General features: G+C 42.4%; 43 protein-coding genes and 2 pseudogenes. 22 read left to right on the forward strand and 23 right to left on the reverse strand.

All coding sequences use genetic code 11. The features are described 5' to 3' along the window. Positions 1-361 precede the first annotated feature (361 nt). On the forward strand, positions 362-574 hold the full coding sequence (locus VB836_RS05715; protein ID WP_046280251.1) for a type II toxin-antitoxin system HicB family antitoxin: 213 nt from the start codon (positions 362-364) through the stop codon (positions 572-574). Next, positions 571-798, forward strand: a complete 228-nt coding sequence (locus tag VB836_RS05720; protein WP_323218419.1) for a type II toxin-antitoxin system HicA family toxin — start codon at positions 571-573, stop codon at positions 796-798. Before VB836_RS05715 ends, VB836_RS05720 begins: the two co-directional genes overlap by 4 nt. A 366-nt stretch (positions 799-1,164) precedes the next feature. Here the strand turns inward: VB836_RS05720 and VB836_RS05725 are convergent, their stop codons facing one another. From VB836_RS05725 to VB836_RS05740, 4 genes and pseudogenes are all read right to left on the reverse strand, one after another. After that, entirely contained in the window at positions 1,165-1,347 is a 183-nt protein-coding gene (locus VB836_RS05725) for a hypothetical protein (RefSeq protein WP_323218420.1), read from the reverse strand. Next, a pseudogene (locus tag VB836_RS05730) lies at positions 1,334-1,519 on the reverse strand (type II toxin-antitoxin system VapC family toxin); the annotation flags it as partial. The pseudogene VB836_RS05730 and the gene VB836_RS05725, both read right to left, overlap by 14 nt. A gap of 120 nt (positions 1,520-1,639) precedes the next feature. Then, positions 1,640-1,813, reverse strand: a complete 174-nt coding sequence (gene psb34, locus VB836_RS05735; RefSeq protein WP_323218421.1) for a photosystem II assembly protein Psb34 — start codon at positions 1,811-1,813, stop codon at positions 1,640-1,642. 112 nt (positions 1,814-1,925) lie between these two features. After that, the gene (locus VB836_RS05740; RefSeq protein ID WP_323218422.1) at positions 1,926-2,756 is read right to left on the reverse strand and encodes a thiazole synthase; all 831 of its coding nucleotides are present in this window, start codon (positions 2,754-2,756) and stop codon (positions 1,926-1,928) included. A 221-nt stretch (positions 2,757-2,977) separates the two neighbouring features. Here VB836_RS05740 and VB836_RS05745 point away from each other — a divergent pair, with 221 nt between their 5' ends. Next, positions 2,978-4,195, forward strand: a complete 1,218-nt coding sequence (locus tag VB836_RS05745; RefSeq protein WP_323218423.1) for an RNA-guided endonuclease InsQ/TnpB family protein — start codon at positions 2,978-2,980, stop codon at positions 4,193-4,195. A gap of 207 nt (positions 4,196-4,402) precedes the next feature. Here VB836_RS05745 and sipA read toward each other — a convergent pair whose 3' ends face one another. The 3 genes from sipA to VB836_RS05760 form a co-directional block, all read right to left on the reverse strand. Continuing rightward, the gene (sipA, locus tag VB836_RS05750) at positions 4,403-4,648 is read right to left on the reverse strand and encodes a regulatory protein SipA (protein WP_323218513.1); all 246 of its coding nucleotides are present in this window, start codon (positions 4,646-4,648) and stop codon (positions 4,403-4,405) included. 23 nt (positions 4,649-4,671) lie between these two features. After that, a complete protein-coding gene (hmpF, locus tag VB836_RS05755) occupies positions 4,672-6,405 on the reverse strand; it encodes a pilus motility taxis protein HmpF (RefSeq protein ID WP_323218424.1) in 1,734 nt (577 codons plus the stop codon). Between the two features lie 66 nt (positions 6,406-6,471). After that, positions 6,472-7,704, reverse strand: a complete 1,233-nt coding sequence (locus VB836_RS05760) for an RNA-guided endonuclease InsQ/TnpB family protein (protein WP_323218425.1) — start codon at positions 7,702-7,704, stop codon at positions 6,472-6,474. Positions 7,705-8,148: 444 nt separating this feature from the next. Between VB836_RS05760 and VB836_RS05765 the strand changes: the two genes are divergently transcribed. The 5 genes and pseudogenes from VB836_RS05765 to VB836_RS05785 form a co-directional block, all read left to right on the forward strand. After that, positions 8,149-9,378, forward strand: a complete 1,230-nt coding sequence (locus VB836_RS05765) for a response regulator (protein WP_323218426.1) — start codon at positions 8,149-8,151, stop codon at positions 9,376-9,378. Between the two features lie 226 nt (positions 9,379-9,604). Further along, positions 9,605-9,970, forward strand: coding sequence for a response regulator transcription factor (locus VB836_RS05770; RefSeq protein ID WP_323218427.1), 366 nt, complete (start codon positions 9,605-9,607; stop codon positions 9,968-9,970). Between the two features lie 11 nt (positions 9,971-9,981). Continuing rightward, positions 9,982-10,509: a chemotaxis protein CheW gene (locus tag VB836_RS05775; RefSeq protein WP_046279394.1), complete on the forward strand. Its 528-nt coding sequence runs from the start codon at positions 9,982-9,984 to the stop codon at positions 10,507-10,509. Between the two features lie 239 nt (positions 10,510-10,748). Beyond that, entirely contained in the window at positions 10,749-14,111 is a 3,363-nt protein-coding gene (locus tag VB836_RS05780; RefSeq protein WP_323218428.1) for a methyl-accepting chemotaxis protein, read from the forward strand. A 146-nt stretch (positions 14,112-14,257) separates the two neighbouring features. Beyond that, positions 14,258-18,406, forward strand: a pseudogene (locus VB836_RS05785) (response regulator); the annotation flags it as partial. 214 nt (positions 18,407-18,620) lie between these two features. Here the strand turns inward: VB836_RS05785 and recA are convergent. From recA to VB836_RS05800, 3 genes are all read right to left on the reverse strand, one after another. After that, positions 18,621-19,697, reverse strand: coding sequence for a recombinase RecA (gene recA, locus VB836_RS05790; protein ID WP_323218430.1), 1,077 nt, complete (start codon positions 19,695-19,697; stop codon positions 18,621-18,623). A gap of 287 nt (positions 19,698-19,984) precedes the next feature. Beyond that, the gene (locus tag VB836_RS05795; protein WP_323218431.1) at positions 19,985-20,554 is read right to left on the reverse strand and encodes a Uma2 family endonuclease; all 570 of its coding nucleotides are present in this window, start codon (positions 20,552-20,554) and stop codon (positions 19,985-19,987) included. 14 nt (positions 20,555-20,568) lie between these two features. Beyond that, on the reverse strand, positions 20,569-21,138 hold the full coding sequence (locus VB836_RS05800; protein WP_323218432.1) for a Uma2 family endonuclease: 570 nt from the start codon (positions 21,136-21,138) through the stop codon (positions 20,569-20,571). Positions 21,139-21,243: 105 nt separating this feature from the next. Here VB836_RS05800 and VB836_RS05805 point away from each other — a divergent pair, with 105 nt between their 5' ends. From VB836_RS05805 to VB836_RS05820, 4 genes are all read left to right on the forward strand, one after another. Then, a complete protein-coding gene (locus VB836_RS05805) occupies positions 21,244-22,242 on the forward strand; it encodes a multicopper oxidase domain-containing protein (protein WP_323218433.1) in 999 nt (332 codons plus the stop codon). A gap of 109 nt (positions 22,243-22,351) precedes the next feature. Then, complete coding sequence (locus VB836_RS05810; RefSeq protein ID WP_323218434.1) at positions 22,352-23,251, forward strand: hypothetical protein; 900 nt, start codon at positions 22,352-22,354, stop codon at positions 23,249-23,251. A 116-nt stretch (positions 23,252-23,367) separates the two neighbouring features. Further along, a complete protein-coding gene (locus VB836_RS05815) occupies positions 23,368-24,033 on the forward strand; it encodes a Fe2+-dependent dioxygenase (protein WP_323218435.1) in 666 nt (221 codons plus the stop codon). Between the two features lie 18 nt (positions 24,034-24,051). Beyond that, positions 24,052-24,297 carry a hypothetical protein gene (locus VB836_RS05820; protein ID WP_323218436.1) on the forward strand — a complete coding sequence of 82 codons (246 nt, stop codon included), beginning with the start codon at positions 24,052-24,054 and terminating at the stop codon, positions 24,295-24,297. A 229-nt stretch (positions 24,298-24,526) separates the two neighbouring features. Here VB836_RS05820 and VB836_RS05825 read toward each other — a convergent pair whose 3' ends face one another. The 3 genes from VB836_RS05825 to dnaK all read right to left on the reverse strand — a co-directional run bounded on the left by VB836_RS05825 (position 24,527) and on the right by dnaK (position 30,380). Next, positions 24,527-24,919 carry a VanZ family protein gene (locus VB836_RS05825; RefSeq protein WP_323218437.1) on the reverse strand — a complete coding sequence of 131 codons (393 nt, stop codon included), beginning with the start codon at positions 24,917-24,919 and terminating at the stop codon, positions 24,527-24,529. Between the two features lie 135 nt (positions 24,920-25,054). After that, positions 25,055-27,970: a DNA polymerase I gene (gene polA / locus VB836_RS05830; RefSeq protein WP_323218438.1), complete on the reverse strand. Its 2,916-nt coding sequence runs from the start codon at positions 27,968-27,970 to the stop codon at positions 25,055-25,057. 493 nt (positions 27,971-28,463) lie between these two features. Beyond that, on the reverse strand, positions 28,464-30,380 hold the full coding sequence (dnaK, locus tag VB836_RS05835) for a molecular chaperone DnaK (RefSeq protein ID WP_323218439.1): 1,917 nt from the start codon (positions 30,378-30,380) through the stop codon (positions 28,464-28,466). A 709-nt stretch (positions 30,381-31,089) separates the two neighbouring features. Here dnaK and cobU point away from each other — a divergent pair. From cobU to VB836_RS05850, 3 genes are all read left to right on the forward strand, one after another. Further along, complete coding sequence (cobU, locus tag VB836_RS05840; RefSeq protein WP_323218440.1) at positions 31,090-31,653, forward strand: bifunctional adenosylcobinamide kinase/adenosylcobinamide-phosphate guanylyltransferase; 564 nt, start codon at positions 31,090-31,092, stop codon at positions 31,651-31,653. Between the two features lie 84 nt (positions 31,654-31,737). After that, on the forward strand, positions 31,738-33,993 hold the full coding sequence (selD, locus tag VB836_RS30470) for a selenide, water dikinase SelD (protein WP_323218441.1): 2,256 nt from the start codon (positions 31,738-31,740) through the stop codon (positions 33,991-33,993). 29 nt (positions 33,994-34,022) lie between these two features. Then, entirely contained in the window at positions 34,023-35,024 is a 1,002-nt protein-coding gene (locus tag VB836_RS05850; protein ID WP_323218442.1) for an SMP-30/gluconolactonase/LRE family protein, read from the forward strand. A gap of 46 nt (positions 35,025-35,070) precedes the next feature. On the opposite strand, the gene VB836_RS05855 is transcribed toward VB836_RS05850, so the two are convergent. From VB836_RS05855 to VB836_RS05870, 4 genes are all read right to left on the reverse strand, one after another. Next, the gene (locus VB836_RS05855) at positions 35,071-36,681 is read right to left on the reverse strand and encodes a B12-binding domain-containing radical SAM protein (protein WP_323218443.1); all 1,611 of its coding nucleotides are present in this window, start codon (positions 36,679-36,681) and stop codon (positions 35,071-35,073) included. 251 nt (positions 36,682-36,932) lie between these two features. Further along, positions 36,933-38,249, reverse strand: a complete 1,317-nt coding sequence (locus tag VB836_RS05860; protein ID WP_323218445.1) for an aminotransferase class I/II-fold pyridoxal phosphate-dependent enzyme — start codon at positions 38,247-38,249, stop codon at positions 36,933-36,935. Next, positions 38,249-38,725 carry an acyl carrier protein gene (locus tag VB836_RS05865; RefSeq protein WP_046279758.1) on the reverse strand — a complete coding sequence of 159 codons (477 nt, stop codon included), beginning with the start codon at positions 38,723-38,725 and terminating at the stop codon, positions 38,249-38,251. Before VB836_RS05865 ends, VB836_RS05860 begins: the two co-directional genes overlap by 1 nt. A gap of 297 nt (positions 38,726-39,022) precedes the next feature. After that, positions 39,023-40,792 (reverse strand): fatty acyl-AMP ligase, encoded by a 1,770-nt coding sequence (locus VB836_RS05870; RefSeq protein WP_323218447.1) that lies wholly within the window; start codon positions 40,790-40,792, stop codon positions 39,023-39,025. A 262-nt stretch (positions 40,793-41,054) separates the two neighbouring features. Between VB836_RS05870 and VB836_RS05875 the strand changes: the two genes are divergently transcribed. Then, a complete protein-coding gene (locus VB836_RS05875) occupies positions 41,055-42,065 on the forward strand; it encodes a Rieske 2Fe-2S domain-containing protein (protein WP_046279760.1) in 1,011 nt (336 codons plus the stop codon). A 141-nt stretch (positions 42,066-42,206) separates the two neighbouring features. On the opposite strand, the gene VB836_RS05880 is transcribed toward VB836_RS05875, so the two are convergent. From VB836_RS05880 to VB836_RS05890, 3 genes are all read right to left on the reverse strand, one after another. After that, the gene (locus VB836_RS05880; RefSeq protein ID WP_323218449.1) at positions 42,207-43,019 is read right to left on the reverse strand and encodes an aspartyl/asparaginyl beta-hydroxylase domain-containing protein; all 813 of its coding nucleotides are present in this window, start codon (positions 43,017-43,019) and stop codon (positions 42,207-42,209) included. Between the two features lie 396 nt (positions 43,020-43,415). Beyond that, entirely contained in the window at positions 43,416-44,267 is an 852-nt protein-coding gene (locus VB836_RS05885) for an aspartyl/asparaginyl beta-hydroxylase domain-containing protein (protein ID WP_323218451.1), read from the reverse strand. Positions 44,268-44,450: 183 nt separating this feature from the next. After that, entirely contained in the window at positions 44,451-46,226 is a 1,776-nt protein-coding gene (locus VB836_RS05890; protein WP_323218452.1) for a fatty acyl-AMP ligase, read from the reverse strand. Between the two features lie 508 nt (positions 46,227-46,734). Here VB836_RS05890 and VB836_RS05895 point away from each other — a divergent pair. From VB836_RS05895 to VB836_RS05905, 3 genes are all read left to right on the forward strand, one after another. Next, the gene (locus VB836_RS05895) at positions 46,735-48,006 is read left to right on the forward strand and encodes a glycosyltransferase (RefSeq protein ID WP_323218454.1); all 1,272 of its coding nucleotides are present in this window, start codon (positions 46,735-46,737) and stop codon (positions 48,004-48,006) included. 364 nt (positions 48,007-48,370) lie between these two features. Beyond that, complete coding sequence (locus VB836_RS05900; protein WP_323218455.1) at positions 48,371-49,711, forward strand: MFS transporter; 1,341 nt, start codon at positions 48,371-48,373, stop codon at positions 49,709-49,711. Between the two features lie 208 nt (positions 49,712-49,919). Continuing rightward, positions 49,920-50,345: a lysozyme inhibitor LprI family protein gene (locus tag VB836_RS05905; RefSeq protein WP_323218456.1), complete on the forward strand. Its 426-nt coding sequence runs from the start codon at positions 49,920-49,922 to the stop codon at positions 50,343-50,345. On the opposite strand, the gene VB836_RS05910 is transcribed toward VB836_RS05905, so the two are convergent. Further along, entirely contained in the window at positions 50,342-51,217 is an 876-nt protein-coding gene (locus tag VB836_RS05910; RefSeq protein ID WP_323218457.1) for an SDR family oxidoreductase, read from the reverse strand. The genes VB836_RS05905 and VB836_RS05910 overlap by 4 nt on opposite strands. 272 nt (positions 51,218-51,489) lie before the next feature. Between VB836_RS05910 and VB836_RS05915 the strand changes: the two genes are divergently transcribed. Further along, the gene (locus VB836_RS05915) at positions 51,490-52,020 is read left to right on the forward strand and encodes an FHA domain-containing protein (protein WP_323218458.1); all 531 of its coding nucleotides are present in this window, start codon (positions 51,490-51,492) and stop codon (positions 52,018-52,020) included. Between the two features lie 76 nt (positions 52,021-52,096). After that, positions 52,097-54,118 carry an FHA domain-containing protein gene (locus VB836_RS05920; RefSeq protein WP_323218459.1) on the forward strand — a complete coding sequence of 674 codons (2,022 nt, stop codon included), beginning with the start codon at positions 52,097-52,099 and terminating at the stop codon, positions 54,116-54,118. Positions 54,119-54,334: 216 nt separating this feature from the next. Here VB836_RS05920 and VB836_RS05925 read toward each other — a convergent pair whose 3' ends face one another. After that, positions 54,335-54,580 (reverse strand): ribbon-helix-helix domain-containing protein, encoded by a 246-nt coding sequence (locus VB836_RS05925; protein WP_046278759.1) that lies wholly within the window; start codon positions 54,578-54,580, stop codon positions 54,335-54,337. Between the two features lie 326 nt (positions 54,581-54,906). Between VB836_RS05925 and rpaB the strand changes: the two genes are divergently transcribed. Then, on the forward strand, positions 54,907-55,668 hold the full coding sequence (gene rpaB, locus VB836_RS05930) for a response regulator transcription factor RpaB (protein WP_323218460.1): 762 nt from the start codon (positions 54,907-54,909) through the stop codon (positions 55,666-55,668). Between the two features lie 216 nt (positions 55,669-55,884). Here the strand turns inward: rpaB and VB836_RS05935 are convergent, their stop codons facing one another. Next, the gene (locus VB836_RS05935) at positions 55,885-57,621 is read right to left on the reverse strand and encodes an iron uptake porin (RefSeq protein WP_323218461.1); all 1,737 of its coding nucleotides are present in this window, start codon (positions 57,619-57,621) and stop codon (positions 55,885-55,887) included. Between the last annotated feature and the right edge of the window lie 50 nt (positions 57,622-57,671).

Here is a 57,671-nt window from a genome sequence, read left to right on the forward strand (position 1 = left end):
TTCATTCTCAGTTAAAAATTGCCGGGGTTGATGGGGTGATGGGGTGATGGGGTGGTGGGGAGAGGATTTTTTTCCGATGAAAAATAGCTTTTTGTTAATAAAAATTCCCCCCATCTCCCCACCTCCCTACCTCCCCACCTCCCCACAAATCAAGTTTTCGGGTTAGAACGAAACGGCCCTGCCCTGGGTCCACCCTAAAAGCAGGGAAGAAAGTTAACCCCCCTGGGTCCCCCCTAAAAGGAGGGAAGAAAGTTGACCCCCCTCGCCATTTATCAACAGTCCCAGGTTCAGCCGAGACTCATTATAATTGCAGTTAGCACGGCTTTGGCTTTAAATAAATATCTAAATTGACGTTAACCCAATGAAAACATTTACAGCAATTGTAGAAAAAGACCCTGACACCCAACTTTATGTCGGTTATGTTCCCGGTTTTCCTGGCGCCCATTCTCAAGGAAAAACCCTTGATGAACTTCAAGAGAATTTAACAGAAGTGATTGAGATGCTACTCGAAGAAGATGTTACCTTTGAGACTCAGTTTGTTGGTACACAACAAATTATCATTCATTCAGCATGAGCAATATTCCAATTCTGAAACCTCAAGAAGTTGTTCGCATATTAGAAAAATTGGGATTTGTTGAAGTTCGCCAGAAAGGTTCACATAAGCAATTCCGCCATGAGGATGGTCGAGGAACAACCGTACCTTTTCACAAAGGACAAGATATTTCACCAACCTTGCTAAAAAAAATTGCCAGCGATATTAATAAGATGACTGTTGAGGAGATGCTCGAAGATCGCTAATCAAATGCTAACAGAAACTATTTCTTTGGATGAAATTAAGTGAGTGAATTATTGAACTCCCCTCGCCTCGTAGGAGAGGGGTTGGGGGAGAGGTTCTTCTAAGTTTAACCCCCCTCAGTCCCCCCTGAAAGGAGGGAAGAAAATTAACCCCCCTTGAGTCCCCAGCAGGGCTGTTTCATTCTCGACCCTAAATTAAATTTGATGACCTAACCCCCCAACCCCCTTCCCTGCAAGGGAAGGAGGAGTAATTAATATTTTGATATACTTATTAATCAAAAAAAATACTCCCCTCGCCTCGTAGGAGAGGGGTTGGGGGAGAGGTTCTTCTAAGTTTAACCCCCCTCAGTCCCCCCTAAAAGGGTTCTATTATTGTTGAACTTTCTCAGATTTTTGGCTGCGGGGTTTAAGTGGCTTGGATATTATTTTCCTTCCACTTTCAGCTTGCTTTTTTCGCAAATAATCACAAATTGCCTGTAAATCATAATTGAAAGATTGAGCATATTCTTCTCGAATTTTATGAATTTCTTCAAGAACACTATCCTTCCACATCAGTCTCTCCCATTAACTCATAAGGTGTACAAAGTATTGGTAGATCATATCCAGCATCAACGCTAATTTGCGATAGTTTTTTCTGAATCTGAGCATTAGCAATATGCTTACAATTCCACGTTAATAGATAATCTAAACCATAAACTCTAGCGATCGCAATATGCAGTGCATCATTAGCGGATTGAGGTTTTTCTATCAATAACACAAACCAGGTATCTGAACTTTCAAACACCTGGATAAATTATGAACGCCTAATTCAATTAAATAACGATGTTAAAAAATCTTCTCTTTTTTAACCCGAAACTCCAACAGCTACAACAATTAAACCCACTACTAAAGCTGCGCCTAAAGATCCTAAAATGATATAATTGCGGACTTGATTTTTGTTCGGAGGTTCAGCAGTATAAACTTTGGGTTCAACTGCAAAATTATTTAGGCGTCCACCCTCTTCGGTTGTATAAGGCATAAATTAACGTCCTCGTTTTATCTTATTCAATCTAGAGTAACAAAAATTTGCCAATAGTTAAATAACTTCAGGAGGAATTACAGGTTCCCCAGGGCAGGGAACCTCTGAGAACTCAAGAACTAATCGTTCCGGTCACAGGAGAAGAAGCTGTGGCATAATTTTTAATGGGAATACGCCCCGACAGATAAGCCAAACGACCTGCTTGAGTTGCCATTCCCATCGCTTTCGCCATCATAGCAGGCTGTCCGGCTAGAGCGATCGCTGAATTAATCAGTAACGCATCCGCCCCCATTTCCATCGCTGAAGCTGCTTCGCTGGGGGTGCCAATACCCGCATCAACAACGACGGGAACTTTCGCATTATCGATGATAATCTGAATATTAGCAGCGTTTTTAATTCCTTGTCCTGAACCAATGGGAGAACCCAAAGGCATGACTGTCGCACAGCCAACTTCTTCTAAACGTTTGGCGAGTAACGGATCAGCGTTAATATAGGGAAGTACCGCAAAGCCTTCTTTCACAAGTTGTTCTGCGGCTTCTAAGGTGCCAAAGGGATCAGGTAAGAGGTATTTGGCATCAGGAATCACTTCTAACTTGACAAAATTGTTATCTTCCTGTCCTAATAATTTTGCCATCTCTCGTCCCAACCGTGCAACCCGAATAGCGTCTTCTGCATTTTGACAGCCTGCGGTATTGGGAAGCATCCAAATTTTCGTCCAGTCAATGGCTTCTGCGAGTCCTTCATGTCCGGGGGCTTGAGTTTGAACTCGTCGTACCGCTACAGTGACAATTTCACATCCACTGGCGAGGATGCTTTGCTGCATTTCTTCTAGGGTACGATATTTGCCCGTTCCGGTCATCAGGCGAGAGTTAAAGCTTTTTCCGGCTATAGTTAACGGCTTATCTATATCTTGTTGTTGCAGGGGTTTATCGAGTGTTTGCATTTTGAAGCGTTTCCTTTATTTTTCCAGTAGATGTTGATTTTTCATCTAGTTCTTATTGTACGATTTTGCCTGAATGATTGTGACTAAAAATATTAACCCAGTTTCTCTATCTTAAATGTCGTGAGAGGACTCCCGCCACAGCGCGACTCTTGGCGGTGAGATGAATCACGACTGAATTTGGAGTTGCCTGATGCTCAACATATTTTTAAGATCAAATAAACTTGCAACAAACAACATTAAATGTTATCTTACCAGAAGCTTATCAATGTGTGGCAAAAATGTTAGATGTTCTCAAGGTAAGACTATACCCAAACAAAGAACAGCAAACAGCTTTAGCTAAGAACTTTGGTTGTTGCCGTATGGTATGGAATTTTTATCTGGAGAAAACTAACACTCAGTACAAAGAAACAGGAAAAGGGCTAAGTTATTGCGAGATGGCAAAAGACTTAACCCAACTTAAAAAGTTACCTGATTACTCATTTCTGCAAGATGCTACTGCTGCCACATTACAACAATCATTAAAGAATTTAGAATCGGCTTTTAAGAACTTTTTTGCTCACCGAGCCAGATTTCCTAAATTCAAAAACAAGCAGAATAAGCAATCAATTCGTTATCCTGAAAGTTGTTCAATTAAAGGCAATGGCGTCAAACTTCCTAAGATAGGGATTGTTAAAGCCAAGTTCCCCAAAACAATTAGCAGCAAAATTAAATCTGTTACGGTTTCAAAAACAAGTACAGATAAATATTTTGCTGCGATTTTGTTTGAAACTGATGATTTAATCCTTAATAAAACAGGAAAAATATCAGGAATTGATTTAGGGTTAACGAGTTTAGTCACGGTTTTTGATGGTGAAACTTACACTCAAGTTGATCCAATTAAACCCACTAGAAAATATGCCAAACGATTAAAAAGGAGACAGCAAGCATTATCTAGAAAGAAAAAGGGTTCCAATAATCGCCATAAACAAGTTAAAAGAGTTGCTAAGGTTCATGAAAAGATAGCAAATACAAGACTTGACTTCCTCCATAAAATCTCCAGAAAGTTAGTTGACGAAAACCAAGTCATTGTAGTGGAAAACCTTTGCGTTAAAGGATTGGCACGTACTAAATTAGCAAAATCTGTGTTAGATGCTGGTTTTGGAATGTTAGTAAATTTCCTGAACTACAAACAAGATCGGGAGGGGGGAAGATTGATTGAAGTTGACAGATTTTTTCCGAGTACAAAGCTTTGTAATTGCTGCAAATTCAAAAACGATTCGTTAAATTTAAGTATTCGTGAATGGGTTTGTCCAAATTGCCAAACCCATCATGATAGAGATGAAAACGCAGCGAAAAACATCAGGGAAGAAGGGATAAGAATACTGTCAACAAATACTGTGGGACACACAGAAATTCAAGCTTGTGGAGAAGAAGTAAGACTCGAAGCGTGTTTGCACTAAAAAGCATTCTTCTGTGAAACAAGAATCCGCCGTCGAGCGCGTAGCTTGGCGGGGGAGTGTCAACTATCATAAATTAAAATCTCAGGAGACCTTGAAAATTCGGGGCGGGTTTATTGAGGTTGTTTGAGGGAAAACAGACCTCTTGACTGAACCCTCCGCTACAGGGGTGACTCCTGACTGAAAATGGCTGGCAATTTCATCAAATAATTATTCCTCAGAGGAGTTCGGTTCAGGTGCGTCAACGGCTTCGAGATATTGACTATCAATTAAAAACGCTCCCTTTTCAAAACGAACGCCCCAATATCCGCCCGGACGCCTATCAAGAATAATCCCTTCTTCTCCCAGTTTAATCACATTGGAGGGACGTAACATCGGCATGGGGTCAGCCGTTTTAACGTAGGGAGGAATACCAATCATTCTAACTTTTTGATAAATTTCAAACTCGGGTTCCATCGGTATTGTCATTAAATTTTAATTCAGGTTAAATGAGAAACAATTTGCTGTAATTGTTCAATTTTTTGCGACTGTTGCTGACGAGTGTGTTCGAGTTGATTTAACTCGGTTGTTGTGGTTTCAACTTGTTGTTTAAGTTCATTCCAATTGTTTTGAAGAGGTTGCAGCATTTGTTGATACAAACTCACCGTTCCCCAGAGTTGAGAAACCGCTTGATATTGTTCGCGCCAACTGTGTTCTTCTGCTTCTAATTGTTGACGTTTTTGTTGTTGTTCATCGGTTTGACGGTTCACCGTTTCTTCTAGTTGTTGAATTGCGGTTTGAATTTGAGAAATTTCAGCTTCAAGAACCTCTAATTTTTGCTGTTGATCTTGGTGTTGAGCATTCAAACTGGAGAGAACCCGCTCAAAATTAACCAGGCCATCTGGATTAACATTGGCAGGCAAACCTTGACGTTTTAATAATACAGCCTGATGCTGAATCAGAATCGCTTCTCGCTCTCTGAGGGTGCGACGCTGACCGCCAATGGTGCGATTTAACATATCATAGGCATCGTTTTCATCGGTGAGTTCGCTTTCAAGACGAGAACGTTCTCCATCGCTGGCTTGTACTAATTGTTGTTGAAGTTGCTCGATGTCTTCTCGTTTGTATTTCAACTCGTCTTCCTGTTCTTTGACCATGCGAAACCAGCGATCCCATTCTTGTTGAAGTTTATCAACTTCCTCTTTAAGTTTTTCGATAGGCATCGCTTCTAAAGCCGATACATTAATAACCACCCCTACACTTTGAGTCTCATCAAACTGAGCGGCTAATTTTTCCAATTGACTTAATAAAGTTTGTCGATTTTGGAGTTGAGTTTGCCAAGTTTCAGCCAATTCTTGTTTAGCCGTTAATTGAGTATATTCACCTTGGAGATTAGATTTCAATTGAGTCAAATCATCTTGAGATTCATACCAATTTTGCCACTGAGTTTGTAGAGATTGACGAGTGGCATCAACTTGGTCTTGTAATTGCTCGGCAGAAGTTTGTTTTTCTTGTAGTTGTTGCCAATGATGTTGTAAAGTTGATTGTCCAGCTTCTAGGCGATCCGTTGCTTGTTCAAGTTGTCTTTGTAAGGCATCAAGAGCAACGGGAGTAGACAGTTGAGCCAGTAAAGATTGAAGCTGTTGTGATTGTTCTTGACTGAGAGCGGGAGCGGATTTTAAGCCAGCTTGTTGATCTTCAAGTTGCCGGATCTGTTGTTGGAGTTGTTGGCGAGTTTGTTCAATTTCAGCTTGGGATTGATCCAACTCCGAGCGGAGTCGTTCTCCTTGTTGTCGTGCAGATTCTATTTCTTGACGTTGCTGTTCGAGGCGTTCAAATTCTTCTTCAAGCTGTTCGAGTTGCTCCCGTTGAGCCTCCATTTCCATCTCGCGGCGATTGAGTTCTTGACTTTGATAAGTGAGAGACTCTTTCCACTGTTCGATTTCTTCTTGTTGAGTTTTAAACTTTTCTTGTAAGCGAGAGAAATCTTGAAGAATGCTAACGAGCTGTCGAGCGGCATCTTGAATGCGTTGAACGTGCTTGCTGCTATTAAGGTCTACGAGGACTAAGGCACCGTCCTTGAAGTTATTGGCATCCTCGGCGGGTATCACCTCATCACCTGTAACAGCAGTCCAGTTGTTCTCACCTCGCTGACAGGCCAGCAATTTGAGTTCAGCTCGACCGCCTCCCAAACCAAAGCTTCTCTGCTTTTGTACTTCCGCTAAATACAGCACGGTGATCGTCCTCGTGAGGTGTTTAATTGACACTCCCCAGCCCTTTAGGCGTGGGGATTCTTCATTCTACGACTCAACTTGCTCTGACAGGATTGCTCCCACATGAGTAGAGGTCGAATCTCCTGAAGCTTTCGGATCTAAGATCCAAGTTCCCGTATGCCCTACGGTACTCAAGGCTATTTTCAGAATGTTGATGGCAGCGTTCCAGTCTCTATCTAAAACAAACCCACATTCACAAACATGAGTTCTTGTTGATAGAGATTTCTTGACTATCGCACCACAATTAGAGCATTCTTGAGAGGTATAAGCAGGATTGACTGCAACAGTTATCCTGCCAAACTTTACCCCGAAATACTCCAACCATTTTCTGAATTGATACCAACCTGCATCATTGATAGACTTGGCGAGACAAGGATTTTTAACTAAGTTTTTAATTCTCAAATCTTCATAGGCTACCAAATCGTTAGATTGGATTACGCAACGCGCTACCCTCTTAGCGTGTTCTTGACGTTGCCTACTTATTTTGAGATGTACTCGCCCTAATTTATTAATGGCTTTTTTCCGGTTGGCAGAGCCAATTTTTTTGCGAGAAATGCGCTTTTGATAAAGCTTTAATCGCTTTTCTCCTGTTCGATAAAATTTAGGGTTGGGTTCACTATGCCCATTGCTATCCGTGTAAAACTCTTTGAGTCCAACATCTAAACCAATTGTTTTACCCGTTGGTGAGCCACTACGTTGCTCTGGTTCCCAGAGTTGTAGTAAGTGGCGTTGTGTTTCTACTTGGTTCTCTGCACTAATTAAGAATTGAACATAATAGCCGTCAGCACGACGAACTACCCTAACTCTTTTTATCTGTTCTAATTGGTAGAAGTTTAAATCCCACGTCCCTTTAAGTTTGAGCTTACCAATACCTTTTTTATCGGTGAAACTGATTTGTTTCCGGGTTGGAGATAGCTTCCACCCAGAGGTTTTATATTCCACTGAACGAGAATTTTTCTTAAACTTTGGATATCCTTTTCTACCGGGAACCGACTTCTTGCAGTTGTCATAAAACCGAGAAATGGAACTGTAGGCACGTTCAACAGAAGCTTGGCAAGCACTAGAATTCAAAGCTTTGACAAAGGGAAACTCATCTCTGAGAGATTTACTCAGACGGTATAACTCTTTCTGTCCAACGCCTTGATTATCCATCCAAAAACGGATACTCTTGTTGCGGACAAATTGAGCCGTCCTGATTGCCTGATCAATCGCTGTGTATTGAGTTGTTTTCCCTTTAGCCTTAAATTCTAAAACGAGCATTTTACGTGGGAAACATCTACGCAAAACATGATAACATAAAAGCCGTCCTAGAAGGACGGGGCTTTCAAGCCATTTTTTCGGTAAAATCGACAGACAGAAATGATTCGGTCTCAATCGTGGATCGATATACGTGTCCCTGCTCAATTTTACTCTACCACCAATTACCAGAGAAGATTTCCTCTGGAATACATCTTGAAATCTTATCAAATTGCGTTGACGAATCGAGTGATTGTCTGAGCGAGTCAGGCTGTAACTGCCTACAATAGTTAGAATGATAAAGTTTCTCGGTTGATTAGCAGGCTCTCGCTCGGCGGAATCAGAAAATGATCAGTCACAACCCTTTGAACCGTCCACAGGAATAGGCGGAGTTTACACTAATTCCATCGGGGTTGGTGTGAGAGGATGTACATAGAATTCAACGGTGATCAGGAGGCCACTTGCTGCATGCAAGGCTCTTTAAGTGAGATTGATATCCGCAGTATCCTGCAACTGATTGAGCTAGGTCAGCGAACCGGAGAACTCATGGTAGAGGCTTATAGCCCAACGTCCGGCACAACGGGCGGTAAGCGTCGTCCTCACTTTGGGGGACCGTGCTGGTTAGTCTTCTGCTTTAATGGTCGCATTATCTATGCAGGTCAGAGCGAGGATAGTTTGTCACGCTTGCGCGACTACCTACGTCGTTTTCAAGCTGATAAAGCCCTTGATCAGATTGAAGTTCCCTCGATTGCATCGGTTAATGCTCCTGAATACGGCTACCTGTGGGCGTTGTTAGAAAAAAATCTAATCACCCCACCTCAGGCCCGCAGCATTATTCATGGAATGGTTTATGAAACCCTGTTTGATTTGCTGAGTTTGCACCAGGGTTCGTTTATCTTTGAGATTGGGCCACCGTTGGCCCCGCAGTTAACCACCTTAGAAATCAGTTCGCTCTTGGCAAAAATTATGAAACAAGTTCAAGAGTGGAAAACCTTTCATCCCCATATTCAATCCCCCAATCAATGCCCTTTAATTCCAGATCCACAGAAGTTGCAACGCACATTACGTCCCAATGCTTTTGAAACCCTCAACCGTTGGGCAGATGGTCAAACCAGTTTTCGTCAAATAGCCCGCTATTTAAATCGAGATATTGTCACCGTGACTAAAGCGATGTATCCCTTTGTGCAACAGGGGTTTGTGCAGTTGTTAAATCCCACGTCAAACGGTGAATCTCCGGCTCAAAATAAGCTCGCTATCCCAACAAAAGTTCCCCGAATTGTATGTATTGATGATGACATTGTGATTCGAGAAACGGTAGAATTAATTCTCAATCGGCAGGGTTATGAAGCGACAGCAATCAGTCATCCCCTGAAAGCACTCAGTTGGGTTTTTCAGCTTAAACCTGATTTGATTTTATGTGATATTGCCATGCCCGAACTCAATGGCTATGAAATCTGTGCAATGCTGCGGAATTCCACTGCCTTTCGCCAAACACCGATCGTGATGTTAACGGGGATCGATGGATTCGTTGACCGACTACGAGCCAGAATGGTACGAGCCACAGACTATCTAACCAAACCGTTTGGGGAAAGTGAATTATTGACATTAGTTGAAACCTATGTCGGCCTTGGAGATCCGAATCGGCTACCATCAGAGCGGTTGTTAGCTTCGGAAATCAACGATATCTTCGATCAATAAGATATATGCCGATCCTTTTAAACTTAAAATTACCAAGGAATTTGGGTATACTTGAATCAAACAATACTATATTAGAGTATTCTTCAAGCGCAGTTGCAATTAACCGTTTGGTCTGAAACCGGAGTGCCTTCCTTGTCCGAGGACGACCTCAACTGATCGGATACACTCTCTCGGGCTTCTCCATTACCGTCCGTTAACCCTAAACCCAGAAATTCAGTCAGACAGTATGAGTACAGTTATGGTTGTAGAAGACAGTGTCACACAACGGCAGATGATTTGTGATCTCCTCAAAGAGAGTGGCTTAGACGTAAAGGTGGCAAGTGACGGTGTTCAAGCCTTAGAAGAGGTGGAGAAACATTGTCCGGATTTAGTGGTTCTTGACATTGTTATGCCTCGCATGAATGGATACGAGTTGTGTCGGCGTTTGAAGTCTGACCCCAAAACCCAGAACATTGCAGTCGTGATGTGTTCTTCTAAGGGCGAAGAATTTGATCGCTATTGGGGAATGAAACAAGGGGCTGATGCTTATATTGCCAAGCCTTTTCAACCGACAGAACTGGTGGGAACCGTCAAACAATTACTGCGAGGTTGAATATTGGTACTATGGTCGGTAATCCTGACTTTTTAACCGGGCAGAGTCCAGACAGTCCTGAGTTCCAAGAACTAGAGACTCCAGAAGGAGAACCCCATCTGCGATTTTATCTTCCTTCGGGCATGGAACTGGCATTGTCCGCCATTGGGATTAAAGAAGTGCTATCCCAATCTCCGGATCGGATGACTCCTATCCCAAACGTTTCCCCCTTACTCTTAGGAACACTCAATATCAGGGGTCGAGTCGTTTGGGTGGCGGATCTGGGTCAATTTCTCGGAGATCAAATCCCTTTAGATACAGATCGCACAGAGATTCCTGTGATTGCCGTAGAAGATCAAGATACGATCTTGGGTTTAGCGGTAGAAGCCATCAGTGACATTGTGTGGCTAGATGTCGAACAGATGAAAATGCCGACTCAACTCCCAGACAGTATGGCACCGTTTATCAAAGGAGAATGTCAAATGGGTGATGCAGAAGAACCCCTGCGATTACTCGATCAAATTGCTATTGTGCGATCGGCTCGATGGGGAGCTGCTTAAGCGTTAAATGTTCAACCTTTAAAAAGTCCAAAATTTAAGTCCCAGGCTCTCAAGCAACCCGTTCTCAACTTTGACCCCGTACAACCCCTTTGGAATCTAAAAATCCCAGATAGGCACTCAGCAGCTCACTGCTTTCAAACTCCCGAACTCCAAATAAATAATAAAGACTAAATTTGAGACGCTAAAAAACTAAGCCATAAACCATAAAGAACTAGAAAAAACGGAAAGGGGAATAGGCAATGCCAGCAAGTACAGACTTCCTGCAAGAGTATCAACAAACAGAAGCCGCTTACACACAAGGAAATTATGAAGAAGCAGCCGCTTTAGTCTATCGGTTAGTTGAAGATTATCCCGATGATCCATCCGCTCGCTTGCTGTGCGGTCACATCTACGGTTACGGGTTGCAGCAGTACGATGTTGCTCGAGAACAGTATCTCGCCGTTCTTGATCTGACCGATGATGCCGAACTGCTCGAACAAGCTCAAGCATCAATGGAGATGGCTGAACAGTATCTAGCCGACTCAGCCGCCTATGCCATCAGTGGAGATCTCGGGTTAGGCGTGGATCTCAACGATGATGATGATGATGACATCGGAACCGCCGAAACCCGACTAGACTTAGAAGAGATGATGGAAACGGGGGTTTCTGATGTAGACTTAGACGACTTTGCTGACCACTCAGAACCCCTGCTCGACTCCGAGATGAATTTAGAGGAATTAGAAGAACTCTCTTTAGAAGAAATTGACCTCTCAGAACCCGACTTCGGTTTAGAAGACCTCAGTAATGATGGGCAGTTAGATGAGTTTACTGACATCGGTAATTTGCCAAACTCACTCACAGATGAAGAAGACGACGACGATCACAACCCTCTGGCTGACAATCCTTTTGCTCAGAGCGATCAGTCTCTCGGTGTAGCTGAAGAACTAGAACTCGTCGAAGATGAAGCCATTACCACTCAACTCGAATCTGACCCCTTTCAACTCGATGATCAATACAACTCCGACGACGAAATAGAACAACAGTTGCTACAACCCCTAGAAAACTGGTCAGGAAATTTGTTAGCCGAAGAGGCTAATCCCAACTTTGATCAACCTCAATCTAACTTTTTACAGGCGACCTCTTCAGAAGTCTTGGATTTAGACGATCTGATGGAACTCGATGATCTCGAGGACGACGAAAACTATTCCCCTGTAGCACCCCATTCCGAAAAAAATGGCCGCTCTTCAGCCTCAAAAGTGGCTCTAAAACCCACACCGAATGTTACCGAAGACTCCGATGACGAAGAAGGGATAGACCTTGATGAATTTAACTCAGATTTAGATGATATTTTTCAATCCCTTGAAGATTCCGCCGACTTAAACTTACATTCATCGAATACACCCGCTCACGCCAACGGTAAATCTTATAGTCCCCAAGTTGAAAAAGAGGATGAAGATTTCGATGAAGACTTGTTTAGCTTGGAGGATATACAGCAAGCTTCTGATGCCGAAGCCGAAACCTTACTGATGAGTCCGTCCGGTTCTGATGATGATTTTCAGTTTGATGAGAATGAGGAATTTGCACTGCAAGACCTGCTCGAAGACCCAGACTTGATCGCAGAGGACGACTTGAGCCAGGAATTGCTCTCGTCGGAGCGAACCCATTCTCAGCAGTCCCATGCACAGAATGGCAGTTTAGACTCCGATGCTTTGTTTGATGCCAGTGAGATTCCCGACAGTTTTGGCTTGGATGCTTTTGATGATGATAGTTTTGGAGAGCAGTTGCAGTTCTCCAACAGTCAAGGGATCAATCTCGACAAACAGCAGCACCTCTCCGACGACGAGATAGAACCCGACGACGAAGAAGTGCTGACGACAGATTCTTCGGCTCTTGATGAGAATGACTTCCTAGATAATTTTGATGAGTTTGACGATTTGGGGAACCTGCCAGATTTTGAAGCCTCCCGCTCAGAAGAAGCCTCGTTTATTTCCGACTCCTCGGACTTTAACGAAGAAGTCGATAGTGATTTTGTTGCCACGGCTAGCAGCGCCCTAGAGCGAGACAATTCCGCCATTAGCAACGATGAACTGTTTAACGTTCCTCTTGATCAAGAAGTTGTAACGACCTTTACCTCGCAAATCGACGATCCGGTTGAAACCTCGGTCACCGTTGAACAGGGGCCGTTTGCTTTCCTGGAAAATAAAGTCTTTAAAACTAAATTTCTCTACATTGCGATCGGTACAGGGGTAGCGACTCTGATTTTCGTGGCAACCGCGACAAATATTATGACACGCACGGCCTCTATCAATCAAAGACGCGAGGTGGTGAATTCCCTACGAACCACAGGTTGGATCGTTACTCTCGTTGCGGGTGCGACGAGCTTCTTGAGTGCTTGGACTGTGGGAGATATTGCGGCGCGACAAATGTCGAAAGCCTCAAAAGATTTACAGCATCAATTTGATGCCATCTCTCGCCACAACTTAAAAGCCAGAGCGACGGTTTATGCTATCGATGAGTTGGGTCAAATGTCGGCGAAATTTAACCACATGGCACAGTTTATCGAAACCACCACCGCCGAAGCTCAACGCAAAGCTGAAGAACAAGAAGAAGCTAAAGAAAATCTCCAACGCCAAGTGATTCGCTTACTCGATGACGTAGAAGGGGCGGCTCGAGGTGACTTAACGGTAACGGCAGAAGTGACGGCGGACGTGCTAGGCGCGGTTGCTGACTCGTTTAACTTAACCATTCAAAACCTGCGAGAAATCGTGGTTCAGGTGAAACAGGCGGCCCGTCAGGTGAGTAAAGGGGCAACCGATAGCGCGACGTTTGCTAAAGATGTCGCCGGAGATGCCCTGCGACAAGCTGAAGAATTAGCCGCAACGCTCAATTCCGTACAAGTCCTAACCGATGCCATTCAACGGGTTGCTGATAGTGCGCGAGAAGCCGAAGAAGTGGCGCGATCAGCCGCCGCCGTCGCCACAAGAGGCGGAGAGGCTGTACAAATGACGGTAGCCGGGATTTTGAAGATTCGCGAAACGGTAGCGGAAACCACCCGTGAGGTGAAACGCTTGGCAGAGTCTTCTCAAGAAATTTCTAAAATTGTCGCGATCATTTCTCAGATTGCTTCACGGACAAACTTATTGGCTTTAAACGCCAGTATTGAAGCGGCACGAGCCGGAGAAGCTGGACGGGGTTTTGCCATTGTTGCTGATGAAGTCCGACAATTGGCAGATCGTTCGGCAAAATCTCTTAAAGAAATTGAACAAATCGTGATGCAAATTCAGAGTCAGACGAACTCTGTAATGATGGCGATGGAAGAAGGAAACCAACAGGTGATTGACGGGACGCGACTCGCCGAACAAGCCAAGCGATCGCTCGATGATATTATTCAAGTTACTAACCGGATTGATGTTTTGGTGCGATCAATTACGGCCGATACCGTTGAGCAAAATGAAACGGCTCGGGCGGTGGCGCAAGTTATGCAGGCTGTTGAACATAGCGCTCAAGAAACCTCTCAAGAAGCTCATCGAGTCTCTAACGCTTTGAGTAATCTTGTAGGTGTGGCTCGTGATCTACTTACTTCTGTTGAACGATTCCGAGTAGACTCTTCTGAGCGAAAATAGGAAGATAGGCAATCTTGCAGAAGGCAATCTGGCAGGAGGTAAGAGGGAACAGAAATATTTGAACTTCTGAACTTCTCAAATTTTAAATCCTTTATTTTTAATGATGAATTATGCAAGCCGAACAACAACAACGCATCCTGGGATATTTTATTGAAGAAGCGCAAGATCACCTCGATACGATCGAACAAGGATTGCTCAACTTGCAGTCTACGATCGAAGATCCTGATCTGCTTTATGAAGTTTACCGTGCGGCTCACTCGGTTAAAGGGGGGGCAGCGATGTTAGGATTGGCGAGTATTCAAACAACATCTCATCGCCTCGAAGATAGCTTTAAAATTCTCGAAAAAATCCAAGCTCAATCTAAAGTTCAAGTTGACCAGGAGTTAGTTTCTTCATTTTTGGAAATTTCTGATACACTTAAAGCTCAGATTGAGAGTTTATCCGGCCCTTACGGGTTAACCGATGAAGTGGCGGCTAGCCAACTGAAAAAAGTAGAACCTACCTTTGATCGCCTTAACTATCAGCTTGAGTCTCTGGCAAAACGCAATGAAGTCTTTCTGACTGAATTCACTCTGACGACGCCTAACATCATCTCTCAAGTCCCAGCTACAGCTTACCTCAAGAAACTTGAGATGATACCCGCGATCGCCACTAAACCCCCGGAAAATAGTGCGAAAGAGTTATTTTTCCGCAGCGATGTTCCCGATCAACTACGGGAAATGCTGCAACTGTTTAAACAAGCGGAAAATTCGGATCGCCGCAAAGCCTTGATAGAAATCTGTCGGAGTTTGGCTAGAGCAGGAGAAACTTTTGATTTGTCAAATTGGGCGAAGTTTGTCGCCACTGTTGAACGAGCAATTGCTCATCCGCAGAATGCTTTCTCGACTTTAGCTCCAATCACCATTAAAGCAATTAAGCAGGCTCAAGAGTTGGTGTTGGAAAATCGAGAAGCCAAAATTTCAGTGAGTGCGGATCTCAAAAATTTATTACCTAAATCTTCGGTATCGGAAACCAACAAAACATTACCAACTCGCAGTTCAAAAAGCGGTTCGGCGAAAAAAACGGCATCAGAAACCGCTAATTCTTCCAGTACGAAGGGAGCGAGGAATAATCCTCAAAGTTCTCCTCAAGCCGCCTCAAATTCCCGACAATCTGATTCAATGGATGCGGATATTGATTTATCATTTTTAGAGAATTGGTCGGCTGCTCAATCCCCTCTAGATGCTTCTAAACCGACGCCTAGAGGCCCGGAAATGGCACCGGAAGAGTTAAAAAGTCTCGCGGATTTGTTTGAAGGGGAAAACTCTATCGAACAGAGTTGGAGTGAAGAAAGGTTAATTGAATCAACAGAGTATCACTCAATTCATTCTTCGACATCGGGTACTCCTCTTGACCGCGACTTTTTGGATTTATTTAGTGAAGACTCTCAGGAGCAAAACCGAACCCATTCTTCCCAAGATCCGAAGAATAAACAAGCCGTTAATCAGACTTCAAAACTACAACGGACTGACTCGAACACTGGATCAAGTCGGGACTTGAATCTAACAGATTTTGATGATTTGCTCAATATTGGAGCGGGGGAAACTGTTAATCGTTCTCAATCGTTGTTCACTTCTGGCAATGTAACAGTTTCTCAATCGGATTTAGAAGCGGAAAATCTCAGTTTTGAGGATTTGTTTGCTTCTTCAGAGACGGAGGTTGAGTCTTTCTCACAAGCTCCGGCTCCCTCTTCAGTGCAGTTATCTGATGATACAGACTGGTTTGAACACCTCGTGAGTGGGGATGGGGAGACGGATTCTGTCTCGGATTCTATACCAGAGACGACGACTATTGCTGCGACTCCATTGACTTCACGACGGGTAACTTCCTCTACGACCACTTCTCAAGAAGATTCTCAGAATTTGTTTAGTGAGTTATTTGATTCTTTGGAGGAAGAGACGGACAACCGAGATCAGCAAGCCGTTGACAGCGAAATAGACTTTTCGACTGCTGAGGAGACTTCAGCGATAGAGGACTTTGATTATTTAGAACGATTACTCAATCAAAATACGGGGGTTCTTGAAAGTCAACAAAATTTAGGGAATGCTGAACCTATGGGACTGATCTCCGACGGTTCGGGTGTATTTTCGGATCTTGATGCTTTATTGCAAGCAGAAGATGGGATTGACTTACACTCTGATGAGGAGGAAGATGATGATGATCTTGAAGAAGATAATGAATTTGCTGAACTCGAAAAATTACTAGGCGGTGAAGAAGGGCCTGGTGCTACGGGTGGGGCGGGGATGAGACAACGGAACGGAGCGAAACAGACTCGTGTTTTTGAACCGATCGCCAAAGTTCCAGTCAAGCAACTTGATAATCTCAGTAACTTGATGGGTGAGTTGGTGGTTAACCGCAACAGCTTGGAGCAAGATCAAGAACGGATGCGGCAGTTTTTGGATAATTTACTCGATCAGGTGTCGCTGTTGAGTGATGTGGGTCAACGGATGCAGGATTTTTACGAGCGAAGTCTGTTGGAAATTTCGCTACTGTCGGGACGTAAACAATCAGTTTGGAATAGTCCTCGCAGTGCAGATGAGAAACCGCACAAAAATCGAGTTGATGATCCGATTTCACGCTTGTTTGACGATTTTGAATCAACAGAATTGGATCGGTTTACGCCTTTTCATACCTTGTCTCAAGAAATTATTGAGTTGGTGGTGCGGGTTCGAGAGTCGGCGGCTGATATTGAATTTTTGGTGGAAGAGGCGGATCAAGTCAGCCGTCAATTGCGACAGGTGACGACTCAGCTTGAGGAAGGTTTGACAAAGGCGAGGATGGAACCTTTCGCCCAAGAAGCGGATCGCTTGGCCCGTCCAGTGCGAGATATTTCGATTAAGTGTGGCAAACAGGCTGAACTTTATGTTGAGGGTCGAGATACTTTAATTGACAAGATGTTGTTAGGGAAACTGCATGATCCTCTAATTCATTTGGTTAATAATGCGATTACTCATGGGATTGAACCTCAAACGGTGCGGATAGCAGCCGGAAAGTCTGCGAAGGGTCGGATTGCCATTAAACTCTTTCACCAAGGGAATCAGACGGTGATTTCGATTTCTGATGATGGGGCGGGAATTGATGTCGAGAAGGTGAAGGAAAAGGCGATTCGTAAGGGATTGGTGACACCGGAACGTGCTGCTTTGATGTCAAACTTGGATGTTTACGATTTGCTGTTTCATCCCGGTTTTAGTATGAAAGACCAAGTTGATGAGTTTTCGGGTCGGGGTGTGGGGATGGATGTGGTGAGAACCAGTTTAAATGAGATTAGAGGCACGATTACCACCGATTCGACCTTGGGTAAGGGAACGACGTTTACGATTCGTCTACCGTTGAATATGAGTATTTCACGGGCGCTCTGTTGTATTAGCGATCGCGCTCGGATTGCCTTCCCGATGGATGGGGTTGAGGAGATGATTGATATTCCCCGTGAGCAAATTCGGATGATGGCGGATGGGAAACAGGCTTTGGAATGGCGGGGTTCGTTACTGCCTTTCCGTCATTTGCGAGAGTTGTTGACCTATAAACGGCATTTGGGACGGGGTAATGTTTACGGGACGAATACTGAAGAGGATATGATTTCGGTGATTGTTTTGCGATCGGCCGGGACTTATCTGGCGGTGATGGTGGATCAGGTGTTAGCGGAACAGGAAATTGTGATTAAGCAACTCGAAGGGCCTGTGCCGAAGCCTGTGGGTGTGGCGGGTGCAACGGTTCTCGGGGATGGTCAGATTGTGGCGATCGCAGATGTGCTAGAACTGATTGATTTGGCGATGGGCCGGATTCGCAAAGAACCGAGTCCTTGGCCGACGGGTATTTCTACGCCGCTTGAACAGCAAGTCCAGAAGACTCAGCCGACGGTATTAATTGTAGATGATTCGATTACGGTGCGAAGTCTGTTGTCGATTACCTTTGAAAAATCGGGTTATCGGGTGGAAGAAGCGCGAGATGGTAAAGAAGCCTGGGAAAAACTGAAGTCGGGTTTACCTTGTGATCTCGTTTTCTGTGATATTGAAATGCCTCGGATGGATGGTTTAGAGTTGTTGTCTCGGATGCAGAAAGATCCGGCTTTGATTGATTTGCCGATCGCCATGTTAACGTCTCGGGGTGCAGATCGACACCGCCAGATGGCTTATCAATTAGGTGCGAGAGGGTATTTTACCAAGCCTTATCTCGAAGAACAGTTACTCGAAGCTGCCGGACGAATGTTGCGCGGAGAAGTGGTTGGGAAACCGACAGGAATGGCTCTAACTTCGTAGTTGAAAATCAGATGCTCAATACATCACTATTATTTTCAATTCAGAGCGCTTGATTACTTGAGAAAGGGAGAAGAGAAAAACCACAAAGACACACCAGACACAAAGAGAGAAAATTGGCGTTTTGTTACAGCTAGATGAGAAAAAGACAAGGGGTTTGAACTCCTTGTCTTCACACATAAAATCATTGAATAACATCTTGTGGAGAGAGCTGATTTTATTCTTCTTCTCCTGTAAATTCTTCATCCTCAGCATCATCAACGTGTCCGACTGAGTTAGAAGAAACGACGGCACCGCTCTCAAGTTTTTCTCGAACTAACTTTTCGATTTTTGCTGTAAACTCAGGGTTTTCTTCCATGTAAATAATCGTTTTGTCTCGACCTTGACCAATATTATCACTGTCAAAGCTGTACCATGAACCCTTGCGTTTGATCACGCCTGTTTCTTCGGCTAAATCAACTAAACAGCCTAAGGTTGAGATGCCTTTTCCAAAGATAATATCAAATTCAGCGATGCGGAAAGGCGGCGCAACTTTGTTTTTTGCGACTTTAACTTTAGCCCGAATTCCATATTCATCTGTACCTTTTTTCAAGGTTTGAATGCGGCGAATATCGAGCCGAACTGAACAGTAAAACTTCAGCGCATTTCCGCCTGTTGTGGTTTCGGGGTTTCCGTAGGTAATTCCAATTTTCTGACGCAATTGGTTGAGGAAAATAACCGTACAACCGGACTTACCAATATTACCTGTAATTTTCCGTAGGGCTTGGCTCATTAAACGCGCCTGTAACCCCATGTGAGCATCGCCCATTTCTCCTTCGATTTCTGCACGGGGAACTAAAGCGGCTACGGAGTCAATGACGACAATATCAACCGCAACTGAACGCACGAGTTGATCGACGACTTCTAATGCCATTTCTCCGGTATCGGGTTGAGACACCAGCAGGTTCTCAATATCCACGCCTAAAACGGATGCGTAACTGGGATCTAGGGCGTGTTCCGCATCGACAAAGGCGGCGACTCCTCCGGCTCTTTGGACTTCGGCGATCGCGTGTAAGGCTAAAGTGGTTTTCCCGGAACTTTCTGGCCCATAAATTTCAATCACTCGTCCTTTCGGTATTCCCCCACCGAGGGCTAAATCTAAGGTTAATGCTCCACTGGGAATGGTTTCTACCTTCATGCGGGGAGCATCACCTAAACGGACAATTGCTCCTTTTCCGAAGTTCCGTTCTATTTGGTTGAGAACCTGAGTTAATGCTTTTTGCTTTTCGGCGTTATCGCCAACTTTTGTAGCCATTCGCTTTGATCCCATTGTTACGATTTTGGTAGGGGTTTTTTATACTGAGCCGGGTCAAACGGATATATGCTCGTATCTTACCAGCTTGACTGGCTTCTCACTCGGCGCTCATTGGATTAATTTACAAGATGTGATATAGCGTCTGTTTCGACAGCGCCGATCTCTTGACTCGTTTTTTACTGACGTTCGCTCATTGTAGCGAAATTTGATCCTTTCATCAATATCAATCTTAGGGGTTGGGGGTTGGGGATTGGGGGTTGGGGAATGCTGGGGTTAAATTGAGTTGGTTAAAATTGCTCTAAATCAAGTTCAAATCCTGGTAACAGGCTTTCTCCAGATAAACGGGCGGGAAGTTGTACAATCTCAATAGGCTGATTGGGGCGATAAATTTCGACTTGTTGCTGTTGCGGGTTAACGAGCCAACCTAATTTTAGACCACTATCAAGATATTCCTGCATTTTCTTTTGAAGCGGTTCGAGGGGATCGGTACGCGATCGCAATTCGATGATAAAATCTGGACAAATAGGCGGAAACTGTTCTTGTTGTTCGGTTGTGAGGCTTTCCCAACGTTCTAGACTCACCCAAGCCGCATCGGGAGAACGACTACCGCCATTGGGTAAACGAAAAATTGTCGAAGAACTGAACACTTTTCCCAGTCCAGTTTGACGGTTCCATAACCACAATAAAGCAATTAAGTCGGCTTCTCGGTTTCCGCTAACTCCCCCTACGGGTGACATAATAACAAGTTCTCCGGTTGGTGTACGTTCGAGTTTCCAGTCTGAGTTGGCGCGACACAACCGATAAAATTGTTCGTCGCTCAGATTAACGGTATTTAGATTTAAAATCAGAGGAGTCATCTTTAGCGAGTGGGTCAAAATTGGGCTAAATCGAGTTCAAATCCGGGTAACAGGCTTTCTCCCGATAAACGGGCGGGAAGTTGTACAATCTCAATAGGCTGATTGGAGCGATAAATTTCGACTTGTTGCTGTTGCGGGTTAACGAGCCAACCTAATTTTAGACCACTATCAAGATATTCCTGCATTTTCTTTTGAAGCGGTTCGAGGGGATCGGTACGCGATCGCAATTCGATGATAAAATCTGGACAAATAGGCGGAAACTGTTCTTGTTGTTCGGTTGTGAGGCTTTCCCAACGTTCTAGACTCACCCAAGCCGCATCGGGAGAACGACTACCGCCATTGGGTAAACGAAAAATTGTCGAAGAACTGAACACTTTTCCCAGTCCAGTTTGACGGTTCCATAACCACAATAAAGCAATTAAGTCGGCTTCTCGGTTTCCGCTAACTCCCCCTACGGGTGACATAATAACAAGTTCTCCGGTTGGTGTACGTTCGAGTTTCCAGTCTGAGTTGGCGCGACACAACCGATAAAATTGTTCGTCGCTCAGATTAACGGTATTTAGATTTAAAATCAGAGGAGTCATCTTTTGTTAGCAGTAGTTGATAATTGATGGCAATAATTTAAAAAAATGGTAAAGTAATGAGAGATAAACCGTTATTGTTGTCGCCCACTGTCTAAGGAGCGATCTGTGTCAAATTTATCTCATTATTTTAATACAAAAAGCTGGAATCGTCGCCAAATTCTCACCTGGGGTTTAACAGGCTTGGGGGTGACAGCGACAGCAGCCCTACTCAATTCTCGTTTTAAGGGTTCTTCATCGGTACAAATTCCACCGTTAGAAGAACCAAATGAAGCGACAGATATTAATTTTAATCCGATGCTGATTTTGCGAGATTTTGACTGGGGTAAACTTAAACAAGATCAGGGGCGAACGATACGGGAATTTGAAGTAACGGCTAAGAGTTCTACTTTACAATTAAACTCAGCAATTTCTTTTGTAAGTTGGAATTTAAACGGGCGAGTTCCAGGCCCTACTTTAAGAGCAAAAGCAGGGGAACGGGTGCGAATTTTGTTTCATAATGAAGATGGAAGTTCCCACAGTATGCACTTTCACGGAACTCATCCGGTAGAAATGGATGGAGTAAAACCCGTGCGTCATGGGAAGACAGAAATCTATGAATTTGATGCTGAACCTTACGGACTTCATCCCTATCATTGTCATGTTGCGCCTGTAACGCGACATATTAGTAAAGGGTTATATGGACTGTTTATTATTGACCCGCCAGAAGGTCGTCCTGCTGCTGATGAAATGGTGATGGTGATGGGGGGTTTTGATGTTAATAATAATCAAAAAAATGAACTTTATGCGTTTAATGGCATTCCCAATTATTATCGCGATCATCCCATTCGCATTTATCAAAATCAATTAGTTCGGTTATATTTGTTGAATATGATTGAGTTTGATCCGGCGATAACGTTTCATATTCATGCTAATATGTTTCAAGTTTATCGCACTGGACGTACACTCACCCCCAACGAAGAATCAGATGTGATTACAATGGGAACCGCAGAACGTCATATTTTGGAGTTTTCCTATCCTTATGCGGGTCGCTATATGTTTCATCCTCATCAAGATGCGATCGCAGAAATGGGCTGTATGGGTTATTTTGATGTGATTGGTACTTGAGAGTCTTTCTAAAATATTTATAAAAATTTTTAGATTTTATTGACAAAACTTATCATTTGATTTTAGCCTGGAAGTCTATTGTTGTTATTTTAGAAAACAGTCGGTTCCAATGAAAAAGTCCTTAAAATCTGTAGAATTATTTTTAGCAACGGGGTTAGCAGTCTCTCTGGTAGCTTGTAGCAGTCCATCAACGACAACCAATGAAACAACGACTGAACAATCAAATCCTTCTACTGAAACAGTTCACGGAGAAGGTGGAGAAGGTGGAGAAGGCGGTGAAGGTGGAGAAGGCGGTGAAGGCGGTGAAGGCGGTGAAGGCGGTGAAGGCGGTGAAGGGGGTAGCAGTGGCAATCCTGATGTTGATTATATGACAACGTTGGGATTAATGAAAGGTCATCTCATTGTAGCCGAAGAACTCAGACAAGCGGGAAATTATGAACAAGCTGAACCTCATATCGGACACCCGGTTGAGGAATTGTATGGCGGTTTAGAAGGTCAACTTTCTCAGCGCAATGTACCGGAGTTTAAATCTACTTTAAATCAATTGAATGATTTATCCAAAACAGCGCCCGCTCAACCCGAAACACAGGCAAAATTTGAGGAAGCGGTACAGTCAGTAGATACTGCAATTGTAGCAATACCTGAGTCTCAGCGTCAATCTCCAGAGTTTGTAATGAAGGTGATTAATCAATTGTTAGCAACAGCATCCGAAGAATATCAAGCGGCTATTGCTGAGGGAAAAGTTGTTGAACTTGCAGAGTATCAAGACTCTCGGGGATTTGTATTATATTCTGAACAACTTTATAAAAATATTGCCGATCAAATGCAACAAAATTTCTCGGAAGATCATCAAGTCATTGTAGAAACAATGGCAGAATTAAAAGCAGCTTGGCCGTCTGTAACTCCGCCCGAAACTCCAGTAAAAACGCCGAGTGAAGTACAAGGACTGGTTTCTAAAATAGAATTATATAGTTCTCGTGTTGCTTCATCACCCTCACCGGATTCATAGTTTTTAAAAGAGAGTAAAAACCACGCTCGACACAGAGAACACTAATCGGAAATCTTCGTGTCTTTGTGCCTTGGTGGTGAGTTTGTGATCAAAACAATATTTCAATCAAATTTTAAATGATTTTTTCCATTCCTAATCTTCTCAATACTGAGAAACTTCAATCTATTCAAACTCGTTTAGAAAAAGCTGAATTTGTGGAAGGAAAGTTAACCGCAGGTTGGCACGCAAAACTGGTTAAAAATAATCAACAATTAAAATCAGGAACGAGTTTACTGAAAGAACTAAAAACAGAAGTTGAACAGGTTCTCAAAGATAATTCTTTGTTTCAAATAGCAGTTCGTCCCCGGCGTGTTCATTCTCTTTTATTTAGTCGCTATGAGGAGGGAATGTCTTATGGGACCCATACGGATAATGCGTTAATGGGGAGTAGTTTATTGCGTTCAGATGTATCGTTTACGTTGTTTTTAAATTCTCCAGATGAGTATGAAGGCGGGGAATTAGTTATTGAAGGTGCGGATGATGAAAAAGCGTATAAACTAGAAGCAGGTACGATGATTATTTATCCTTCTTCTACATTACATCGAGTGAATACAGTCACAAAAGGAACTCGAATAGTTGTTGTCGGTTGGGTACAAAGTTTAGTTAGAGATGCGAGTCAACGAGAGATTTTATTTGATTTAGATACAGCCAGACGGGCGATGTTTGCCAGAGAAGGAAAAACCCCAGAATTTGATTTAATTTCTAAAAGTGTAGCCAATTTGTTGAGAAAATGGGCGGAATAAGGAATTTAAGGAGATCAGATGTTATCCATTGAAGATACATTTATATTGGTTGAAGAACGTCTTCCCATTTTGGGATTAAAGTTAGCCAGTGGTGTTCCTTCAGATGTTCGCGGAATTAGCGATGTTGATATTAGTTTGGTTCACCCAGAACCGCAAAATTTACTTCATTTAATGCCTGAAGGAACGCTTAAAAAAAAAGGAAAAATTTACCTTATCCCGCTTGGGGATATCAATTTATTCTTGCCAATAGACAGATTAATTTAACGGCTTCAACTTCTATTAAAGTTTATGATGCGGTTAAACATAGAGAGTTAGAACTCGAACTAATTCGCTCTTACCCTAGTTTACAACAAAGCGTCATAGAAATAAAGAAAAATACGACTTGGGGAACCGAAAAATGTTGGTGTCATCTGTTAGGATTAGAGGGGAATGAATATGAGATCATGTTAAATCAAGATTTAGTGTTAGCAACAGGAAAAAAGAAAGTTATCTCTTAATATTGAGAGGAATTTTGGGGAAACCAGATTTCTCCAATTTTATAAAATAAGACAATTCCTAGTAAACTCGCCCCCAAATCGAGTAAACTAAAAGTACGATGGGGTAGAATGTGTTGTAACACTTCCTCGCCAATAGTAACAAGCGTAAACAAAAATGGTCCAAACGGAATTGGAAGATGAAAAATCATCATCATGCGTCTATTTGTGGCGCGATGACAGACAAAAGAAGCAATTCCGTAGAGGAAAAAATGTCCGATAATGTCATAGTAGGGAATTTTTTCAAGTTGTGCGTAGGGGAGTTTTCCAAAGTCAGCAACTAACATTATCGCAAAAATAAGCATCAAATAAAGGATAGCAATAACTATCCAACCTCGCTGATTAATTTTCATGTTGATAGCGGTAAAAAGTAGTAGGGTACGTCAAATTATGCACAGATTTTTCCTGAGTCTAATAAGTTAATGTCTGACGCACCCTAATTTTTTCTTCGTGTCTTTGTGTCTTTGTGGTTTTTAACCTTTTTCGGCTTATTTTGCTTCCATCCAGTTTTCACCTGCGTGTATTTCAACGAGAAGGGGAACTTTCAACGAATAAGCATTTTCCATCGTTTGTTTAATTTTGGGTTGTAACTCTTCCCATTCTTCCGGGGGAACTTCTAAAACTAATTCATCGTGAACTTGTAATAACAGTTTCGCGGTGTAATTTTGCAAAACATCTTTCAATTTTACCATCGCTATTTTAATTATATCAGCACTTGACCCCTGAATGGGAGCATTCGCCGCAGCTCGTAACAATTGCGCGTCATTTTGACCTATACTTTTAAGAAGATCTAGATCAATATGTTCTAATGGACTTCCTTTCAGTTCTTTCAAACTTGGACTTTCAAAGTGAAAATAACGACGACGCCCTAACAAGGTTGTAACATAACCTTGAGAAATTGCTGTTTTCTTTTGTTGTTCTAAATATTTAAAAAGCTTCTCATATTGTTGGTTAAACCGTTCGATAAATTCTTTGGCTTTATTGGTATTGACTTTCATTTCTCGCGAAAACCTTAACGCACCCATTCCATAAATTACCCCAAAATTAATCGTTTTTCCAAAGCGTCTTTCTTCAGGAGTTACATCGGTTGGGTTGTCTTTTTCAAACAAAAATTGTGCGGTTACAGTGTGGATATCTCGGTTATTTTGATAGGCTTCAACTAATATGGGTTCATCACTCAAATGCGCTAAAATTCTTAACTCAATTTGCGAATAGTCGGCTGCTATTAATACCCATCCGGGTTCGGGAATAAACGCTTGACGAATTTGACGGGAAAATTCGGTGCGAATGGGAATATTTTGGAGGTTGGGGTTAGAAGAAGACAGTCTTCCAGTGGCGGTTATGGCTTGGTTGAAGTCAGTGTGAATGCGTTTTGTTTGGGGATGAACTAACTCCGGTAAAGCATCAACGTAGGTTGATTTTAGTTTGGCTAAGGTTCGATGTTCTAATATACTATCAATAATCGGATGATCACCTTTGAGTTTTTCTAGAACTTTTGCATCGGTAGAGTAACCTGTCTTGGTTTTGCGGCTTTTTTTCGTACTGAGTTCGAGGGTTTCAAATAACAGTTGACTGAGTTGTTTGGGTGAACCTAAGTTAAATTCTGTTCCGGCTTCTTCGTAAGCACGTTTTTCAATGATGTCTAATTGTTTTTCGAGTTGTGATGATAGTTGTTTGAGATAATTAACGTTAATTCTAATTCCCAAATATTCCATCTCCGCAAGAACAGGTTCGAGGGGTTGTTCTATTTCTAACAGGAGTTTGTGAAGTTGGGGAACTTGTTGTAACTTTTCGCGCAGTTTGGGAACGAGTAAATAAGTGGCGTAAACATCTAAGCCACAATATTCAGCAACGGTAGGGATGTCTAAGTCGGCGATGGTTTGATTTTTCCCAAGAGACAGTTGTTTATAACTTTTTGCTACAATTCCTGAGTCTAAATATTTGCGGGAAAGTTCAGTTAAATTATGGCTTTCATCAGGGTTTAATACATAACTCGCTAACATCGTATCGAAGACAACGCCAGCTAAATTTATTCCTTGAACTTTTAAAATCAAACGATCAAATTTAGCATTTTGTAAGGCTTTGGGATATTTTTCGCTTTCTAAAATTGGACGTAAAGCCTCTAAAACTATCTCTTTTTTGAGTTGAGTTCCGGTTGTATGTTCGAGGGGAATATAAGCAATATCGGTTTTTTCAGTTCCCCAACAACAGCCAATTCCAACTAATTTTGCATCTCGCGGTTCTAAGGCGGTGGTTTCCGTATCCCAAGCAACGGGATGATTTTGATCGGTAAATTTTTCTAACTGTTTAACTAAGTCTTGTAACTGTTCTTCTGTTTGGATAATTTTAGGTTGAATGAACTGCTTTCCTGATAATTTTTGAACCGCTTGAGTTTCTTCATAACTCCAAAAACTGAGTTCATCATCATCTAAAACTTGATTTGATGAAGAATTTTCTGACTCAAAATTAGCGATTTTTTCTTCAGTTTCGCTGGCTATTTCTTCAAAGACTTGTTCATTTTCAACTTGTTCAACAAAAGACCAAAATTCTAACTCTTTCAGTTTAGGAATAATTTTACTAAAATCTAGTCGGGTAAAATTACAGTCAGCAATCGAAATTTTTAACGGTACATCTTGAACAATTGTCGCCATTCTTTGGGAATGATAGGCGGCTTCTTTTCCATCTTCTAACTTTTGACGAGTCGCGCCTTTTATCTTATCCAGAGAAGCATAGATTTCATCGAGAGAAGGATATTCACTCAAAAGCTGAACAGCCGTTTTCTCTCCAATTCCTCGCACACCGGGAATATTATCTGATTTATCGCCACACAAGGCTTTATAATCAATCAGTTGTGAGGGTTTTATCTTCAGTTTCTCAAAAACATTTTCCGCCCTAAATTCTGTTGTGTTGTTCCCTTTTCCGGGGGATAAATGCAACACGCTAATCTTTTCATCCCCATCAATTAACTGAAATAAATCTTGATCACCCGAAAGGATTTTAACAAAATATCCCGCTTCAAGTCCTTGTTTGGCTAAAGTTCCAATCACATCATCGGCTTCATAGCCCGCAGCCGTAACAATGGGAACATTTAATCCTTCTAAAACCTCTTGCAAATGGTGAATATCTTCGATAAAATCTTCAGGCGTTTCTGAACGATTGGCTTTGTAGGTGGCGTCAGCTTCGTGGCGAAAAGTCGGTTCACCTCGATCAAAAGCGATGGCTAAATATTGCGGTTTGTAAGTTTTAATCGTATTCAGCAGCGAGTTGAGAAACCCAAAAGACACGCTGGTAGGAATTCCCGTCTGGGTTCGCAGTCCTCCTGTGCGGCTTTTCGCAAACGCATAGTAAGCGCGAAACGCCAAAGAATGACCATCAACTAAAATCAAAACAGGAGTATTTGCCACGTCGAACCCATAAGACAGCAATATATTTATTTTATAACATGGATTAAAAACCCGGTTTCTTGTAGAAACCGGGTTTTTGTAGAAACCGGGTTTTTGTAGAAACCGGGTTGATTGTAGAAAAAAATTTAACCTCTCCCCCAACCCCTCTCCACCTCTCCCTACCCTCTCCTACGAGGAGAGGGAAAAGGTGTCCCTGACGGGACTATTAATTAATGGCGAGGGGAGTAATATCAGGTCTAATTAATCGATAATGATTATGTAGGGGCGGGTTCTAAACCATCTCTGACACCCATTACTAAATTAAAAAAACCCGCCCCGCCCCCACCAACACAATTAATCAACCCGATTAAAAACCCGGTTTCTACCAGAAACCGGGTTTTTGTGGGGTTTTTGTAGAAACTGGGTTTTTGGGGGAGTTGATAGAAAAGGAAAAGGTGCGTTACGGCGAAGCCTAACACACCCTACATTTCTAAACAATTATTGAATTAAACGTTTACTTCGTTTCGGTGAAGTCCGCGTCAATCACATCATCAGAGGAACTACTGCTACTAGATGATGCCGAATCTCCATTACCAACATCTGCCCCTGCTGCTGCTTCAGCGCCGCCTGCTTGTTGATACAAGTTGCTGCTGACAGTATAAAGCGCTTGTTGTAAATCAGTAATTAAGGTCTTGATTTTCTCATCGTCATCTTGAGAAATGGCTTCTCGCAAGTCCTTAATCAGCGCTTCAATTTTGGTTTTCTCATCGGCGGGAACTTTATCACCGAGTTCGCTGATTTGTTTCTCGGCTTGATAAGCTAAAGAGTCAGCTTGGTTTTTGCGGTCAATTTTTTCGCGACGTTCTCTGTCAGCAGAGGCATTTTGTTCGGCTTCACGCACCATCCGTTCAACTTCGTTATCGGGTAAAGTCGAGGCACCTGTAATACTAATCGACTGTTCTTTACCTGTTCCTTTGTCTTTGGCGGTAACGTTGAGAATACCGTTAGCGTCGATATCAAATGTTACCTCAATTTGAGGAACACCACGCGGCGCGGGCGGAATTCCATCTAAACGGAAGGTTCCCAAACTCTTGTTGTCGTTGGACATTTCCCGTTCCCCTTGGAGAACATGGATTTCAACGTTGGTTTGTCCGTCAACCGCAGTGGAGAAGACTTCTGATTTCTTGGTGGGGATAGTGGTGTTACGAGGAATAATCTTGGTCATTACACCACCGAGGGTTTCCACACCCAGAGACAAGGGCGAAACGTCCAGCAACAGAATATCTTTGACTTCGCCTGCGAGTACCCCAGCTTGAATTGCAGCGCCCACAGCAACCACTTCATCGGGGTTAACGGATTGGTTGGGGTCTTTACCCAGTACCCGTTTGACCAATTCTTGAATCGCCGGAATCCGAGTTGAACCGCCCACTAATACGATTTCGTCAATGTCGGATTTGTTCAACTTCGCGTCACGAACAGAATTCTCAACGGGAATGCGACAACGATCAATTAAGTCGGCGCAAATTTCCTCAAATTTACCTCGGGTTAACATGGTATCGAGGTGTTTGGGGCCTTCAGGGGTTGCGGTAATGAAGGGCAGGTTAATGTCCGTTTGAGTCAGGCTAGACAGTTCTTTTTTCGCTTTTTCTGCGGCTTCTGTTAAGCGTTGCAGGGCTTGCTTGTCTTTGCGGAGGTCAATTCCTTCATCCCGCATGAACTGTTCAGCTAAATAGTCTACGATTTTCTTATCGAAGTCATCCCCACCTAAATGAGTGTCTCCAGAGGTGGCTAATACTTCAAACACGCCATCGCCAACTTCTAAGATGGAAACGTCAAACGTACCACCGCCAAGGTCAAAGACTAAGATGGTTTCGTTGCTTTTCTTATCTAAACCATAGGCCAAAGATGCAGCCGTCGGTTCGTTGATAATCCGTTTAACTTCAATACCCGCAATTTTACCCGCGTCTTTGGTGGCTTGACGTTGGGAGTCGTTAAAATAGGCCGGAACGGTAATAACTGCTTCTTTAACCTGTTCACCGAGATACTTACTGGCATCTTCAACCAGTTTACGAAGAATTTGTGCAGAAATTTCTTCGGGGGCAAACTGTTTGTTGCGGGCAGGACAATCGAGTTTGACGTTTCCGTTGCTATCGCGTAGCACTTTGTAGGAAACTTCTGTGGTTTCGTTGGCAACTTCATCGTTTCGACGTCCGATAAACCGCTTCACCGAATAGAAGGTGTTTTCCGGGTTCATTACGGCTTGACGTTTGGCGATTTGTCCAACCAGTTGGTCACCGTTTTTAGCATAAGCGACAACAGAGGGAGTCGTGCGTAAACCTTCGGCGTTAGCGATGACAGTAGGTTTACCCCCTTCCATTACAGCGACACAAGAGTTTGTGGTTCCGAGATCAATTCCAACTACTTTTCCCATAAGGGTTATTTATCTCCAATGACTACATAGAATCTGATACTGTTACCGCCCTGTTGTTTTGGGCCACAGAATACTGCACGTCAAACCTACGGGTTCGATTGAGTCGTGAGTCCGGCTTGAATACAGTTTTTAAGATAGATTGCATATTTCTATACTGTGGGCGGTTAGTCCTTTTTATGAAGGTGGGTTTACCGAACCTCTACCCGAATGGTCAAACTCAATAGGCTTGCGTTTTCAAGTGATTCTGTATTTACTACTGTAGGTGCTGGAATTTTATCTCGCATTGTGGCAAACCGTATATTTGAGGTGTATTTGCCGTCAATTGTTATGGGCAATAGGCAATAGGCAATAGGCAGAAGAAAATACTTGCCTCCTAAACTCCTATTAAATCTAGTCCTCTTAAGAGGACTTTGGTTTTCAGACAGGGATTTTAATCCCTGGTAAACTTACAGTGACCCTAATACCTTCACCTCTTGGGGCGGGTTGATCAAAGTTATTTGTGAGATCTATTTATCGCGATCGTTCCCTCCCCTACAATTTTTACACGGGGATTTTAATCCCTGGTAAACTTACAGTGACCCTTCACCTGTAGGGGCGGGTTGATCAAAGTTATTGGTCAGATCTATTTATCGCGGTCGTTCCCGCTCCTACAATTTTTACACGGGGATTTTAATTCCTGGCAAACTTACAGTGACCAGTTTTTACTTCTATGATTAAACAATCTACACCTTTATCTCGATTAATTCTAGTCACTGGCCCTGCACGTTCGGGTAAAAGTGAATGGGCGGAAACGTTAGCCAAAAATTCCGGTTTATCTGTTATTTATATTGCGACTTCTCAACTCAATTCTACAGATACCGAATGGCAAAACCGCATCCAAAAACATAAAATCCGTCGTCCGCCTGAATGGAACACTCTGGAAGTTCCCGTTGAATTAGCCCCAACATTACAACAGATTTCTCAACCTGATACCTGTATTTTAGTCGATTCTTTAGGAACTTGGCTTGCCAATATATTAGAACAAGACGATGAGGTTTGGCAAGATGTTTTAGAAGATTTAATTACTACTTTAACACAAACGTCAGGAGAGATTATTTTTGTCGCAGAAGAAACGGGATGGGGTGTTGTTCCCGCTTATCCCATCGGCAGAACTTTTCGCGATCGCTTAGGAATGTTGACTCGAAAAATTGGCATGATCGCAAATCCAGTCTATCTTATTATGGGCGGTCATGTTTTAAACTTAAGTCAGTTAGGTTCAGCGTTGGAATTGTAAATCTGATGACTCAAACTCAAACCATTACAGAAGTTTTTACTTGCTTAACTGAAAACGAATTGCTGTAAATCTCAACAATTAACGATGAAATCCTCAACAGTCATTCTCAAAGATTTAGTTTTGATTGGCGGCGGACATAGCCATGCCATTGTCCTGAAAAAATTCGGTATGAACCCTATCGCTGGAGTGCGTTTAACTCTGATTACAGATGTGTCTCATACCCCCTATTCAGGAATGTTACCGGGATATGTGGCAGGTTTATATAATTTCGATGAATGTCATATTGATTTACGTCCGTTAACTCAATTTTCTCAAACTCGAATGATCTTAGATCGGGCGATAGGTTTAGACTTAGAAAATAATCAGGTCATTTGTCAAAATCATCCGCCCATTTCCTTTGATATTTTATCGATTGATATTGGTAGTAAACCCGCGATTTTATCCGTTCCCGGTGTCGCTGAAAACGCCATTCCAGTTAAGCCGATTTCAAAGTTTATTGATTATTGGAACAGGGTTAAAAATACAGCCCTTGAAAACCCCAATCAAAAAATGCGAATTGCTGTTGTTGGCGGGGGCGCGGGTGGAGTTGAATTAATGTTTTCTATTCAAGGATGTTTGTCTAAAATTTATTCTAACATTAAACCTTTCAAAAATCAACTGGAATTACATCTGTTTCAACGGGGTGCAAAACTCTTACCGGAACGCAGTCAATGGGTGGGTAAACAGGTTGAAAAAATCCTCATAAGTCTAGGGGTTAACCTGCATTTAGAACAAACGGTAAATCAAGTAGAAGCGGTAGGAGAGGAGAAAATAATCAGTTGTGAATCTGGATTAAAAGTAACCTGTGATCGCTTGTTTTGGGTGACACAAGCTTCGGCTGCACCTTGGTTAAAAGAAGCGGGACTTGCAACAGATGAAAATGGATTTATTCAAGTTGATGATACATTGCGATCGCTTTCTCATCCTCATATTTTTGCGGCGGGAGATGTCGCGACAATGGTTAATCATCCCCGTCCAAAAGCCGGAGTTTTTGCAGTCCGTCAAGGTCAACCGTTGTTTGAAAATTTACGACGGGCGTTATTAGAAAAACCTCTCAAACCGTTTATTCCGCAAAAACAATTTCTGATTTTAATTGGGACGGGGAATGAACAAGCTATCGCCTCTCGCGGTCTAATAGGTTTAGGCCCATATCCTTTATTATGGCAGTGGAAAGATGATATTGATCGCCAATTTATGAATCAATTCACAAACCTAGAACCGATGTCAGATAAACCTGATAAACCCGAAAAAATTCAAGTTGAAACTCCAAAAATGCGGTGTTCGGGTTGTGGTTCTAAAGTGGGACGTTCAGTTTTAGAAAATGTCTTAAATAGAATTCAATCTGAAACGCGAGAAGATGTTATAATCGGACTTAAAGACGCAGAAGATGCAGCCGTAATTCGAGTCCCACCTGAACAGGTAATGGTGCAAACCGTTGACTATTTTCGCGCCTTATTAGATGATCCGTTTATCTTTGGAAAAATAACAGCTAATCATTGTTTAAGCGATTTATTTGCAATGGGGGCGAAGCCTCAAAGTGCATTAGCAATTGTGACGCTTCCCTACGCCATTTCTACCAAACAAGAAGAAACGCTTTTTCATTTATTATCAGGAGTCCAAGAAGTCTTAAATTCTGCTTCCGCTTTGTTAATTGGTGGACACACAACAGAAGGCGAAGAATTAGCGTTGGGTTTAACCTGTAATGGGTTTGCTGAGGCGGATAAACTACTCAGAAAAAGCGCAATGAAACCCAACCAAGCATTAATTTTAACCAAAGCCATTGGCACCGGAACCTTGTTTGCTGCGGATATGCAACTCAAAGCAAAAGGACGTTGGATAGAAACTGCAATTGAGTCTATGTTACTCTCAAACCAACAAGCCGCAGACTGTTTTAAACAGCATCAAATCACCGCTTGTACTGATATTACCGGATTTGGATTAATTGGACATTTACTCGAAATGATTCAAGCTTCAGATGTTGCTGTCCAACTCAATTTAGACGCTATTCCGATTTTAAACGGGGCGAAAGAAACCAGCCAACAGCGTATTTTTAGTTCACTCTATCCTGAAAATCATCATTTCTCCAAAAGCATTCAAAATCAACAACAAGCCAGTCAACACCCCCTTTATCCCTTATTATTTGATCCCCAAACTTCCGGCGGTTTACTCGCCTCTGTTCCCCTCGAACTAGCCAACACTTGCTTAAATTACCTCAAAGGTTTAGGATATATTGAGAGTAGTATTATCGGTCAAGTTCAACCCCAAACTGCGGGAATCTTACCGATTACTCTCAAATTCTAACTCGATTTCTAAAGTTTATAGCACAAACAATGAAACTGCCAACTTTTAGAAACAGAATAAAAATCATAAAACCTTTGTGTCTTCCTGTCTTCGTGGTCAGTTTAATCTTATCATCAACCTCAGTATTAACCGAAAATATTCGCGCCCAGAAACCCACCTTAACTCAAGCACAAACATCTAGTAAAATTCCCAAAATTTTAGATGCCAATTCAACCTTAGAAAAAATAGCAGACGGTTTCCGATTTGTAGAAGGCCCAATTTGGCATCCCGAGGGTTTTCTATTATTTAGTGATATTCCTGAAAATACAATTTATCAATGGAAACCCAACGAACCTGTTAAAGTGTTTCGTCAACCATCAGGAAATGCTAACGGAAATACATTAGATTTAGAAAATCGTTTAATCACGGCTGAACATTCAAACCGTCGTGTTTCTCGCACCGAAAAAGACGGTGAAATTGTCACTTTAGTGAGTGAATATCAAAACAAAAAACTGAACAGTCCAAACGATTTAGTGGTAAAATCAAATGGGAGTATTTATTTTACAGACCCGCCCTATGGCATCAAATCAGACCAAGAAGAATTAGGATTTTATGGCGTTTATCGGATTTCACCGGATGGAGAATTAACATTACTAATTAATGATTTTGTTCGTCCGAATGGGATTGCATTTTCACCCGATGAAACGAAACTTTATATTAATGATTCCCAGGAAAGTCATATTCGGGTATTTGACGTTAAACCCGATGGAACCTTAACCAACGGACGGATTTTTGCCACTCAAAAACACCCCGAAAAAAAAGGAGTTCCTGATGGGATGAAAGTAGATAGTCAAGGAAATGTGTATAGTACCGGGCCAGGTGGTGTCTGGGTATTCTCACCCTCTGGGGAGAAATTAGGCATTATAGAAACGCCAGAAACAGCCGCTAATTTAGCTTGGGGAGATGCGGACTACAAAACCCTTTATATTACCGCTAGTAGCAGTCTTTATCGAATACGGTTAAACGTTCAAGGAGTTCAACCGGGAAATTGAATGTCAATAAAAACCCGGTTTCTTAGAGAAACCGGGTTTTTGGGAACTAAGCAACAATTTCTTGAACTTGTTTTTCTTTAGCTTCTTTAGCTTCTTTAGCTTCTTTAGCTTCCATTGCTGCTTTTTCCTTCAAATATTCAGCCAATTGTGATTCAATTTGATCGCGAACAATTTTGCGATAGACATGGAAATGTTCTAAATGACCACAAAGAGAAATATAGCGGTCAAAAAGTGCAGGATTCTTCCTGAGAATATCCACCAAATAAATCCAAAACGTCCAACGAGTTTTCCGAAGAACACCTTGACGGAAACATACAGTTAATAACGCTCTTAATGTAACCCAATCCGTTAATTTACGGCGAGTAACAGGATTTCGCGGTTTACCAACTTTAAGGAAGTAACGATGAACCCGATCTAAATAGGTTTGAGGGTCATAAAGATACCAGAAACCCTCCACATATTCACGGGCAATTTCTTCAATGGGACGAGTGGGAACAAAGTTCATTAACGTGGTTTGGTTAACATTTCCACTGGCATTCAGGAGCCGTCCCTCCTTTTCTAAACGATGCCATAAAGCAGTATTTGGGAGCGCTTGCAACATACTAAACATTGCCATCGGAATTCCAGTTTTCTCTACAAACTGAACAATCCGCTCACCTGCTCCGCTTTTTTCCTGATCAAAACCAATAATAAACCCAGCCATCACGTCCAAGCCTGTTCGCGAAATTTTCTCAACAGATTCACTAAGAGAGTCGCGAGTATTTTGAAACTTTTTGGTGAGGGTCAAACTCGCTTCATCGGGAGTTTCAATCCCCATAAAGACAGAGTAGAAATTCGCCTCAACCATCAACTCCATTAATTCCTGATCGTTGGCTAAATCAATCGAAGCTTCTGTAAAGAATCGGAAGGGATAGTCATTTTCATGCTGCCAAACCTTCAAATCTTTCAACAACAACTTAACATTCCGTTTGTTGCCGATAAAATTATCATCAACTAAGAAAACAGCCCGTCGGAAGCCTAATTCTTTGAGACGGTCGAGTTCAGCAATCAGTTGAGCAGGTGTTTTTGTGCGCGGTTTGCGACCATAGAGGACAATAATATCGCAAAATTCGCATTGAAAAGGACAACCGCGAGAATACTGAATGGCGATCGTTTCATAGACCTCTCTTTCGAGGAGATCAAAGCGAGGGATGGGCGTTTTAGTAATATCTGCTTTTTCACCATTGGCAGTAAAAACCCCAGTTTTTTCCCCTCGTTCTAAGGCTTCTACAAACATCGGTAAGGTGATTTCGCCTTCGTCTAAAACCAAGTAATCTGCACCTGCTTCTTGAACTTCGTGGGGTAAAGAAGTCGAATAAGGGCCACCAACTGCCACAGGTTTACCGCGCCGTTTCGCTTCTTTAATTTGATCAATCAAGTCCTCTTTTTGAACAATCATCGCCGACAGAATGACAATTTCTGCCCAGTCCCATTCAGCTTCTGTTACGTCTCGAACATTCCGGTCAACGAGTTTAAATTCCCAATCTTGAGGTAAAATCGCTGCAACTGTAATTAACCCCAAAGGGGGTAATAATGCTTTGCGTTTAATCAAAGCTAATGTTCTTTCAAATGACCAAAAACTGGGTGGAAAAAGAGGATATAAAAGTAAAGCTCGCATGATTAATCTACTTCGTGTTGTAATGAACAGTTAACGCCAAAACTCTTTATAACGGACAATAACAGGTATGATGAGATCACCTGAAAATTTTGAGAGTGAAGAACTATTGAGTTTAGGCTACAAAATTGGACAAATCCCTCTAAATGAATGACAAAGACCTGCTTATAAAGCATAACAGGAATTCTCAGAATTGACTGGGAAGAGGTTAGCTTTTCATCAAGAATTACTAACCCCTATTTTCTCATGCCTCCCTAGTGCATTTTCTCGACTTCTTCTGCAAGAATCTCAACCGTCGAGCGAATTTGCTCCTCGGTGTGATTGCAGGTAATGAAAAAGCGTAGACGAGCGCCATTATGAGGAACAGAGGGATAAATCATAAACGGTACATTAATCCCGCGTTTAAACAAATTTTGGGACAGTTGCACCGATTTGAGAGAATCACCGACAATAATCGGAATCACGGGAGAATCCTGACTGGTTCCGGTGTTGAGGCCCTTTTGTTTTGCCAACTCCAAGAACAACTTAGAGCGCTCATGCAGTCGGGTGACTCGTTGAGGTTCAGCTTTCAACACCTGAATCGCGGCCAACACCGAAGCGGCATTTGGGGGAGAAATTCCCACGCTAAACACAAAACCGGGCGCGGTATACTTGAGATATTCAACCACAGCTTTTCCGCCTGCAATATAGCCGCCACAACTGGCAAAAGACTTGCTGAGGGTTCCCATCCACAAATCCACATCCGCCGCATCCACATCGAAATATTCTCGAATGCCGCGACCGTTGGCCCCCAAAACCCCAATTGAGTGAGCCTCATCAACCATGAGGAAGGCCTTATAACGCTTTTTAATCTCAATAAATGCGGGCAGATAGGGGATATCACCATCTGTACTGTAAACTCCCTCAACGATAATCAAAACCCGCTTGTAACGATGACGACGTTCTTGGAGAACCCGATCCACCGCCTCCCAGTCATTATGAGGAAAAGCAACCGCCGTTGCCCCCGAGAGCAAACAGCCTTGCAACAGACTATTGTGACTCAGACAATCATGGACAATCAGATCATTTTGTCCGAATAAATGACCCACTGTTGTAACATTGGTAGCATGACCCCCAACAAACACAACACTATCTTCAGCCCCAATAAAATCAGCAATTGCCCGTTCAAGCTGGCGATGTAGGGGTTTTTCCCCCGAAACCAAGCGACTGGCAGATACCGAAGTCCCGTAGTGATCAATGGCATCTTTAGCGGCTTGGGACACAATCGGATCACCGGACATTCCGATGTAATTGTAGGTAGCATAGTTGATCAGTTCTCGGCCCGCGACAATCGTCGTATTGCTGTTTAAGGCTTCTTGGGGGGTGAAGAACGGATTATTAATCCCCAGAGCGGCAATTTCCTGCTGTTGCTGCTTGAGCTTGCGATACTCCGGATAATGTTCAAAACGGTAGTATTCTAGAGGGATTTCGGGAGGCGTTGCTAATTTTGCCTTCTGACGCAGTAACTCGGCCAACAGTGATCGCTTTTCGGTGGGGCTAAGATGGGCAATTCCTTGTGATGTGTTGGTCATTAATGACTTTCCTCTTCTGACAGCATCGAATTTAACAGGTCATCCACCTCTTGATCGGACATTTGATCCAGTCGTTCTAACAGTTCCTCAGCTTTTTCGGGCGGAATGGGGTTTCTCTGAGGTTTAATGCTGGCATCGCGTGAAGTGTCCTCAGCCAAATATTCTGATAATGTTGCAATATTGGGATAGTCCCAAAGAATGGTGGGGGGCAGCCTTCGCCCCAGAATATTTTCCAAATCTCCAGACAGGTTAACCGCCTCGATGGAGTTCAGACCATAATTGGCAAAATCCTCATTGAGATCAATTTCGTCGATTTCAAGTCCCAGTCGCTCGGCCAGTTGAGCGATCAACCATACTTGAATTGCCTGAGCATCCTGAGATAATGCAGGGGAGTCCACAGGAGATTGCGGATTGAGCTTCATCCCAGTTGGCTCTGGAGCCGTTTTTCCATTCAAAGACTCGTTTAACAGTTGCATGATTCACTCCTCTATCACGCTAAAAATTTAGCATCACTCCAGTTTAGGGGGTAGCCCTGGGAAATTTGCCCTGTGTCTCCCCAATATTGATCCGTTCTCAATTCTAATGTTCGATTTGGGCAAGACATGATGGTTATTTTGCCATGAGACCCATAAAAGTAGAAAGATCGACTGAAAAATCTCTAGATTTCCCATAGACGCAAAATAGAGATAGCCTATGTTTTCGGTCTGAAGGCGTCCTCTTCCGGACAAAATCCCCCCTTTTGTCAAAATAACTTCACACCAAGATGGTTCAGCTTAATCCTCAATCCGGTTGAGGGTCTGATCCAGAAAACGAGATCGACAGATATGGCGTTGAATTTTACCACTGGAAGTCTTAGGAATTCCGCCGACTTTGAGCAACACCGTGTCATACACCTGTAAATCATGGTGTTGTGACACAGCACGTCGGATCGACTGGCACACCGCTTTGACTTTTGATGATTGTGCTGTCCCATTACCCGAGTGGGTTTGTACCCCATGACCTTCTCGATAGTGGCGTTCGACTTCAGCCAGAATCACCAGGCGTTCTTCTCCGTCTACCTCCACTGAAAAGCTCGCTGAACAGTTGGGTCGTATGAGGGGATGACTTTGTTCCACTGTGCGTTCAATATCTTGGGGATAATAATTGCGACCGTTAATGATAATTACATCTTTAAGTCGTCCAGTGACAAATAATTCACCATTGGCTAAAAACCCTAAATCTCCCGTTCGTAAAAACGGCCCATCTGGGGAACCTGCAAGATCACCCTTAAAGATTTGTTGAGTTTCTTCTACTTTCCCCCAATATCCTTGAGCAATACTTGGCCCTAATACCCAAATTTCACCCACTTGATTGTCCCCACACATCTCTAACGTCTGAGGATCAACAATCACAATTTTTTGATCACTCAGGCTTTGACCGCAGCCCACCACCGTTCGACGATTGTCGGGTGTAACAAAATCATAAATCACCTGATTTTGTTCTAAGGCTTTGGCTTGAACGCTTTTGAAAACAGGTTGAGCCGTTTTTTCTCCACCACTGACAATTAAAGTCGCTTCGGCAAGACCATAACAAGGATAAAACGCCTCTCGTCGAAACCCCTTGGGTGCAAACGCCTCAGTAAAGCGTTCGATCACTTCATAGTAAATCGGTTCAGCCCCATTAAACGCTAATTCCCAACTGCTTAAATCTAGATGTTCTCGCTGCCCTTGGGGAATCTTTCGCACACACAAATCATAGGCAAAATTCGGGCCGCCACTGGTTGTTGCCCGATAACGAGAAATCGCTTCTAGCCACCGCAGGGGACGTTGTAAAAACATTAACGGCGACATCAACACCACCGGAAACCCCCCATAAAGCGGCTGCAATACCCCCCCAATTAAACCCATGTCGTGATAGGGAGGCAGCCAAATCACTCCCTGACTCTGGGGAGAATGGGCAAAACAGTGATGAATAGCTGATAAATTGTGTAATAAGTTCCCATGAGCGATCATTACCCCTTTTGGCGCGGCTGTCGAACCCGAGGTATATTGCAAAAAAGCGATCGTGTCACGGGTTAAAACAGGCTCTTGCCAGTCCATAGCTAGAGTTTCAGCCAGGGTATCTGTAGCGATCCAATGCAGAGTTTGAAGCTGCGGAACTTGGTCGAACTGTCGCCGCATTAAAGATAAAATTGGCTGGCAAGTTAGAGCAACAGTTGCTTCGGCATCGGCTAAGATGGCCTCAATGCGATCAAGGGAACGGTTGGGTCGAGGCGGATAAGCGGGAACCGCGACCACTCCTGCATATAAACAGCCAAAAAAGGCACTAATGTAATCTAAACCCGGTTGGTACAGCAGCAATGCCCGTTCTCCGGGTTGACAGATTGATTGTAAATGAGCGGCAATCGCCTTAGACTGTAGATCTAGAGCTTGATAAGTTAGACTAACTTCGAGAGTTTCACCGTCTACCAAAAATCTGTAGGCGGTTTGCTCAGGCTGTTGGGTGGCTCGGTGACGCAGGAGGTCAACAAGGGTGTTGATTTCAGGATGATCTGAACCATTCATTCAGAAGCCGTAATTTGATTAATTATTAAGGATACAGAGTTTCTCGACCGTCGTCAGCATTATAGATCAGTTGTCTATCCATTCTGGGCGCTGCTCTGCCGCCATCTTCTATTCTAGGCGGAATTGTTGTCCAAACCGATGGAAACATTCTCTATCAAAATGCTGTAATTTATCGATAGCGTTCTTTTACCCCTTGACTGCCAATCTCAGCTTTTTGGTGCAAAATTCTAGATACCATAGGGCTATTCAACTCACAACTCCAATGAACTCAAGCCATTTCTCTTCTGTTTTCCCCAATAGTTGGTTTCGCATCGCCACCAGTGATGAACTTCCCCCCAAGGGGGTATTACCGTTACACTACTTTGGTCGGGATTTTGTCTTATTCCGGGCTGAAGGTGGTACTCCCCATTTACTCGACGCCCATTGTCCCCATTTGGGCGCTCATCTGGGGTACGGGGGGACGGTTGAGGGAGACACCATTCGCTGTCCGTTTCACGGTTGGCAATGGAATTGTCAGGGGGATTGTGTCAAAATTCCCTACACGAATAAATCTCCCCAAACTCAAATTCAAAGCTGGCCCGTGCGAGAATTGAATGGTTTGATTTTCATGTATTATCACCCTCAAGCTCAACAACCCAGTTGGGAAATTCCGAAAGTTCCTGAATGCTATTCTAAAGATTGGACTCCTTTGCGTTCAGTTCAGCGTTGGAAAGTGAAAACTGACCTGATTCAATACTTAGAAAATAGTGTTGATGTTTCTCATCTCTCCAGTTTACACCGCCAAACGTTTGATGATGCCATTAGTGATGGCGTTGAAATTGACGGCCCGACTTTAACCCATCGGATTACTCAAAAGTATAATCTCTCAGCTATGTTAGTCGGTAAATTAGTCGGAGAAGCCAATGGTTCGGTGACAACGACTTATTACGGGCCGGGATATGATGTTAGTTATTATTGGACAAAAGGATTAATTCAGTTTGGATTATTTACGATTTTTACGGGAACTCCCATTGATGAAGAGTATTTAGATGTTCAGATTTTTTCTTGTGTTAAAAAGGTTCTTCCCCCGCCTCTTAACTTAATACTCGCCGCTTTTGTTAAGCAAGATGTAGAAATGACGTTTAAGCAAGATATTGATATTTTAGAACACAGGATTTCCCCAACTCATCCGATTCTGTTTGAAGAAGATGGGCCGATTAAACCGAGTGTGCGTTGGGCGAGTCAGTTTTATTCTTCTGAAAAGAGCGATCAAAATCTTGCCGTTAAAAATTAACATTTAACCCCCACCCACCTCTCAAATCCCCCCTAGCCCCCCTTAAAAAAGGGGGTTGAGAGGAGACTATTTGGTTCCCTCGCCTTGTAGGAGAGGGTTAGGGAGAGGTCGAGAGGAGAGGGTTAGGGAAAGGTTTTGAATTTACTTAGAAGTCAACACTTTCTCAGGTTGCTTTCGTTTAGCTTTCTGAGACATAACTTGTTCTAAGCGTTCATCCCAATATTTTTGATTGCGGTTGGCATCTTGAACAAAGGGAGTCATCGCAATAATATTGATGACTAACTGATTAACAAGATTCATCGGGAAACCTAAAGGTCGAACAAAATCAATAAATAAAACTACCCGCATCTCATCCGTTTCATTCCAAGCTTCATGGGGAAAAGCATCATCAAAAATCATGCACTTTCCTTCTTCCCAATGACGCACCTCATTTTCAACCCGAAGACGACACTTTTCTCGCGGTTCAGGAATTTTTAACCCCAATAAGCACCGAATAAACCCTTTGTAAGTGCCACGATGTTCGGGAATATGTTTACTAGGAAGTAAAATTGAAAAAAAAGCGGTTTTTACACCCGGAATTTGTTCTAATATTCGGGCTGTTTCCGGGCAGAGTTTACAATTGTTCTCTGCTTTCATTCCATAACCATACAGAAAATACGTTTTCCACATATCATCTGTACTGGTTCGGTAAATTTGATCGGGTGAAATATCTTGAAAATTCGGTAAGTGATCTCGATATTGTAAGATTTCATCGAGTTCTTTCCGAATGATTTCCCAATTGGCTTCGAGTTGAGGCACCCAGTTAAATTGTTCCCGTTCAAAGAAGGGTTTATTACCAATTAAAGAATATCGCGGAATGATATTCTCAAACTTCCAAAGCAGATTCGCGCCAATACCGTGTATAACGAGCCATCTGAGCCTCTCTTTTAAGAGAGATAAAGAGATTTTCTTCATTAACCTTACGTCTCCTCACACTAATTAAGTTAGGGTTCCATGATTGAATTGTTGTAATCACACCAATAAAATATTATCATAGGTTTTTAGTTTAGGTAAATTAGTTTTAATAAAAATTTAATATATTTACTGAGTCATTTGTGCATCAGGTTTTATTGATCCGGTAAAGTCAGGGTTTGAAGATATGCTTGAATGTCCTCAGTCTTTAATTAAACTCATAACAATTATGAGATAAAGAGGAAAAACCACAAAGATACAAAGACACGAAGATTTGCTTTTGTGTTGAACTGCTATAAACTTTTGTTGTATTATATTTCAATAGGGTTGACTAAAAAACCCAGTCTCTTTGAGAAACTAGGTTAATCTGTCAGTCCTTTGATACAAACAAATCTGAGTCTATTTTGAGGATAAAACTTGTTGATCTTGTTCTTCCTCTTTGGCTTTCTGAGTAAACACTTCTTCTAAACGTTTATCCCAGTATTTTTGATTGACTTTAGCATCTTTAATTAAGGGAGAAATTGCAATCGCCTGAATTAACAGTTGATTGATAATATTCAACGGAAAACGTAAGGGTCTAACAAAATCAATAAATAAAACGACACGAGTTTCATTGGTTTCATTCCAAGCTTCGTGGCGAAAAGAATCATCAAATAACATACATTTTCCTTCTTCCCAGTGGCGCACTTCATTATCCACTCGGATGCGACAAAGTTCTTTGGGTTCTGGAACTTTCAACCCCAACAAACACCGGGTTAATCCTTTGTAGGGTCCCCGATGATCAGGAAGATGTTTTCCGGGTAAAAAGATCGAAAAGAATGCTGTTTTTAAACCGGGAACTTTTTCTAAAGCCGCTATGGTTTCTGGACAACGCTCGCAGTTTTTTTCGATCTTATTTCCATAGCCAAATAGAAAATAGGTTCTCCAATCGTTATCCGCACTAATTTGTGCATTCTGATAGGGTAAAATTTCGTGGAAACAGGGTAACTCATCCCGATATTTCAAGACTTCATACATTTCTTCACGAATTGCTTCCCATTGTGCTTCTAACTCAGGAACCCAGTCAAACTGTTCTCGCTCAAAAAAGGGATTACTACCAATTAAAGAATATTTAGGAATGAGTTTTTCAATAGTCCAGAGTAAATTTGCTCCCACTTTAAGAATCAAAAACTCCATCACTCTTTTTCTATTTTTTTGCCAAAATTTGGAGGGTTCTGACTCTTGACTGATTTCGTTTGAGCTGGGGTTCATCCTGAAAATTTTCCTTGTTCTAATAATGACTTATAAATCATAACACTATCCTGTATATCTTGTGTGATTTTTTATAAATTTATACAGTCAAAAAATATCTAAATTCAAACATCATTTTTACAGATTTATTATGAGAAATCCTTAAGGTTTCCTATATTAAAAACGAGATGATACACCCTAAAATTAAATGCGATTGGCTAAATCTTGCAGACTACTCTGTTCAGCGTTTTGCATCCATTCACCGACAACCGCCAACTCTCCATTTAAAAATTGCTGACGACAGGTGCGACGTTGAATTTTACCACTGCTTGTTTTAGGAAGACTCGCGGTTTTTAATAACACAATCCCATAAACTTCTACAGTATGCTGTTCTGCGATCGCTTGACGAATTGCCGTTACAATTTCTTGAACATTCAACGACTTTAAATAACGCCGTTCCACTTCATAGGCTATCACCAGACACTCTTCCTCATTTACCTCAATTGAAAACGCCGCCCCACAGCCTTTTCTTAACGCCGGATGACTATTTTCTGCCGTTTGTTCCAGGTCTTGGGGATAACGATTTCGACCCCAAAGAATCATCATTTCTTTGATGCGACCCGTAATAAAAAGTTCCCCCTCTTGCAAAAATCCTAAATCTCCCGTCCGTAAAAACGGCCCTTTTTCGCCCAAAAACCCTCTAAACATCTGTTCCGTTTCTTCCGGTTGGTTCCAATATCCTAAACCAATTCCCGACCCTTTTACCCAAATTTCACCCACTTCAGCCTGACTACAAGCCGTCAACGTTTGAGGATTTACAATGATCACTTCATCGCCTAAATTGGGTTGACCACAGCCAACAATCGGGCGAGAATTAGGATGTTCTGGAGTCACTTCGATAACGCAATTTTCTTCTAATTGTTTCGCTTCGATATATTTAATAATCGGCGGTTCACTTCTGCGTCCTCCCGTAATAAATAACGTCGTTTCCGCCATTCCATAACAAGGATAAAACGCTTCTCGACGAAAACCACAATCTGCAAAAATTTGAGAGAATTGTTCTATCGTATGGGCGCGAACAGGTTCAGCCCCAGAAAAAGCAACTTCCCAATGACTTAAATCTAGGGTTTCTAACTGTTCGGGTTGAATTTGACGACACAATAAATCATAGGCAAAATTCGGCCCCCCGCTTGTTGTGGCTTGATACCGAGAAATCGCATTTAACCAGTTAATGGGCTTTTGAATTAACGAAACAGGCGACATCAATGTTACCGGAAATCCGCCATAAAGCGGTTGAATTACACCGCCAATTAATCCCATATCATGGAATAATGGCAACCACATCACGCCGCGACTTTGGGAAGAATGTTCAAACCCTTGATAAATTAAAGCGGAATTGTGCATCACGTGGCGATGCGTTACCATCACACCTTTGGGGGTTCCCGTTGAACCGGAGGTATATTGCAAGAAGGCTAAGTCATCGGGAGTGAGTTGGGGTTCTATCCAGTCAGAAGCGGGAGACTGGGGTAAAATATCGGTAGCAATACAGGGAAACTGAGTAAAAAGCGGTTCAAATTCTGGGTATTGGCGGCTTTGTTGCTTGAGATGGGATAATAGCCCTTGAGTCGTTAAAATCACAATAGACTCAGAAGACTGAAGGCGATGATAGATTTTCGCTAAATCTTTCGCGGAATGAGGGGGGTTATTGGTGACAGCGACAAACCCTGCATAGAGACAGCCAAAAAACGCGGCAATAAATTCAAGTCCATCGGTGTAGGGATAAATAACGAGCGCTCGTGAACCGGGTTTTCCGATAGACTGAAGATGAGAGGCGATCGCTTGGGCAAGTTGATCGAGTTGTGCGTAGGTGAGAGATCCAGACTCCGTTTCACCATCGGGTAAAAAGGTATAAGCTATTTGGTTGGGTAAGCGTTGCGCCCTCTCCCGCAGCAGGCTAACGAGCGTTAAATCGTAATTCATCGACTGTGGTAGACCATCCGTACTAGATTTTTTCCTCAAGTCCGTTTTCCCGTACCGTTAAACCGACTTTGATTATAGGTTTTCTGTTAAATTAACGCACATTCCCGATAATTTTTCAAATTTCTGGGATGATCTCCTGTAGGTTGGGTTGAAGAATGAAACCCAACATCCCCTGATGATCTTGTATGTGTTGGGTTTCGTTACCCCTGATGATCTTGTATGTGTTGGGTTTCGTTACCCCTGATGATCTTGTATGTGTTGGGTTTCGTTACCCCTGATGATCTTGTATGTGTTGGGTTTCGTTACCTCAACCCAACCTACTGTTGAAAAGCGGTGATTATTGAGTGCGATCGCTTGTCTGTGAAGTCTCAAACCCGACATCCACCGAAGATTTATTTGTTCCTCAAGCCAACCTAAATGGGAATCATTGCATAAGCGATGCCATCTCTGTGATATATCCAATTAGAGTCAAATAAATCTCGGATTTGAAAAATATGTACATGAATCCATGAAAATTGCAATTCTTACCTCGGGTTTCCCCCCGGTTTTAGATGGCGTCAGCGTTAGTGGACTGTATCGAGTTCAAAAGCTGAGTCAATGGGGACATGAAGTTTTAGTGTGTTATCCCGATTATAGTCCTCTGGCGAATCTTTATCCGAATTGGCGGGATTATGTCGGTGATATTCTTCCGGGTGTGCGGGTTATCGGGTTAGAAAGTACGCCGATGTTTGGAGTTGATTTTGAACGAAATGTCAGTTGGAAATCTTATCCGACAGTGGTTCGAGAGTTGGAGAACTTTCAACCGGATGTGATTCATGTTGATGAACCGGAACGTTTATTTTTTGGTTTCTTTCGTCTGGCGGGAATTCACTATGCTAAAAAGGTTGGGATTCCTTGTGTAAGTTTTTTTAGAACGAATTTTATTGAATATGCTGAGGATTTTTTGCCCGCACCGCCTGTTCTAATTCCGATGATTCAAGGGATTGTCAGTCGAATTTTTGCCAAGATTTATAATGCTTATGATCTGACTTTGGTTTCCAGCAAAATTACGGCAGAAAAGTTGCTAAAAATGGGGATTAAAAATCTTAAATATGCGAATTTATTGGGGTTTGATGCGAGTCAGTTTAACCCAAATTTGCGTCAAGAGAGGTTTTTTGAACAGCATTATGGACTAACAGATATTGATCGCAAAGTGAAGTTAATTTTCTTAGGGCGTCTCACTCCTGATAAGGGTTGGGCGTTTACCTTGAGAACCTTTGAACGATTAGTTAAAATGGTAGATCCGGATCAATTTGCGGTTTTAATTGTCGGGGACGGGCCAATGCGATCGCAGATTGAACAAGAATTAAGTTTATTAATTCCAAGTGTCCAGTTGTTGGGTCGAGTGTCGCCCTCAGATGTTCCTGCATTACTAGCTAATAGTGATGTACACGTCACTGCTTCGGAAAAAGAAACCCGAGGGTTAACCGTCTTAGAAGCCTTTGCAGCCGGAATTCCAGTGATCGCGCCTCGGGCGGGAGGTGTCGTTGAAAATATCCAAGACGGTGAAAATGGATGGTTATATACCCCTCAAGACGGTGAAGATTTTGCCCAAAAATTAAAGCTGTTAATTGAGAATGGAGACTTGCGAAAAAAAATGGGTTTAAAGGGTTTGTGCTGTGTTGCAGATTACAGTTGGGATCAAACCGTGAAGAATTTAGTAGGGATTTGGGAGGCTCAAATCAAGCTGAAAAAGCCAACTCAGCCGACTGCATCTCATCTGAAAATTAATCAAACTTAATACACTTAGGATCTAAAATAGCATTAAGGGGGTGAGCAGTGGATTTTTGCTGAATAACCGTTGCACAAATCTGGAGTAAATTAGAGTAATCTAACAATCACTTAACCCTAGAAGTGCTGAGTATGTGACAGTTTCAGAATCTGCACCCCCAAACTGTAAACTTTCAAACAATATTGAGAAGTTTCCGGGAATATTCCCGCTTTTAGCGAAAACGACAGCAACACAATCAAAAGACAATAGGGTGTTTTTTCACTCTAGACAATTGTCAATGGCACAATGAACAACAATCATTGACAACCCTTGTAAATTGCGGGTCAATTTTTCTTAAGTTCATCTGTAGCAGACACAACCGATCGCAAAGCCTATGCAGACATTTTTTATTATCTGGTTGGGGCAAGTTGTTTCCGTCTTGGGAACCTATATTACAGATTTTGCCCTGGGTGTATGGGTCTACCAACAGACAGGTTCCATCACCCAATTTGCCATGACTATTGTGTTCATGCACCTACCCAACTTGATGGTTTCAGCCTTTGCTGGAGTGTTGGTAGATCGCTGGAACCGAAAATGGATAATGCTTGCCAGTGACTTCTCGAAAAGCGTCATGGCGGTTATTCTGATAGTCCTGGCTACCTCAAATCAGCTTGAGGTTTGGCATATCTATATTGCCGTTTCGTTAGGTTCATTTTGTACCGGGTTTCAATGGCCTGCATATACGGCAGCGATCGCCCAATTGGTACCGAAGCAAAACCTCAGTCGGGCGAATGGGATGGTACAAATTTCCCGTGCGGTGGCGCGGATTCTTGGCCCAACCATTGCCGGATTTTTAGTTCAAAGCATTGGTATTCGGGGTGTCTTGTTGCTAAACTTCTGCACCTTCAGCGTTTCAATTATTAGCCTGTTAGCGGTGCATTTCCCCGATGTACAAGCTTCAATTGAAACTCGGGTTAAAACTTCCGTTCAAAGTGTTGCTGAAAAAACGGCTTCTCTGGCTTTAGTTTGGGATGAGGTGACTTCCGGTTGGAATTATGTCGCAGAAAGACCCGGTTTATATCGGTTAATTCTATTTACAGGCATCATTTATCTCACCGAAGGCGTGGTTCAGGTGGTATTCTGGCCGTTGGTTTTGAGTTTCGGTTCAAGTTCAGAATTGGGAATTGTCCTTTCAATTAGTGGCTGTGGAATGCTGTTTGGCAGTATCGCTGTCAGTGCTTGGGGAGGACGACTCGGACGGCGAGTTTACGGGATTTTAGTGTTTGTTGGCTTGCAGGGTTTGTGTCTGTGTTTAGGTGGCTTTAAGGCGTCTATAGTGGTTGCTGCAATTGGCGGTTTTGGTTACTTATTTGCTCAACCGATTATTATTAGTTCTAGTCAAACGATTTGGCAATGTAAAATCCCGATTAATTTGCAAGGACGGATTTTTGCTCTCCAAAGCTTGATTGAACGTTCTGCGATGATTTCAACTCAATTAACAATTGGGCCGTTAGTGGATCGTTTATTTGAACCGATGATGGCTGAAAATGGTTTACTTGCTGATAGTGTTGGGAAAATGATTGGTGTTGGGCCAGGACGTGGAATTGCTCTGTTGTTAATTCTACTCGGTATGGTGAATATTGGGGCTTCTATTGTTGCTTATCGCACGCCTCGTCTGCGTCGGGTCGAAAAAGAACTTCCTGATGCGATCGCTTCTAATGTTGTATCGGGATAGTAGAGGCGGGTTCTGTCAAAATTTATAGTGCCGTTGGGATAGATCCCAAACACCCGGTTTCTCAATAGAAATCGGGTTTTTAATCTAACAAACAATATCACTAAAATTTTTAACAATAATTTCCCGGATTGAAATTTCAATATTGAGTAATTTTGAGTAGGACAATCTTCATTCTACCCCTTTGAATAACCAGGTTAAACAGAAAAATATGTTAAAAACATTAACCACAGTTTCCCTTAGTGTAATGATTACCCTCTCGGGATTTTCTACTTTGATGTCGAGCAGTTTAGCTGAACCTGTTCAAATTGCTCAAGCGGTGCAATGTCGCGAAGATGGCTCGACAATCGAAATGAAAAAATGCGCCCAAGATAAATATGCTAAAATTGATAAAGAACTGAATCAAGTTTACCAAAAGTTGATGACGAATCTCAGCAATCAAAGTCAACGCAAACAACGCTTGATTTCTGCTCAACGGTCTTGGATTCAGTTTCGAGATAAAAGCTGTAGTTATGAAGCCAGTGAAGCTCTAGGAGGAAGCGCAGAAGGGCTGTTATTAACCAACTGTTTAACACGAGTCACTGCTCAACGGACTTCTGAATTAAAACAGTATTTATCGAGTCTCAGCCAACGTTAAACTTCACCTTTTAAAGCTTCTAATTCTTCCCGAATCGATAAGGGTTTATAGCCTAATTCAAAGGCTTTAGAACTATCGAGAGATACATCAGGCGGACGAGAAGCAGGCATTTGTACATCTTGTTGTAAACAGGGTTTAATCTTTTCAACGGGAAGTTCAAGAACTTCTGCTAGGACTCGCCCAAAATCATAACGAGACAGTCTCTCTTTTCCGCCTAGATGTAAGATTCCTGTTGATTTTTCAACGGCTAATAATAATCCTTTTGCAGCAGTCGTTCCACTCACAGAGGTTCGATATTCGTCGGTAAACAGTTGCAGTTCTTTGTCTGCTTTTAACGTCTGAATAAATCCCTGAATAAAACTTCCCGCATGGGGTGAAGCTTTTCCAAACATTAACGGCATTCGACAAACAGCAATTTGAGGATTCCGTTCTAATATACCTTGTTCTGCTTCTACTTTTTGTTCACCATAAACACTAATCGGAGAAACGGGATCTGTTTCTTTGTAAGGCGGGTTTAAACCGTCAAAAACTAAGTCCGTTGAAGTGAACGCACAAGCAATAGAATAATCAGCAGATAATCCGGCAAGATTCACCGATGCCCTCACATTAATCGGATAAGTTTCCTCGGGATGAAGTTGGCAATAATTGGGTTTAGATTGAGCGGCAGTGTGAATAATAGCGGTAGGTTTTATTTCCTCAATGATAGATTTTAAAGCGTCAAAGTCTGTTAAGTCAAGTTGAAGGGTTTTGACACCCGGAATTGTTACCGATTTTGAACGGTAAGTCCCGTAAACTTCCCATTGAGAGGCAGCCACCTGACAAATATTCCAACCGAGAAAACCGCTTGCGCCTGTTACCAATAATTTATTCATTTAAACTTTAGTTAACTGATTTTATTCGTTAGTTTATCAAAAAAAGGGCAAGTTGGGGTGATCGGTTAAAATACCTGAGAACTTTTGGGAAATCGGGGATTTGGCTTAAACCCTGAATAACGTCTTGGCATTTAACGAATCCTGTGGATAGAATTGAAACAGAATCAACAGAAGCAAATATCAGGTCAAACCCTCGTCAAACCCGAGGATTGATCGACCTATTGTATTAAGTATTTTTAATTGAGTAAACTTTATTAAATTTAGAAAGTCCTGTGAACGAACTCACCTTAAAATGGATAGAAGCCAATCAACTGCACGTCCAAACGTTTAAAGAGCAACAACCCAGTAAATATCCCGGTAGGATTCGCATTGGACGAGATCCTCATCGCTGTGATGTCGTTTTATCTCATCCTACCGTTTCCGGGTTACATATAGAAGTTTATTTTCATCCCTCATCTCATCAGTTTAGAGTGCGGAGTTTACGAGAAACAAACCCACCGCGAATTGATGGTCAATTTTTACATTCTCAAGAAGCAACCCTCAACCCGGGTAGTCATCTCTGGTTAGGACAAGTTGAACTTGAAGTGGTTTCTATTTCCACAACAGAGGAAATTCCACCGACTATTTTATTTTCTCCAGATGCCTCCTTTGACTCACCCCAACCCCAACTTTCAACTCCTCAATATGGTTTACAATGTCCGAAATGTGATCGCATTTCTCCCTATGAACAGATCGACTTAGGTTGTCGTTGGTGTGGAACTTCGTTAGCGGCGGCAAGGAGTATCGTATTGTCTCCTCAGTAAAATTGATTAGGAAGTGGAGAGAGTAGGAGAAAATAGGAGATGCCAAACTCAAACTATTCTTGATTCCCTCTTTCTCATGGAAATTCGACTCAGTTGGCGAGATCCGATAACAAATGAATGGCGAACCCCTGTATTAAGGCCTCCCATTGCCATTGGACGAGTGTTTGACCGGATGCCGGGTACAATTGATGGACATCGGGTGTCTCGCATTGTGTTGAAAGGAGATCGGGTTTCTCGCTTTCACACTTTAATAACTTTGGAAAATGACACTCTCATCCTGACTGATATTGGTAGTCGAAATGGTACTTTTATTAACGGAGTTCGTCAAGCTAAAACTATTTTAAATGACGGAGATACCCTGCAAATTGAGAATCATAACATTCTGGTTTCTTTTGTCACCAGTTCTCTGAATTCTAATACTTCACCGGGACCTTCACAGATCTTTTTTAATCCCAATACCAATCAACCTGATCCGTTAACCGCTAAACCTCAACTGATTACTCCGGTTAATCAGAGTTTCCCGCCTACGGAATTTTTACACGCGGTTCAAGTCTCACCTTCAACGTTACAAGCCACAGGATTACCTGTTGAGGAAATAGATTATTTGACCATTGGGGCTGGGTTAGGAAGTTTTATTTGGGCAGATTTATTGAGAATTTCGGGGGTAAAATCTAGCCAAATTATCGCTTTAGGAATGGAAGAAAAGCCCTATGCCCGTTATCAACGCTTGTGTCTTAATTCTCAAATTCCGCCTCACGAACGTTTGCGATCAAATTCTGATTCTTGTCCTGATAATATTTGGGGTTGGCCAAGTTATGCGGTGCGGGAAGCTTATCGTGAAATCTCTCACGGACGGTTATTAATCGCTTTACAATTACTATGGCGTGTTTTTGCCGAACCGACTTTTGCAGAGACTTATACACCGCGATCGCAAAATGTTTTTGATTCGATTGATCGTGAAATTAAACGCATAAGTTGGCAAGAAATTTATCGCTACGGACGAGTTTTAGGAATTAGGAAAACAAATGATGGGCGTTATGCGATCGCCATTTCTCGTTCACGGGCGGATAAACGAGAACGGGGTTTTGTTGTCGCACGATATGTTCATTTAGCAACTGGATATCCAGCGATTCAGTTTCTCCCTGATTTACAAGCTTACCGCGAAATGACGCGAGATTTTAAAAGCGTTGTCAATGCCTATGAGGAGCATGAACATATTTATAAACAGCTTGAACAACTAGGCGGAACGGTGATTTTACGCGGACGGGGAATTGTGGCTTCTCGAATTATTCAGCGACTTTATGAGGCGAGACAACGCAATTCTAATATTAAAATTCTGCATTTAATGCGATCGCCAAAAGCCATCGGAAATCAATTTGGAAAATCCCAGCGTCGAGTCGAAAATCATTTTGAATTTCAACCGTTTAATTGGCCGAAAGCTTGTTGGGGTGGAGAATTGCGAGAGAAGTTAGAAATGGCTCATGCTGAACGGCGCTTACAATTACTAGAAAGTTGGGGGGGAACCACCACAGCGAGTCGTCAAGACTGGCGAGAAATTGTGAATCAAGGATTGATTCAAGGTTGGTATCGGATTGTGTTTGGTCGAGTTGAACAGGTGGAAAAAATAGCAGGTGAACGGACATTAACGACTATTCGGGAACAGGGAATTGAAGCACAAATTCAATTAGAAGCTGATTTTATTATTGATGCGACGGGTTTAGATGCTCACGTTCAAACAAATCCCTTATTAAATGATTTAGTGACTCATTATAATTTACCGCTTAATGCTCTGGGTCGTTTGCAAGTGGCGAATGATTTTGAATTAGTAGAAATGCGTTCGGTTAGCGTGACTTTGCCAACGGGAAAAACGGCGACCGTTTCCCCTGGAAGTTCAACCCCAAAAGGTCGAATGTATGCCGCCGGAGCGATTACATTAGGCGGGCCTTATGCGGCTGTTGATAGCTTTTTAGGGTTACAATATGCGGCGTTACAGTCTGTTAGCAGTTTAGCGGCGATCGCGGCTCCTAATGTTAAAAAATTGGGGATATTGAGGTCATTTAACCAATGGTTTAAATGGGTGATGAATCAATCCCCTTAGTTGAACAGGCAATAGGCCGTCAGAAGTCAGGAAAAAACTGTTAACTGGTAGGGGCAATTGATCAATTGTCCCTACCAGACGGGTGACTGATTGTTAAGTATTGCTACACTTTTTGATAAAAAGTCTTTTACGCTTTTAACTTGACAAATTTACTTTTTTTTGCATAGTTGCCTAAAACTCTATTTTTTTGAGCCAAGATTTGTCTGAGAGTGAGGGTCATTTAATATCTTCCTGGATGTCGTGAACGTGAGACCCTGAACCGAGAGTGTCGAGTCGATGTTCCAGTATCGCTAGGCGACTCTCTAGTTCGGAAATTTTATCAGGTTGATCGGCCATTCCTAAATAGGTTCTTAAAGCCTCAACCACCAGGTCTGACTTCGATTGTCCAGTTGCTTTGACCCGTGCCATCAATGCTTCGTGTAATTCAGGAGGAATCCTAACTCCTAAAAAGGGATTGGGCATGGTTTTAGTTGAGGAACATTTGGACAATCAACATCAACAATGCCTCGATAATACCAGCCTATTGCTAAATCGTTATCGGTCTCATAGTATTAATTCGTAAAAAGAATAGTCAGTCCTCATTTTTTTGTAAATTTTTGTTAAATTTTTTGATTTATTGCAAAATTTTTAAATTTATGTCACCGTTGTATGATAACAATATGATAACAACTGTTATCACAGGGAATCAGATGACAGCTTGGACATCTAGACTCGCCTGAAACAGCTTGTTGATTGAGAACCGATTCAACCTGCACCGAAAGCCGATCGATCTATCTATGGGAGCAGACATGACAACGCAATTACAATCCGAACAAAAACGTAACTCCGGCAAAATCCTGATTGCAGATGACGAATCTGCTATTCGGCGCATTCTCACCACTCGTCTTTCGATGGTCGGCTATGAAGTTGTAGCCGCAGCCGATGGTCGGGAAGCCCTGAACCTGTTTGAAACCGAAAATCCTGATTTGTTGGTTTTAGACGTAATGATGCCCAAACTCAACGGCTATGGAGTGTGTCAAAAAATTCGCACTCTATCGGACGTTCCGATCATTATGTTAACCGCTTTGGGAGATGTGGCGGATCGGATTACAGGCTTGGAATTAGGAGCGGATGACTATCTCACGAAGCCCTTTTCACCCAAAGAATTAGAAGCGCGTATTCAAGCCATTTTACGTCGTCTCAGAGAGACAAATGCGGCTCGGGACTTCAGTACAGAAACCATCCAAGTGGACACTCTGCAAGTGGATACCATTAAACGACGGGTTTACAAGGGTGATAAGTTGATCCCTCTAACCTACATTGAGTTTAATCTTTTAGAACTGCTCTTGAAGCATTCAGGTGAGGCGGTTTCTCGTTCGGAAATTCTTCAGGAGTTGTGGGGTTACGCACCGCGACGCATTGCCGATATGCGAGTTGTTGATGTTCATGTGGCTCGTCTGCGGGCCAAAATTGAAGAAGATCAGCGCAATCCCGAGTATATTTTAACCGTGCGGGGTATTGGTTACGCTTCTCAACGCTTGCCGATTGTTGAGGAAGCTATTGGAGCTTAAGCACATCTATTTTTTAAACATTTGGGTTCCGAAGAAAAACAAACGCTAAAATTGCAATTTTCATCTCAAAGTCTGATTTGATATTAATTTGAAGTTTGGATTAACGGTCTGAACTTTCATACAAAAACAAAACTAATGGCGATCGCATTCAGTTTGTTCAAAGGATTGACTGAAAGCGATCGCCTCTGTTTTAGACAACTTCTCTTATCCGACGACTTAAAATGTAAACCGAGTTCGGACCAAACCAATTCCAATCGCAGGATTGTCTGAATTATGCTCGGGATTGGTAATTAGCAAAAATCCCGGAGTGACAGAAACTCTATCGGTAATTAAGTAGCGATAAGAAACCTCAAAATGTAAAGATGTATCCGGATCTTCCCGATCAAGAACATCATTATTGGTAACTTTGGGGGGCATACCGAAAACAATACTTAATTGAGATCCCAATTTACCCCAATCGACCAAAAAAGCGGTAATTGCCCAACTCCAAATTTCTGCATGAGAACCCTGAGAAGCATTTACACCCTCGGTGATCTGAGGAGAGCCTTCAGCAACAGCATTCCAGTAGCTCAACCAACCGCCCAAGATTAATTTATCGGTGAGTTTATAAGTTAGTTGTAAGCCCAAAGCATTAGAAGAAGTGGGGGTATTTGCACCAAAAGGAAACTGAGCAAAAACGCTACCTTTACTTCCGGTTAAATCAATGGTTGAAGCGGGATCTGGGGCATAATAACGACCGTAAGTTAAAGCCATTCCCAATCCATCGGTAGGAGTATAGCTCAACTGAGCCAAAATCGTATATTGACCGTTAAATAATCCGGCACTCGCATCTCTACCGGAAGTCGTTAAATAACTCACCCCGCCGCCGATTTTGTCTGTAAAATTATAGTAAACCACCGCACCGGTACCGAAAGCAAAGGAGTAAATTGGACTTTCTGCTCCAAAATTTGAGATCGAGTTAACCGGGTTAAAAGCGGGAAAAATCCGAGTCGGAAAATCCGCAATCGGAGCCACAGCAAAAATGCCGCGACTGCCGAGAGGCATTTGATAAAATATTGTTCCGGAGCGGATATCATTGCCCGTATTTGTAGTCCCAATTAAACGGGTCATATCGGTACCGGTAACGCCAAGACCGAAACTGCTAACATTCCCCGCGATTAGTTGAGTTCGCAATCTATCTTTTCCGGTAAAACTGGTATCAAAAATTAGTACAACTCGCTCAGAAAATGTGGGGATTTCATCCAAATCTTCTCGGGATTCTGTTCCTGGAGAAACTGCTTTTTGATCGCCAAAAGCACTGATTAAATTAAAATCAACTCCGCCGCGTAAAATTGTAGTTGGGCTAAACTGATGCTCTTTTAGAAAAGTGACTTGCTCTTCTAAATCATCGATTTTGCTCGTAACCTCTTCGATTTCGGTTGCAAATTCTTCCGTTAATCTTTGAATGGCGATAAAGTCTTCTTCGTCGGCAAATTTATTACTTAAACTTCCAAGGGTCTGTCTAATTTTGAGCAGACAAGCATTTAAACCTGCCGCAAATTCATAGCGGCTCATCGGCCGATTTCCCTGAAAAGTTTCCCCCGGAAAGCCGCCAATACAGCGATATTTTTCGACTAAATTACGCAGGGCTTCGTAGGCCCAATGGTCGGGAGTAATATCTTGCAATTCGTGAACATTGATGATTCTGTCTCTGTTCAAACCGGGTGGGGGACTGCTGGATAGGGTATCAATTTGCTGAACGGGAGTTTCCGGGACTTCTGATATTGAATTAGACAACTCTAAATGGGAGGTTTCTAAGGGAAATTCCTCAGAATTATTTAAAGATTCTTCGCTCAAAACGTTTGAGTTGAACATTTCTTGCGCCATTGCCGGAGATAACATAAATAGAAGATAGCTCAGAACAGCCGATGGCACAGTCAGCGATATTTTATATTTTTTGAGACGATTTGACATGGTAATCCTAACATAAATGAATGTTATGCAAAAATAAGTATTAAATTAAA

The organism is Limnoraphis robusta BA-68 BA1 (genome assembly GCF_034932365.1).
Lineage (GTDB): Bacteria > Cyanobacteriota > Cyanobacteriia > Cyanobacteriales > Microcoleaceae > Capilliphycus > Capilliphycus robustus.

What these genes read in the sequence shown, in the direction of transcription:
- VB836_RS05715 (WP_046280251.1), top strand. Translation starts at nt 362, where the DNA reads ATGAAAACATTTACAGCAATTGTAGAAAAAGACCCTGACACCCAACTT.
- VB836_RS05720 (WP_323218419.1), top strand. Translation starts at nt 571, where the DNA reads ATGAGCAATATTCCAATTCTGAAACCTCAAGAAGTTGTTCGCATATTA.
- VB836_RS05725 (WP_323218420.1), bottom strand. Translation starts at nt 1,347, where the DNA reads ATGTGGAAGGATAGTGTTCTTGAAGAAATTCATAAAATTCGAGAAGAA.
- psb34 (WP_323218421.1), bottom strand. Translation starts at nt 1,813, where the DNA reads ATGCCTTATACAACCGAAGAGGGTGGACGCCTAAATAATTTTGCAGTT.
- VB836_RS05740 (WP_323218422.1), bottom strand. Translation starts at nt 2,756, where the DNA reads ATGCAAACACTCGATAAACCCCTGCAACAACAAGATATAGATAAGCCG.
- sipA (WP_323218513.1), bottom strand. Translation starts at nt 4,648, where the DNA reads ATGGAACCCGAGTTTGAAATTTATCAAAAAGTTAGAATGATTGGTATT.
- VB836_RS05760 (WP_323218425.1), bottom strand. Translation starts at nt 7,704, where the DNA reads ATGCTCGTTTTAGAATTTAAGGCTAAAGGGAAAACAACTCAATACACA.
- VB836_RS05765 (WP_323218426.1), top strand. Translation starts at nt 8,149, where the DNA reads ATGCAAGGCTCTTTAAGTGAGATTGATATCCGCAGTATCCTGCAACTG.
- VB836_RS05770 (WP_323218427.1), top strand. Translation starts at nt 9,605, where the DNA reads ATGAGTACAGTTATGGTTGTAGAAGACAGTGTCACACAACGGCAGATG.
- VB836_RS05775 (WP_046279394.1), top strand. Translation starts at nt 9,982, where the DNA reads ATGGTCGGTAATCCTGACTTTTTAACCGGGCAGAGTCCAGACAGTCCT.
- VB836_RS05780 (WP_323218428.1), top strand. Translation starts at nt 10,749, where the DNA reads ATGCCAGCAAGTACAGACTTCCTGCAAGAGTATCAACAAACAGAAGCC.
- recA (WP_323218430.1), bottom strand. Translation starts at nt 19,697, where the DNA reads ATGGCTACAAAAGTTGGCGATAACGCCGAAAAGCAAAAAGCATTAACT.
- VB836_RS05795 (WP_323218431.1), bottom strand. Translation starts at nt 20,554, where the DNA reads ATGACTCCTCTGATTTTAAATCTAAATACCGTTAATCTGAGCGACGAA.
- VB836_RS05800 (WP_323218432.1), bottom strand. Translation starts at nt 21,138, where the DNA reads ATGACTCCTCTGATTTTAAATCTAAATACCGTTAATCTGAGCGACGAA.
- VB836_RS05810 (WP_323218434.1), top strand. Translation starts at nt 22,352, where the DNA reads ATGAAAAAGTCCTTAAAATCTGTAGAATTATTTTTAGCAACGGGGTTA.
- VB836_RS05815 (WP_323218435.1), top strand. Translation starts at nt 23,368, where the DNA reads ATGATTTTTTCCATTCCTAATCTTCTCAATACTGAGAAACTTCAATCT.
- VB836_RS05820 (WP_323218436.1), top strand. Translation starts at nt 24,052, where the DNA reads ATGTTATCCATTGAAGATACATTTATATTGGTTGAAGAACGTCTTCCC.
- VB836_RS05825 (WP_323218437.1), bottom strand. Translation starts at nt 24,919, where the DNA reads ATGAAAATTAATCAGCGAGGTTGGATAGTTATTGCTATCCTTTATTTG.
- dnaK (WP_323218439.1), bottom strand. Translation starts at nt 30,380, where the DNA reads ATGGGAAAAGTAGTTGGAATTGATCTCGGAACCACAAACTCTTGTGTC.
- cobU (WP_323218440.1), top strand. Translation starts at nt 31,090, where the DNA reads ATGATTAAACAATCTACACCTTTATCTCGATTAATTCTAGTCACTGGC.
- selD (WP_323218441.1), top strand. Translation starts at nt 31,738, where the DNA reads ATGAAATCCTCAACAGTCATTCTCAAAGATTTAGTTTTGATTGGCGGC.
- VB836_RS05850 (WP_323218442.1), top strand. Translation starts at nt 34,023, where the DNA reads ATGAAACTGCCAACTTTTAGAAACAGAATAAAAATCATAAAACCTTTG.
- VB836_RS05855 (WP_323218443.1), bottom strand. Translation starts at nt 36,681, where the DNA reads ATGCGAGCTTTACTTTTATATCCTCTTTTTCCACCCAGTTTTTGGTCA.
- VB836_RS05860 (WP_323218445.1), bottom strand. Translation starts at nt 38,249, where the DNA reads ATGACCAACACATCACAAGGAATTGCCCATCTTAGCCCCACCGAAAAG.
- VB836_RS05865 (WP_046279758.1), bottom strand. Translation starts at nt 38,725, where the DNA reads ATGCAACTGTTAAACGAGTCTTTGAATGGAAAAACGGCTCCAGAGCCA.
- VB836_RS05870 (WP_323218447.1), bottom strand. Translation starts at nt 40,792, where the DNA reads ATGAATGGTTCAGATCATCCTGAAATCAACACCCTTGTTGACCTCCTG.
- VB836_RS05875 (WP_046279760.1), top strand. Translation starts at nt 41,055, where the DNA reads ATGAACTCAAGCCATTTCTCTTCTGTTTTCCCCAATAGTTGGTTTCGC.
- VB836_RS05880 (WP_323218449.1), bottom strand. Translation starts at nt 43,019, where the DNA reads ATGAAGAAAATCTCTTTATCTCTCTTAAAAGAGAGGCTCAGATGGCTC.
- VB836_RS05885 (WP_323218451.1), bottom strand. Translation starts at nt 44,267, where the DNA reads ATGAACCCCAGCTCAAACGAAATCAGTCAAGAGTCAGAACCCTCCAAA.
- VB836_RS05890 (WP_323218452.1), bottom strand. Translation starts at nt 46,226, where the DNA reads ATGAATTACGATTTAACGCTCGTTAGCCTGCTGCGGGAGAGGGCGCAA.
- VB836_RS05895 (WP_323218454.1), top strand. Translation starts at nt 46,735, where the DNA reads ATGAAAATTGCAATTCTTACCTCGGGTTTCCCCCCGGTTTTAGATGGC.
- VB836_RS05900 (WP_323218455.1), top strand. Translation starts at nt 48,371, where the DNA reads ATGCAGACATTTTTTATTATCTGGTTGGGGCAAGTTGTTTCCGTCTTG.
- VB836_RS05905 (WP_323218456.1), top strand. Translation starts at nt 49,920, where the DNA reads ATGTTAAAAACATTAACCACAGTTTCCCTTAGTGTAATGATTACCCTC.
- VB836_RS05910 (WP_323218457.1), bottom strand. Translation starts at nt 51,217, where the DNA reads ATGAATAAATTATTGGTAACAGGCGCAAGCGGTTTTCTCGGTTGGAAT.
- VB836_RS05920 (WP_323218459.1), top strand. Translation starts at nt 52,097, where the DNA reads ATGGAAATTCGACTCAGTTGGCGAGATCCGATAACAAATGAATGGCGA.
- VB836_RS05925 (WP_046278759.1), bottom strand. Translation starts at nt 54,580, where the DNA reads ATGCCCAATCCCTTTTTAGGAGTTAGGATTCCTCCTGAATTACACGAA.
- rpaB (WP_323218460.1), top strand. Translation starts at nt 54,907, where the DNA reads ATGACAACGCAATTACAATCCGAACAAAAACGTAACTCCGGCAAAATC.
- VB836_RS05935 (WP_323218461.1), bottom strand. Translation starts at nt 57,621, where the DNA reads ATGTCAAATCGTCTCAAAAAATATAAAATATCGCTGACTGTGCCATCG.